This is a genomic window from Rothia sp. HMSC072B03 (assembly GCF_001809565.1).
Taxonomy (GTDB): Bacteria; Actinomycetota; Actinomycetes; order Actinomycetales; family Micrococcaceae; genus Rothia; species Rothia mucilaginosa_A.
Genome location: NZ_KV797969.1, coordinates 18,309 through 59,535 on the forward strand (window position 1 = coordinate 18,309; position 41,227 = coordinate 59,535).

Genomic DNA, 41,227 nt, shown 5'->3' on the forward strand with positions numbered 1-41,227 from the left:
CCGCCCGCACCACTCGGTGCGGGCGGGCCTCGCGCCGTCTGCGCCGCCTCAGCGGCTCTCCACCCGACGCGCGGCCGGGTTATCCACAGGCGTAAACCAGCCGGAGGCGCCGCCCGGTGCGGGCGAATATACTTAAGAACCGTGGTACACCATTCAAAACCCGCCCGTTTGGGCATCGGAATCATTTCAGCCGGGAAGGTTGGCGCCGTCCTCGGCGCGGCCCTGCGCGCCTGCGAGCACACGATTGTGGGCGTTCACGCGGTGTCCGAGGCCTCCCGGGAGCGCGCCGCGATGCTGCTCCCCGATGTGCCGCTGCTTCCGGTGGAACAGATTGCCGAACGGAGCGAACTGCTGATTCTGGCCGTCCCCGACGACGAGCTGCCGGGCCTCATCACCTACCTGGCCTCCTCCGGGAGCATCACCGCCGGTCAGCTTTTGGTGCACACCTCCGGCCGTCACGGCACGGAGGTTTTCGCCCCCGCAACGGCCCTGGGCGCCATTGGCCTGGCCATTCACCCGGCCATGACCTTCACGGGCCTGTCCATGGACCTGCAGCGGTTGAACGGCACGAGCTTCGCGGTGACCGGCCCCGCCCCCTTCCTGCCCATCGCGCAGGCCCTGGTGGTTGAGATGGGTGGCGAGCCCGTCCACGTGGCCGAAGCCGACCGAGCCCTGTACCACGCAGCCCTGGCCCACGCCTCGAACCACCTCGTGACGATTCTGGGCCAGGCTCAGCAGATGCTCGCATCCATCGGCATTGAGGACCCGGCCCACTACATGGGTCCGCTGGTCCGCGCGGCCGTGGATAACGCGCTCGCAAGCGGCGAAGGGGCCCTAACCGGTCCCGTTGCGCGCGGCGATGCGGGTACCGTGGCCGCCCACATGAGGGCGCTCGGCGAGTATGCACAGGGAGAAAAAACAGGTGATATTACAGACTCTTACGCCGCTCTGGCGCATGCGACCGCAAAAAGGGCGCATAATAGAGGTTTGTTAAACGATGAACAACTGGAACGGATCGAAAGCCTGGTGGAACCTTCCGCGAACGTGGAGTACACCGGCGACACCGACGATTCTGCCCCCGAAAACAAGGAGTTCTCGTCATGACTGAGACTTCGATGCCCCGCGTCGTGACCACTATTGCGGAGTTCCGCACCGCTATCGCGCAGGCTTTGGCCACCGCGCAGGACGCCCTGGACCGTGCTGCCCGCCTCGAGGCGGAGCAGAACGGCACTGACGTTCAGTACCGTACCGCCACCCTGGGTTACGTGCCCACTATGGGTGCCCTCCACGATGGCCACGCCACCCTGTTGCGCCGCGCTTCCGAGCAGAACGATGTTGTTGTCGCCTCTGTGTTTGTGAACCCGCTGCAGTTCGGCCCCGGCGAGGACTACGAGGCGTACCCGCGTACCCTCGAGGCCGACGCTGAGCTGGCTGGTGCCGCCGGCGTGAGCATCATCTTCGCCCCCTCGGTGGAGGAGATGTACCCCGACGGCGACCCGCTGATCCGCATCTCGAGCGGCGAGCTGGGCACCAGGTTCGAGGGCGCAACTCGCCCCGGACACTTCGACGGCGTGCTGACCGTGGTGAATAAGTTCTTCAACATCATTCGCCCCGCCGCCGGCTCACACCCGGTGAACGCGTACTTCGGCCAGAAGGACGCCCAGCAGTACATCCTGATTCAGCGCATGGTTCACGACTTCAACCACGACGTGACCCTGCGCCCCGTGGCCATTGTGCGCGACGATAACGGCCTGGCCCTCTCCTCGCGCAACGGCTACCTGTCGGATGAGGAGCGCGAATCGGCTCTGGTGCTCTCCCGCACCCTGGCCATGCTGCGCGAGAACTCGCTGAACCGCGGCTTCCACGAGATTGACCTGGAGGGCGCGCGCGAGCGCATCAACTCCACCCCGGGCGTGCGCCTCGATTACCTGGAACTGGTCGACCCGATGACTTTCGGCGAGCCGACCGAGGATTCGGAGCGCGTGCTGGCCCTGGTCGCCGCGTATGTGGGCCCGACCCGCCTGATTGACAACATGGACCTGCGCTAAGCGTTCGCTGAATTTCGTTTAGAGACTTCCCAACACACTACACAGATAGGTATCACCGTGAGCACTGAGCACCACGCCGCACCGGCGATTGCTGATATGTCCGAGCAGATGCAGATTCGCCTGGAGAAGCGCGCGAAGCTGATTGAGTCGGGTCGTGAGGCATACCCGGTGGGCTTGCTGGATTCCGAGGGTAACCGTGTGGAGCCCAACCACATCGAGGATCTGCGCGCCGAGTACGACCCGAAGCTGGAGTCCGGCGAGCTGAAGGCTGGCGACGAGACCGACCGCGTGGTGCACGTGGGCGGCCGCGTGGTGTTCGTTCGTAACACCGGTAAGCTGTGCTTCGCGACCCTGCAGGGCGGTACCGAGGGCAAGCGCATCCAGGCGATGCTGTCGCTGGCTGAGGTGGGCGAGGAGTCCCTGGCCGAGTGGAAGTCCCTGGTTGACCTGGGTGACCACGTGTTCGTGACCGGCCGCGTGATTGTGTCTCGCCGCGGTGAGCTGTCGATCATGGTGACCGACTGGAAGATGGCCTCGAAGGCTATCCGCCCCATGCCGGTTCTGCACAAGGACCTGAACGAGGAAACCCGCGTGCGCCAGCGCTACCTGGACCTGATGGTGCGCGAGGAGGCCCGCGAGCTGGTGAAGAAGCGTGCCCTGATTACCCGCACCGTGCGCCGCGTACTGGACGAGCACGGCTACGTCGAGGTTGAGACCCCGGTCCTGCAGTTGATTCACGGTGGCGCGACGGCTCGTCCGTTCCGCACCCACCTGAACGCTTTCGACCAGCCGATGACCATGCGCATCGCGACCGAGCTGCCGCTCAAGCGCGCCGTGGTGGGCGGTATTGAGCGCGTGTACGAGATTGGTCGCGTGTTCCGCAACGAGGGCGTCGACTCGACTCACAGCCCCGAGTTCACCACCCTGGAGTGCTACGAGGCGTACGCCGACCAGTTCGTAATGGCCGAGCGCATGAAGGAGATTATCCAGAGCTGCGCCAAGGCCGTCGGTACCGAGCGCATCGAGACCGAGCGCGGCACCATTGACCTGTTTGGCGAGTGGAAGTGGGTTGGCGTGTACCCGGGCCTGTCCGAGGCCGTGGGCGTCGAGATTACCCCGGAGACCGACGCATCCGTTCTGCGCGAGATTGCCGAGAAGCACGAGGTTGACATCGACCCGAAGTGGGACGCAGAGAAGCTCGTCATCGAGCTCTTCGGCGAGATTGTCGAGCCGACCCTGGTGAACCCGACCTTCGTGTACGATTACCCGCCGAGCGCCCAGCCGCTGGCCCGCCCGCACCGTTCCGGTGCGCCGCTGATTGAGGCCTGGGACCTGATTATCGGCGGCATGGAGCGCGGTACCGCGTTCTCCGAGCTGATTGACCCGGTGATTCAGCGTGAGCGTCTGACCGCCCAGTCGCTGCTGGCTGCCGCCGGTGACGATGAGGCGATGGAGCTGGATGAGGACTTCCTGCGCGCCCTGGAGCACGGTGCACCCCCGATGGGTGGCATTGGTCTGGGCATCGATCGTCTGATTATGCTGCTGGCCGGCGATCAGGACCCGGAGCGTCCGGGTACCGTGGTGCGTCAGCCCGGTATTCGCGAGACGATTCTGTTCCCGCTCATGAAGCCGGAAGCTTAATTTCTTATCTTGAGGGCCCGGACTCGTTCCGCGCGTGTTTGCGCGGGGCGTTCCGGGTTTGAACGCGGCGGGGGCCGCGGGCGCGTGTGCGCTCGCGGCCCCCGCTCTCGTATACCCTGCCCAAGTGAATCCGGTACTCAGCCCTATATGGGCTCGGGCGGGCTCGGCTCCGTGTTTCTCGTAGTCGTGTTTTCATCTCGGTGTTTTTGCTTCGGCGCTTTCGGATGTGGTGTTTTCGGGCGGCTTTTATCGGTTTGAAATTCTCCGGCTGTAGCTTAGTTTTGGCTAGTCAGCCGTATATGGGGACGGCGAGCGAAAAGTATTCTCGGTGAAGACTTACGGATTCGCAATGAATAGGGGCGTGCGGGTGTGGAATATACCGTTGAGATCGTTTTGCCGTTCCGCGCGGGATGAAGGATTATCCGCGAGATTATTCCTGCTGATTTCCTGACGCGCACCATTCAAATGCACGCGGCGCGTCTCTAGCGTTCGACCGGTGGGCTATTTAATGAGCCGACCCGCACAGCGGAGGCGATAATATGCGTACAGAGAACAGCCTCCGTATTGCCGATAATTTGGGGACGATATTCCCGAAAATATTCCTCATATTATTCTCGGGTGTTATTTACCCGTCTATTTTGCCGGTTTGCGCAATGAACGCCTCCGGTATTTCTGTTACGATATATAGGAAATTAGTACATATGTATATCCGGCACACTTTTTCTCTATCAATTTTCGATAGGGGCTTCAGGGTTTTGCGCCCATAGGATATATGCAACAGATGAGGGAGGTGCCATTTATGGCACAGAAGGTTCGCATCATCCTTGAAGACGATTTGGACGGCGGCCCCGCCGACGAGACCATCCGCTTCGGCCTGGATGGCGCTCACTACGAGATTGATTTGTCCTCCGCAAACGCCGCACGTCTGCGCGACGCTATCCGTCCCTTCGTAGCTAAGTCCCGCCGCGTGCAGGGCTCCGCTCAGCGCACCCGCGCACCCCGCGGTACCGCCGCTCCGGTCAAGCGTAACCCCGAGACCGCAGCGATTCGCGAGTGGGCTAAGGCTAACGGCCACAAGGTTTCCGACCGTGGCCGCATCCACCAGGACATTCAGGATGCATACTACGCAGCAATGAAGGAACAGGCTTAATTTCTAGCCCCTTCGGGTTTTGCTCCGCGCGGAGCAAATGCATTGTGTACGCTCACGGCGGATAGCGATTATCGCTATCCGCCGTGAGCGTTTTTATGCGGCGGTAAATATCGGGGCCGCGGCGCGAGGATTTGAATTATCAATCCTGGAGGGTGGGGGAAAGCGTGCGGTGTCCTACCGAGGCACCAGCATGTTTAATTTACTTGTAAAACATATTGTTGGCAGCAGAGAGTGCAATTTCCTGCACTCGCCAGAATGTACAGACGGAATGTCGATATCATTGCGTCCGTATTTATAAGGGCATAGCCCCAGATTGATTCTCTCCGCGCGAATAACTCGTGAGCGATGAGTGCGCGTGTTATTATTTCCGGGATTATTCACCCGTTCGTGGCATCTATATCTTTATGTATTTTTACGCGCTTTAGGGAATGATGGGGAAGTCGTGAATCATGTAGTGAGATTCTCGCGCGAGCCCAGGAATTATTGTCGTCCCGTCGAGTGATTGGCGTGCATATACTTTGAAAGACAGTGCATATTCTGCAATATCCGGGATTCTCTGCAGATAATCTGGGCCTATCGTATTCCTATACGTGGATTTTTCTGTGTTTGTGTTCGGTAATATGTGCATTCGAGTGTCGCGAGGCGACCCTCAAAAAGGTGCCGGGCGCTTCGAAAGATGAGCGGACGCGCTGCCGAGCCCCGGCAAAGGAATCTGTCCGCCCCGATTGCCTTCCGCCCGCGCCCTTTCCGTTCTCTTGATGGCGAACAGATGCCCGAGCGCAGGGCAGAAACCCGGCACTCAACGTACTCTTGTATCAATAGGAAAATGCAAGGAGTGCGTAAATGTTTGAACGCTTTACCGACCGAGCTCGGCGCGTTGTGGTGCTTGCCCAGGAAGAGGCACGCATGCTCAACCACAACTACATCGGTACCGAACACCTGCTGCTCGGTCTGATTCACGAGGGCGAAGGCATCGGTGCACGCGCCCTGGAATCATTGGGCGTTACCCTGAACGCAGTACGTGAACAGGTTCAGGACATCGTCGGCCCCGGCCCCCAGGCCCCCAACGGACACATCCCCTTCACCCCCCGCGCGAAGAAGGTTCTCGAACTGTCCATGCGCGAGGCTATTCAGCTAAACCACGGCTACATCGGCACCGAACACATCCTGCTGGGCATGGTTCGTGCGAACGAGGGCGTGGCAAACCAGGTGCTCGTTAAGCTGGGCGCTGAGCCCGCCGCCGTGCGCCAGGCTGTCATGGACCTGATTTCCGGCTACCCCGGCAACAACTCCGGCGAGAAGGAAACTGCCGGCGTGGGTGCAGGTAACTCTCGCGAAGGCACTCCCGCGGGTTCCACGATTCTGGATCAGTTCGGCCGCAACCTCACCGCCGCAGCGCGTGAGGGCGAGCTGGACCCGGTGATTGGCCGTCACCACGAGATGGAACGCGTCATGCAGGTTCTCTCTCGCCGCACCAAGAACAACCCCGTGCTGATCGGTGAGCCCGGTGTGGGTAAGACCGCCGTGGTTGAGGGCCTGGCCCAGGCCATCGTGCACGGTGACGTCCCCGAGACCCTCAAGGATAAGCACCTGTACACCCTGGATCTCGGCTCCCTCGTGGCCGGTTCCCGCTACCGCGGTGACTTCGAGGAACGCCTGAAGAAGGTCCTGAAGGAGATTCGCTCCCGCGGCGACATCATCCTGTTCATCGACGAGATCCACACCCTGGTGGGTGCCGGTGCCGCCGAAGGCGCGATTGACGCCGCCTCCATCCTCAAGCCCATGCTGGCTCGAGGCGAGCTGCAGACCATCGGTGCAACCACCCTGGACGAGTACCGCAAGCACATCGAGAAGGACGCCGCCCTGGAGCGCCGCTTCCAGCCGATTCTGGTGGACGAGCCCTCCCAGGAGCTCGCCGTGCAGATTCTGAAGGGTGTGCGCGATAAGTACGAGGCTCACCACCGTGTCACCATCACCGACGAGGCGATTGAGACCGCCGTGAACCTCGCGGCACGCTACATCTCCGACCGCTTCCTGCCGGATAAGGCCGTCGACCTGATTGACGAGGCCGGTGCTCGCCTGCGCATCAAGCGCATGACCGCTCCGCCGGAAATTAAGATTCTGGACGAGAAGGCCGCCAAGCTGCGCCAGCAGAAGGAAGAGGCCATCAACTCGCAGGATTACGAGAAGGCAGCCGGCCTGCGCGACCAGGAGCAGAAGGTCCTGGCCGAGAAGGAAGCCGCAGAGAAGGAATGGCGTGAGGGCGGCGGAGACGCCTACGGCGTCGTGACCCCCGAGGTGATTTCCGAGGTTCTGGCCGCCTCCACCGGCGTGCCCGTCTACAAGATCACCGAGGAAGAGTCCAGCCGCCTGCTGACCATGGAGCAGGAGCTCCACAAGCGCGTCATCGGCCAGGAGCACGCCATTGCGGCCCTGTCCCGTGCGATTCGTCGTACCCGTGCGGGTCTGAAGGATCCGCACCGTCCCGGTGGCTCGTTCATCTTCGCAGGTCCGACCGGTGTGGGTAAGACCGAGCTTGCTAAGGCCCTGGCCGAGTTCCTCTTCGGTGACGAGGACGCCCTCATCACCCTGGATATGTCCGAGTACCAGGAGAAGCACACCGTCTCCCGTCTGTTCGGTGCCCCTCCCGGATACGTTGGCTACGAAGAGGGCGGTCAGCTGACCGAGAAGGTGCGCCGCAAGCCCTTCTCCGTGGTCCTGTTCGACGAGGTGGAGAAGGCTCACTCCGACCTGTTCAACTCGCTGCTGCAGATTCTTGAGGACGGCCGCCTGACCGACTCGCAGGGTCGCGTGGTGGACTTCAAGAACACCGTGATCATCATGACCACCAACCTGGGTTCCCGCGATGTGAACCGCCGCATCCCGGTTGGTTTCCAGGCCATGGACGATTCCGCCGCCGATTACGAGCGCATGCAGGCTCGCGTGATGGAAAGCCTCAAGGAGCACTTCCGTCCCGAGTTCCTGAACCGTGTGGATGACATTATCGTCTTCCCGCAGCTCTCGGAATCCGAGATTCTGCAGATTGTGGACCTGTTCGTGGGTCGCCTGGCCAAGCGCCTGGCGGAGCAGGATATGTCCATCGAGCTGACCAACGCGGCGAAGGCCCTCATGGCAGCCAAGGGTTACGACCCGGCTATGGGTGCCCGCCCGCTGCGCCGCGAGATGCAGCGCAACATCGAGGACGCCCTGTCCGAGAAGATTCTCTTCGGCGACATCAAGCCCGGAGAGAAGATTACCGTGGACGTTGAGGGCGAGGGCGACTCCGCGAAGTTCGTCTTCTCGTCTCAGCCAATGAAGGAGCTCTCCCTGGAGTCCGTGAAGGAGCCCGCGAAGGAGGGCGAGTCTTCCGAGGCTCCCGCTTCCGAGGTCCGCGAGGGCCAGGGTAACGACTAGGCTCTAGGCTCTAGCGCACAAAACGCCCGAGGGGTGGTACCGGTTATTCGGTGCCGCCCCTCGGGCGTTTTGCGCATTCTAAGGCCCTCTGGGGCCTTTCTAAAGCGAGACGAGTACCCGCCCGCCCTCCGGTACCTCACGGGCCAGAGAATCAGCCAGAAGGCCCGCGTAGCAGCGCTGCAGCTGTTCGGAGGCGGGGGAGAGCGCGTACAACGCCTTGAGCGGGCGGTACACCTCGGCCGGAACATTCGCGGGGAACACCAGGTCGGGCGAGGCGGCAGCGCCGGTGGCCGAGGCTGCGCCCAGGATGAGGCTCCGCTCCACGGGCTCGTGGGCGGCGCGGAGAACCGCCATGACGGCGCCGCGCACCTGGCGGTCCGTGCCGTGCCAGGCCTGGCCCTTTGGCGTGTACTCAGCCTCGGGTCGGCCGGCCGCAATCCAGGCGCACACATCCTGCACGGGGCACTGCTCGCAGGTCGGGGACTTCGCGGTGCAGACCAGCGCACCGAGCTCCATGGTCGCCGCGTTCCACACGCAGGAGGTGGGGGTATCGGCGGGCATGAGTGCCTCGGCCAGGCGGGTTTCGGCGGCCGTCAGCGAGCGGGAGGGGAGAGCCTTGCCGCTGACGGCGCGGGCGTGCACGCGGCGAATATTCGTGTCGATGACTGTCTCTCGCAGGCCGAACGCGAAAACGCTGATGGCGGCGGCCGTGTAGGAGCCCACGCCCGGCAGGTCGAGGAGCGCATCGTGGTCGGCGGGAACCTTACCATCATGCCGCTCTACAATCGCCACGGCAGCCCCGTGCAGGCGCTGAGCGCGGCGCGGGTAACCCAGGCGACCCCAGGCGCGCACCGCCTCCGAGACGGGCTCGGCGGCCAGGTCTGCGGGGGTGGGCCAGCGGCGCATCCACTCCTCCCAGGCGGGCAGGACGCGCTTGACGGGGGTCTGCTGCAGCATGAATTCGCTGACCATCACGCCCCAGGGCGAGCAGTCGTCGCGGCGCCAGGGCAGGTCGCGTGCGTTCTGCAGGAACCAGCCATTAATGCGTTCGTGCAGAAGGTGCGGCTTGATGCCTTGTGGGAGGTGATTTGCGGGGTCTGCTGCTTCTAGAATCATCAGAAAAGCCTACGTCACGGGCTATATATTCCCAAAACGGCATGGAATGGGTTCATGGTGAATCTAAGGTTGAAACCCGGTATCCTTAGAGTATGTCTGAAAACGGTCCCGTTCTGCCTCCCGAAGTTTACCGCCGCCGTCGCATCGTGGCGGTTGTTGCCCTGCTCGCCGTCATTCTCCTGCTGGTTGCGGGCGTGACGAGCATCGTCGGCATGATTAATAACAAGAAGGACGCCACCGTCGCTTCCACCGCGACGGCTTCCGGTGCGCCCTTCCAGAGCTTCAGCGCGCGCCCCTCCGAAACGGCCTCGGCTAGCGCTTCCGCCTCGGCAAGTCCTTCTGCCTCCCCGAGCGAGACGGCGACCAAGAGTGCCTCCCCTAATGCCACCGAGACCAAGGCTGCTGAAACCAAGAGCCCCGAGGCAAAGCCGAGCGAGGCCAAGACCGCGCAGGCCACCCCCTCCGCCACCCCGAGCGCAAGTGCGGCGGGTGTGGTGGCAGCCTGCACCGCGAACGACCTGAAAGTGACCGTTACCCCCGCGAAGCGCACGTTCGCCGCGGGCGAGCAGGTCTCGTTCCACGTGACCTACACGAACTCCTCGAAGACCCCCTGCGCCGTGGGTGGCGAGGGTGCAAATACCGGCGTGGACCTGAACATCACCTCGGGATCGGCGCAGGTGTACACCCGTAGCCTGTGCACCGCGACCACCCTGCCGAAGGCTGAGGTTGCCGCGGGCGCCGAGGGCGCAACCGACCTGGCCTGGGATCGCAAGATCAACGTTCTGGGCTGCTCCGCCGCTTCGAACGCCCAGAAGGGTTCCTACTGGGCAACCGCAACGGTGAACGGCGTAACCTCGACCAAGGTGAACTTCGTGATTCAGTAGTCGCTTCGCCGAGCCCTCCCATAGTTTTCGCCCGTGAGCGGGCGTAAGAAGCCCCCGCGCCGGATACTCTCCGGCGCGGGGGCTTTTCGTATAAGGCTGTTGCGTGGCGCTACCTGGAGGTGTGCTACTTGGAGGTGCGCGGCTTGGAGAAGCGGCGCTCACCCAGGTAGCCGAGCAAGCCACCAAAGACGGTCCACTGCAGGGCAGCTAGAAGCAGGGTGGGCGGGTCGGTCACCTCAAAGGAGTTGGGGATGACTCGGAACCACAGCAGTGGCAGGTAAATCAGAAAAAGAATGGGGGAAGCCCACACAAAGAACGGGACGGAGCGCTTGGCCATAGTGACCTCCTCGTGACGTGTTATGGCCTGGACGAGGGGAAACCTCTGTCGACACATCATAACCCGGAACCGGTCTCAATTGCTAGGGGTGTACCCGGGTGATTAGAGATAGCGCTCCAGGCTGCTTTCCGCCATGCGGGTCAGCTGCTCGCGCACCGTGCGGGCGCGCGCCTCGCCCACGCCATCCACGGCTCGCAAATCCTCAAGGGAAGCCGCCATGAGGGCCTGAAGGCTCCCAAAGCGCTCCACGAGGCGTTCGGCAATCGCGTTCGGAATGCTCGGAATACCGGCGAGCAGACGGAAGCCGCGCGGCTGCAGGGGAGTCTCCAAATCGGGGTTCTCGCCAAAGCCGACGGTGCGGGCAATCGCGCGCAAATCGACGATGCCCATACCGTCTAGGTTCTGGAGCGCCTGCACGCCGGCGGCGATCAGCTCGTCATTCGCCTCGGGCAGGTAGTCGCGCAGAATCAGGTCGCTGGCGGTCATCTCGGGGGCGCGCAGCTCCTCCAGCTGCAGGGCAATCAGGCGGCCGTGCACGCCGAGCTCCAGCACGTAGTGGCTGACCTCGCGGATAATGCGGTTCACCATCTCCATGCGCTGAAGGGTCATCGCCACATCCGCCAGGGACACGTTGGACTCAATCTCCAGGGCCGAGAGTGAGGAAAGCACAGAGCGCAGGCGCTTCTTATAGCTTTCAAGGGTCTGAATCGCCTGGTTCGCGCGGGCCATGAGGTACTGGCTGTCCTCGACCGTGTAGCGGGTGCCGTCAACGTACACCGAAATGACGGACATTGAGGCGCTCACCGAAATCACCGGGAAACCGGTCTGAATCGCGGTGCGCTCGGCGGTGCGGTGGCGGGTGCCGGACTCGTTCGTGTCGATGGAGGCGTCCGGCATGAGTTGCACTGCGGCGTGCAGCAGGCGGGTGGCGTCGCGGTCGCAGATGATGGCGCCATCCATCTTCGCCAGCTCGCGCAGGCGGGTTGCCGAAAACTCAGTGTCGATGTTGAAACCGCCCGAAGACATGGAGGAAACGGTGCGGTCGGAGCCGAGTACGATGAGCGCGCCCGTACGGCCACGCATAATGCGTTCCAGGCCCTCGCGAAGCTCGGTGCCGGGGGCGATTCGGGCGATAGTTTTCAGCAAAAGGTCACTATAATTCATCTGCACGAAGACCATTGTACCCATAATCGCACCTAAAGGGCGATGTCAGGGGCGAAACGGCGGGCTAAAGTGCCTTAAAAACGAATAGATATTCTTGATTTTAAACGATGTTGAAATGTTGTTCCCCGGGAGGCACTTGCGGCGGCCCCGGATGGTTTTACGGGTGCGGGCCGCCCCGCTGTACGCCCGTCGCGAGAGATGACCTTCGCCCCGGTAAGAAAGCGGGCCCGCCCCTACAATAGAGCCATGAGCGCCCGCACCAAGACCACCAAAACCGCCCCCGCCTACCGCTGCACCGAATGTGGCTGGACCACCGCCAAGTGGGTGGGCCGCTGCGGCGAGTGTCAGACCTGGGGCACCGTCGAAGAAGCCGCCGGGGGAACCCGCGCGCGCACCCGTGCCGCATCCAGCGTGCAGAAGCCCGCCCAGCCCATCGCCGAGGTCGACTCGCGTGTGGCCGCCTACATGAGCACCGGAAACCCCGAATTTGACCGCGTACTCGGCGGCGGACTCGTACCCGGCGCGGTCATCCTCATGGCGGGCGAACCCGGCGTGGGCAAGTCCACCCTACTGCTGGACGTTGCCGCCACCTTCGCGCGCGGCACCGCCGGGATTGCGGGGCAGAAGGGCGCGCAGAACCGTACGAACACCCCAGCGCAAAACACCCCAGTGCAAAACACCTCTGCGCAGAACACCCAGCCGCCGCGCCCGGTCCTGTACATTACCGGCGAGGAATCCGCCGCGCAGGTCAAGCTTCGCGCCGACCGCATCGGTGCCATTGCGGACACCCTCTACCTGACCAGCGAAACCGACCTCGGCACCGCCCTGGCGCATATTGAGCAGGTCAACCCCTCCCTGCTGGTCATTGACTCCGTGCAGACCCTCGCCTCCGCGGAAGTTGAGGGTAGCGCCGGTGGTGTCACCCAGGTGCGCGAGGTCGCCGCCTCCGTGATTGCAGCCGCGAAGGAACGCAATATGTGCACCCTGCTCGTGGGGCACGTGACCAAGGAGGGCACCATCGCGGGCCCGCGCCTGCTCGAGCACCTGGTGGACGTGGTCTGCCAGTTCGAGGGCGACAAGCACTCGAATATCCGCATGCTGCGCGCGATTAAGAACCGCTTCGGCCCCACCGACGAGGTGGGCTGCTTTGACATGCACGAGGATGGCATCGCGCCCGTGCTGGACCCCTCCGGCATGTTCGTCTCCAGCACCCCGCACCCGGTGGCGGGCACCTGCGTGACCGTTACGATGGAGGGCCGCCGCCCCCTGCTCGCGGAGGTTCAGGCGCTACTGGATCAGGCGGTAGCACCGGCACCTCGACGCACCGTTTCGGGCCTGGACTCGGCGCGCATCCAGATGCTCCTGGCGGTACTGCAGCGCCGCGCCGGGCTGAACGTGGGCAAGCTTGACTGCTACGTATCCACGGTGGGCGGTGCAAAAATTGCCGAGCCCGCCGCCGATCTGGCCTGCGTCATGGCGTTGGCATCGGCGGCGCAGAATAAGCCGCTTCCGCGCAAGCTCGCGGTCTTTGGCGAGGTGGGCCTGGCGGGTGAGGTGCGCGCCGTGCCGGGTATCCGCCAGCGCATCGCGGAGGTAGGCCGCCTGGGCTTCACACACGTGCTGGTGCCCGCCTCCCCGACCGGCGTGGGGGACGTGCCCGAGGGGGTCACCGTGCGCGAGGTGACCACCCTGGGCGAGGCGCTGGCACTACTCTTCCCGCAGAAGTAAAACAGCAAAAGCAAGGAGGGGGCTCCCGGCTGACGTGAATGCCGGCCGGGAGCCCCCTCCTCTATGCTTTGCGGCTGGTCGCCGACCCCGTTAGTCCCGGCGAACCTGCGAGGGACGGTCGGTGCGCGGCTGGGAGGTATTCTCCTCCTCGTTCTCGAACAGCATGATGTTGATCGAACGGGTGTGTAGCTGATCGGGCTGTCGCTGGATATTCTCCGAAGCGTTCTCCGGAACGGAACCCGTCACGGTGGCGGCGCCCATTTCGGCGGCGCGCGCCTCCATCTCTTCGGGGCTCACGTGCAGGTCAACCACCGGCAGGGAGGAGGTGCTCGGGGCGTGCTCCGTCATGGCCTCGCCCAGGGGCATCAGCTTGTCCAGAGCCTCCTTGTGGCTCATGCCGGTGGCCTCCATGAAGTCCACCACGATGAGGCGCAGCATCAGCACCAGCGACTCACCCTCGAAGGAAGCCACACCCATGTAGTGCGGGTCGAGGGTTCCGGCCAGGCGCACCATGCGGTCCTGCGCCTTCTTCATGTAGTGCTCGCGCTCCTCCTTCTTCGGCGCAGACATGCCCAGGCCGATGCTCTGGGAAGCCAGCGACAGCTCGTCCAGAGCCTTGCTCAGCGATACCTGAGCGGCCGAACGCAACTGCACGTGGTGAATCGTGGACGCCATACGGCGGTTGAGCACGCGGTCGTTACGAATCGCCAAATCTACCGCGGCGAGGGTCTTCGCCAGGCGTTCCAGCTCTTCGCGGTTCTTACGGCTCTTCCACGACAGATCGTTCATGCCCTGCGCGGTAATCAGGTCGCCGCGGCACGCATCGTATAGAGGCTGCAGGGCGCGCGCATCGAGCAGGCTCTGGTACGCCTTGTTGTAGTCGTAGTAGCGGATTGCTTCAGAGGAGAGCGTGAAAACCTTCGCGAAGGCATCCATGAGGGCTGTTGCGCGTTCACGCGGGTTCTTGCGCGGGTCGCGCGGCATCAGGTACATGGCGAGGAACGCGAAAGCGCCGCCAACTAGACCGTCAAAACTGCGGGTGAACGCATCGTCAGGTACGGGCAGCAGCAACGTGAAACAGGCCTGGAAGCTGAGCTGAATCGTAAAAATAATGCCCTTATCGATAAATCGGGCAATAATCACGGTCAAGAAAAGCACCACTGCCGCCTGCCAGGTGCCGTGACCGAGCAGGATCAGCAGAAGGTCGCCAATGAGAATACCGAGGGTCACGCCGAAGGAGACCTCAAGAATTCGGCGGGAGTGCTTAGCACCGCTTACATAGCCGAGGGATACGAGGGCAGCGACCGGCGCGAAAATGGGCTCCTTGTGGCCCAGGATGTGTTCAGCGAAAAGCCAAGCGCCCATAGACGCCGCAACAATCTGCACAGACTGAAAGAAATCGACGCGCACGCGGTGCATGCCCTCGTGGATGAACTGTCGAGTACTGCGTCCTGCGTTGCGAAGAATGTCTGCGAATTGTGCCATGGGAACCATCATACCGTCGAGCCGAGCGGGGTGAGGGGAGGCCGGGGTATGCGGTTCTGTGACGTGCGACCTGCACCCCCGGCCAGGTCGGTGCTCTCTACGGCTTTGGGGTGCTGGAGGTACTGCGGGGCGCCGGAGAGGCGCCCAGAGGGGCAGCCGACCTAGCCGCGGATGCGGCGGGCCACCCGGCGCAGAAAGCCGGTGCGGTTCTCGGGCTCCGGCGGCTCGGGGTTACGCTCGTCCCGGGCTTCCCCTCGAGGTTCGTTGTCGCCGGGGCCGGCCGCCTCGCGGGGCTCTTCCCGCTCGGCCAGCAGGCGCTCGAGCTCGGCGCGGTGCACGGCATCCCAGGAGTGCGCCCGGTCGGACATGGCCCACTCGAACCCGGCCGTCAGGCTCGTGGCCGTAAAGAGGTCGCGGGATGCGCGGATGGTCGCACCCAGCGGCTCGGGCAGCGCCGGGACTTGTGTCGCGGTGGGGAAGGGTGCGGGGGCTTCTGTTTTTCCGGGCTTCTCTTCACCGTGCGCAAGAATCTGCGTCAGCAGGTAGGCACGCTCGGCTCGCAGGGCCTCCAGCAGTTCGGTGCGGCGCGCATCCGATGCCACCGCCGCATGTCGTAGAGCTGCGGCAACCATCAGCTCGGGAACAGCACCTGCGAGCATGCCCAACGGAAGGGTGAACTCGCCCAGCCCGTACTGGCTCAGCGCGCCGCCCACCCGCATCTGCGTGAACGCATCGGGAATCAGCGCGAGCACCGGAATACCGGCCGCGGCGGAGAATACCGCCGGGTGGTAGCGGCTGGTCAGGGTGAACGCCGCCGCCCGGTGCACGGTGATGCTCTGGTCGGCGTGCAGAATCGGTAGCAGGGTCGCCGGGGTGGAGGGACTGAGCTGCTCGGCGATGCGCTGGTGCGCCTGAATATCGCCGCTTGCCGAGTCCTGCGGGTCACCGTAGTGGCTCAGAAATACGGGCGCGTAGCCGTGCTCGCGCCACATGCCGTCGAGTAGGCGCGCAATCTGCTGAGCCTGCTGGTCGGTACATTCGTTGACGGTCACGCAGACGTAGTGCTCCGGCAGCTCGTTAAGTGCCTGACTTGCTGAAATACCCTCCGCATAGTGCAGGGTGCGTGCCGGGTAAACCGTCGGGTAGTCGGTAGCGTCATCCACGCTCAGGCGCGCGTCAATATCCCGTTCGCGGCACCAGGCGAGCGAGGAGCTTTCGCGTACCGTCACCGAACGGGCGGTGCGGAGCATACGCTCCAGAACCTGCGCATCCTCGGGGTTGAGGACCGGGCCCAAGGACTGGCCGGTCACGAATAGGGGAACACCGGCGTACTCGGTGGCGAGAGCCACCGAGGCACGCTCGTAGAGGAGCCAGCCGAAGCGGGAGTTGAGGTTGCCGCCGCCCGAGATGACGACCGCGTCCATGGCGGCGATGGAGTCCGCGAAGCCCACCATGCGTTCGACGGTCTGTTCCAGCGGGTGCAACACCTCGGGCAGCGCCTGCACCTGCGGTAGTGCCACCAATTCGGCGATGGAGGGCCGCTCCCGGTCGGCGTGCAGCTCAGTCAGGACGCACTCGAGCGCCGCGAGGGTCAGCTCACGCTCGGCCGGCGCCCAGGGGAAGAGGAAAAACGGCAGGTAGGAGTAGCCATCGCCCTCTGCGCCGCGGGTCGCGTTGAGGTACCGCGCCGAGTGTCGCTCGTCGCGGGTCATGAGGGTGACCTCCGCGCCGCCTTCGGCAAGTGCCTGAGCGCTCGCAATGGTCATCGCCTCGTCGCCCACGTGGTAGGTGTGCTGGCCGATATCGCCGACCACGATCACGCGCGGCGCGCGGGAATGAGTAGAATGAGCGTTCTCCGTCATGGGTTAGCGGCCCTCCCCGTGAGGCGTTGCGGAACGCATGCGCCGCGCGAGGGAGCGGGCCGCGGAACTCAGAGTGCGCAGGGCGCCGCATCCCCGCGACCGGTCGGCAGCGAATCGGGCCTCCAGCTCGCGCTGACGCGCATCCATAGCGGCCTGACGAGCCTCAATGCGCTCTAGCTGCTCCCCGAGGGAACGCAGAAGATCCAGGGATTCGCGGGTCAGGTCGTGCCCGTCAATCACGCGACGTTCCAGATCGGCCATCAGGTGCGCCTGATAGAGGTACGGGCCCGGGCGCCCGCCGGACTGCAGGTCGTCGCGAATCGCGCGGGCGCGCACGCTTGCATCAAAACGGGCGTGCTCGGCCTGGCGCTGCACGCTATTGGCCTCCGCGCCGTCGGCCTCCGGGCGCAGCGACCAGTAGGCGAGGGGTTCGTCCACGAGTAGCACCTCGGTCACGGCGGCGGCACGCAGGTTGAACTCCCAATCGCCGACCACGGGCAGGGACTCGTCGTAGAAACCGACCAGCTCGTGCAGGCGGCGACGGTAGAGGATGCCAATGGGTACCGTGCGGTTGGTGCGGTAGAGGAACTGCAGTCCGAACCCGGGCAGGCCGTCGTGGAAGATGCGCTCCTCGTACACCTCGAACTCGCCCTCGGGGGTTTCGCGTTCATAGCGTTCCACCACGCGGGTCGAGCAGATGAGTGCTTCGCTTGCGCGCAGGGCCCCGACGGTGCGCTCCAGGAACTCGGGGGCCCACAGGTCGTCATCGTCGTGGATGGCCACAAATTTGCTGTCGGTGGCCGCCAATCCGGCGTTCGAGGCCGCCTCCATGTTCCCGCCGCTGGTGGTGATCAGCATGAGTCGCGGCGCATCGCCCTCCAGCAGGTGCGCGAGGGGCGAGGCCTGCAGAATGGCGCGGGTGGCAGACTCGTCCCCGCCGTCGTTGATGACGCAGACCGTGTAGTCGGTGAAGGTCTGCTCGGCGATATTGGCCAGGGCGCGGCGCAGGAAACGGGGGCGGTCCTTCGTGCGGACCAGAACAGCTACGGTGGGGGAGGGCATAGTCACTTATCGATTGGGGGAGGCCGTGTGAAGGCTCGTGAACTCACACCATTATGAAGGGCGTTAGCTCCCGCGCTCAACCCGCGCCGATCATAGATGAGAAAGGGAATCAGGTGGGGTCTGCGGCGGCCCCGCGAAGCCTCAGAGAAGCGCCTGAACCGCCATCATGACCGCCACACCGACAATAAAACACGCCGGAATGGTCACAATCCACACCAGCAGAATCTGAAGCACAATGCGGGGCTTCAACGCGTTGAAACGCTGGTTAACACCCGCACCCAGGGTCGATGCGGTCGCCAGGTGCGACGAAGAGAAGGGAACCTGCAGCAAAAAGTACCCAAGAATCTGCACGGCGGCGGTGGTTCCCTGCGCGACGGCGCCGCGGAGGGGATCGATGCGCACCATCTTGTACGCGAAGGTGTAGCCGATGCGCCGCCCGCCGCTGAGCGTTCCCAGGCCCAGGGTCAGGGCGATGAAGAGCGTGCCGAGGAGCATCCCTGCGGTGTCCAGACGGTACGTTCCGCCGGAGCCCGAATGGTCGCCGAGCAGGGGAACCATGAGCGACCACAGGAGCAGGTACAGATAGCCTGTCTGCACCCCGTGCAATAGCGAAATCGCGGAGGAGGACACCGCGAGCACCTCGCGGGAGTGCTGGTTGACCATGCGCGGGTTGTGCCCCACCACGAGCCGGTAGAAGGGAATCACCATGACCCAGGAGAGAACAAAAATCAGCGGAGGCAGGTAGAGCAGGGGCCAGAGGGTCGCCTCGAAGATGTGCGGCAGAAACGAGCTGAGGTGCAGTTCCTGGCTGCCCTGCGTGCTGAATCGGGCCCACCAGCTGACCCCGGCCAGCGCGCCGATGAGCGCGTGGGTCGAGGAAGAGGGCAGGCGGAGCGCCCAGGTCAGCATGCCCCAGATGGAGCAGACGAGCAACGCGGCGAGGATGCCGCTCAGGCCGGTCTCGCCCTCGGGGGCGCTCACCCAGGTGGCCGAGTATTCGCCCAACAGTAGGAAGGCGCTCACGACGCCGAGGACGTTGAAGAGCGCCGCCAGGTAGAGGGCCGAGCGCTCGCCGAGGGCGCGAGTGCGCACGGGCACGGCGACCGTGTTGGAGGCGTCGTGCATGCCGGTCACGTAGACGGCCGCGCCGAACGCGCAGAGGGCGAAGGGAATCAGGAGCATTAGGACTCCTGCACGATGATGCGGCCAATCTCGGTGGAGACATCGCGCATCGCGTTGGAGGCGGCGGTCAGCTGCGCCAGGAAGGTCACGTAGCGGCGGTAGCGTTCGTGGGTGTAGCGGGTGGAGATGTGGGCTTCGTACTCTTCGGCGGTGCGCAGGGCCTGCCGCGAGATGCGGAGCATGTCCATCCAGTAGTTGTCGAGGCCGCGGATATCGGCGAGCTTGGGGATGACGGCCGCGGTGAGTACGGCCTGCCGCTGGATGATATCCAGGATTGAGGTGATGTGCGTGGCAAAGCCGTCAATGCTGTGCAGGGACAGCACGTGCGCGGCGCTCGTGAGCTTTTCAACAGCGGTGGTGAGCTTACGGGCCAGGGTGTAGATGTCCTCGCGCGGAATCGGCGGGGAGAAGGAGCTACGCACCTCGGTGAGGGTGCGGTAGAGCAGGTCGGTGGAGTCGGCCTCGTGCGCGAGCATGCGCTCGAAGAGGGCGGGGTATTCGGCGACGGGGGAACCCACCATTTCGGAGAGGAGCGCCGCGGCCTCGCCGACCTGGGCCGAGATTTCGGCGAGGGAGGCGAGGGATTCGTTCGCGTGGGGGAAGAGGCGGTGCAGCATAGTTCCCAGTCTAGCGAGTGGTCGGGGCTGAGGAGTATTTTGGACGCGGCCCGTGCCCGGAACCTATACCCGGAATCCGTGCCCAGAACCTGTACCCGGGGCCCATCCGCAATAATATATTCTCAATTTCGCATATACGGGGTTTGTGGCACGGCGTGAAGAGATGCGCCAGAACCGGGCGCCAGAACCGGGTGCTGGAACTGGGGCCGAGATACGGACCAGCCCAGACTGAACCGGGCTATCTCGGGCTATCTCGGGCTGATTCGGGCCGAGATACGGACCGGCCCAAACCAAGATGCAGACCATAAGGTACAGGCCGACAACATAAAACGGTGGGGGTCGATTTCTCGACCCCCACCGGAACGTTTAGGGATGTCGGGTTGGGAGCGCCTCTCGGCGGAAGGCCGCTCGAAGCGGCTAAAGATTTGGAGCCCGGGGCTACCTATTAGCAACCCGACATCTTGTAATTATTATCCACCCGCACCCGGCGCAGAGTCAATCGGAAACAGGCTTTTCAGGCCTTTGCGGCCCAATGTGGAACCTGTGCCAACTCATGAAACCAGCCCGGATATTGAAGCACCGGCCCTTCCCTAAACCATAGAATCTGACGAGGGTGTTGCGCGTTTCAATAAAGCGCCTTATCGGGCCCCTATCGGCAGGGATTGAGCGCGGCGCGAACAGCGGCAGCCGGCAAATCGAGGAACCCAGCAGAGTGGGGCACCCGGCCTCTACGCGATTTCCTCCGGGTCTCGTCGAGAAGCCTCCGCGGCGCGCCACTGGGCGGCCACCGCCTCCAAGTCCTGCGCGTCCTGCTCGAGCTGCGCCGCCTGCCGCGGCATGCGCAGGTGACGCTCGACCGCCTCACGCTTAATCTCGTGGCTTGTCGCCACCGGAGTCACCGGCGCCGGATTACGCGAGTACCGCGCGAAATCCACGCGAATCCCCAGAGCCACAACGCGAGCGAAGGCCGCGCACCGCTCCATCGCCATATCCAGGTCCCCCGTGTACAGGCCGGCCAGGATCTCGTCAATCGTACGCACAACCTCCTCTGCGCCCGGCGGATCCGGCACCCCCGCCACCACGTGCGAGCGGTAGTCCTCCGCCATGCCCAGCTCAAAGGCGCGGCTCACCCCGCGCGGGGAGCGGTGCACCGTGTCTCGCAGCCGATACATGCGCCAGAGCGCGCCCGGCAGGGAGTGCGCACTCGCGTGCGACCATAGTTCGGCAAGCATTTCGATGCCGTAGTCGTCGGTGAAGCTGACGAGCCGCTCGGTCAGCTCTCGATCCCGGCCGCGCCCGCGCGTCAGCAGGATGCGGGCCGAGGCGTGAGCCGCCTCCTCACGGGCGGCGGGATCCATGCCGCCCTCGTGCCGTTCGAACTTCTCGGAGGTAAAGAGGACGGGTCGGTGATGCGTGCGGCGGCGGGAGCGTCCGCCGGTGGAAGATGCGGATGTAGACATAGGATTACCCAGTGTACTCCTGCCGTGACCCCGCGCATTTTCGCCCGCCGTGCCGCGCCTCGCACCGTTCCGGAGGCGAGAGCCGTTAGTGTATAGTAGTTTTTATCTGCAGGCTGTATAGCTATGCGGAAAGAGCGCCTTTAGCTCAGTCGGTAGAGCTACGGACTTTTAATCCGCAGGTCGTGGGTTCGAGCCCCACAGGGCGCACCGAACGACCCGTCGCCTCCCGCTCAGCGGGGGTCGGCGGGTTTTTGCGTCGTTATTGGTTCTGTTGCTCAAGAGATGAGGAGACCCCGTGAGCGTCACCATTAAGAACCCCGAAGAAATCACGATTCTGGCCACCGGCGGCACGATCGACAAGTTTTACTCTGTCGCCGGCACCATGGATATCGGTGAGCCCGCCGCCAAGGACCTGCTCGACCGCGTCATTACCGACGTGCGCTTCGACATCCACCCGCTCATCGGCAAGGACAGCCTGGATATGACCGACGAGGACCGCGCCGAGCTGACCGAGGCCCTGGACGCCGTCACCAACACCCAGGTGCTCATCACCCACGGCACCGATACCATGCCCGAAACCGCCCGCTACCTGCTCGAGCACGCGAAGCTGGGTGAGAAGGTCGTGGTGCTGACCGGCGCAATGCAGCCGGCCGTCATGGCGCGCTCCGACGCCGGTTTCAACCTGGGCGCCGCAATCGCCGCCCTGAACCTGCTGGACCCGGGTGTGTACATCAGCATGAGCGGCCGCATCTTCCCGGCTGAGAGCGTTCGCAAGGACCGTTCCCGAGGTATTTTTGAGGGCTAACGCGCCCGAACCGGCGCAGTCGTCTGAATCGGCACAGTCGCCGGAGGAGCACGGCCCGCGCTCCGCCGCACCGGGGCCCCGCGGCTCGGAACTCTCCGAGCCAGCGGAGGCCCTCGTTGTGGAGCCCTGGGATATTGGCAGTAGCGAGCCCCTGCCAGCAAAGGCGCTCTACGCGGTGCGCGTCGTACTGCTCATCGCCCCCGCGCTCGGCATGGTGTACTTCTTTATGCGCGCGGCTCTCTTTCCCGTGGGTGCTGTGCCGCTCGTGTACCTGGTCGTGCAGGGTTGGTTGGCCACCATCTACCGCGCCGACCGCTCCGTCATGCTGATTTATTGGGGCAACGCCGTCTCGGCGCTCCTGGCCGCGGTGATGGGTGTCTTCTTCGCGTACCTGCTATTCGCCCTACACGGGCCGGATGCGCTCTTTAAACACTTCGGGACATTCTACGCGGGAGCCGTATTTACGGTCATGGGGTCATTCGTGCTGGAGTTTTTCTTCTCGCTGTTCTACGCGGTGGTTCTGCGCCGGGTAATCAGGCGTAACGAGGCCTTCCACCGCGGGTCGTTCTCGGAGAACACCGGCGGCTAAAAGGGCACCGGCTGCCCCCTCTTTTCATGTTCGGGAAGCCTTCAACTGCGCATGATACGGTAGAGGCGTAAACCGTCGTCCACGCCGTCAGGAGGAGATATATGGGTACCCCGGACCGGACCACAGACGATTCCGCACCGTCCGTCGAAACCCCGGATGGCACCGCCGTGCGGACCCGGTACCAGGCGCCCATCCGCGACCTGCGGCCCGCTTCCGCGGAGGTGAGCGTCCCCTCCACCGCGATGCACCGCACGGTTCCCGCGAAGGCCGTGCCGCATGCTTCCCCGAAGGATGCGGCCCTGCCCGCCCCGCACGTAGCGCAGGCCCCGACCACCTCCCTCAACCCCGCGGTGGCACCGGCCGCGCTTCCGGCGTTTCTGCGCACCTACTCCCGCGATGAGATTAGAATACGCCAGCGTCAGCTACGCAAAAACCTGCTGGTGCGCGTCGCCATTCTGAGTGTTCTGGGCCTGACGGAGGGCCTCATCATCGCCCAGTACACGCAGCCGCTGGCGATTTGTTTCTGGCTGCTTGCGGCCCTGTACATCATCGTCCAGGCCTGGCCGCTTCTGCGCCCGCCAAACGACGTTGCCGACACCTCCGTGTACAGCATCTGGGCGATTTGCTCGCTGATTGGGTACATTGGCGTGGGGCTGGTGCTCTCACCCATCACGTTCCTGCTTCTCATGCTGGACTGGGCGGGCGTCTCCATGGGCTTCGACCCGATGCTGGTGCTCTGTGGCCTAGGTCTGGTGTGGGTGAGTGAGGTTGGCCTGTCCCTACTAACGATTTACCGTTTCAACGAGTTGAGGACCGCGCTCACGCATCCCGCCCCGCAGGACGAGGCCGACGCATCCGAAGATTCCGGTACGGGCGCGGAGGCCGCCCCCTCCGATTAGGATTCCGCCGGGACGCCCCGGCCGATGCACATAAGCTCACCGAACACACCGTATTTCACCACACCATACGTACCCCGCGCCTACCCGCCGCATCGATGAACCGTCGTATATCACGGCGCGCAGGCTCTCGAAAGATCCAACCATGCCTACCCCCGAACCCGCACCGCTCCCCGCGGCTCCGGCCGCTACCTCCCCCGAGGCGTCCGTGAAGTCCTCGCGCTCTAAACCGCCGACCCCGAACCTCGTGTCGGTTGCCGGCTGGGTGCTCCTGGCCATTTCCGCGGGCTGGGTGGCGCTGCTGGTGTACACCACCGTGTCGCTGACGACGACCCATCTTCCGCGCCTGTCCACCTGGCATTCCTCCACCCTCGTGGAGGCGCAGGCCTACTACCCGGTGCTCTTCCTGATGCTGTGCACCCTCGGGAATGTGGTGCTGCACAGTTTCTGCACGGTGGCGTTCATCCGCGGCTACCGCTGGGCCGCGGTGGTGCTTTCGGTGTCTCTGGTGATGGGCATTATCTCGGCGATGCTGATTATGCTGAGCGTGGGTGCCATGCTCGCCACGCTGAACGGTGCACCCAGCCAGGAGGTCGAGTTCCTGCTGAGCACCTCCTCGCCCCTGTACACGCCCGTGTACATCGCCGGGGGTTACCTGGTGGTGTGCGTCATCGCGCTGGCGTTGGTGTGGTCGCGCCAGTCGCGTGCCTACATGGCGGCCCGCAGCGCGTGGCGTTTGAGCCGCCGCAAGGACTACCTGCTCTAACCTCTGCCGCGGGCCTGCGGCCCGCCGATAGTTTATTCACCAACCACCGATAAGGACGAACCCCGTGACCCCTACTTCCGACCCCGCACACGAGTCACAAGTCCGTACCGACCCCGACGGGCACGATGACACCGTAGAGACGCCCGATAACGGCAAGGAACGGATTGAGTCGGCGCAGAAGACTTCAGTGCTAGTCGATATCTCCTTCTGCCTGGGCGTGGGGCTCATGCTCGTGTATGCGGGTTTGGACGCGCACCAGGCCCTCGCATCCTCCGGACATGGCTGGGACATCGTCTCAATCTTCACCATTGCCGTGCCTCGCCTTCTGAGCGGAACCATCTGGGTGGAACTGATCATCCTGTGCTTCCTGGCGGTCCTGTGCACGGGTAGCAGGGGCGCACGTCAGACGCTGATGCTCTACGCGGCCGTCTGCTGCCTGAGCGGCATGCTCATCACCGCGGGTTCCTTCGACCTGGCCGGGTTTTTCTTCCCGGCCTTCACCGCGCTGAACCCCGCGACGAGCCCGGCCACCGCCTCCCTGACCGTGACGAAGGTGCTGGTCATCATCGTGGGCGTTGGCGCCGCACTTTTCATTTTTCTGCTGGGCCTTGTCTCTACTCGGGATGAGGATGTCGTCCTGTCCGAGGAGCCTCCGGCACCCGCGGCGGAGGGCGCGAAAAACGTGGCCGGGGCCGACGAAGAGGCGGGCATGACCATCGAGGAGAGGCAGGCCGCCCATTACCTGGAAATGCTCCGGCTGATTGACGAGGAGGAACGGGTGACTCGCACCCCCGCCGAGCAGCGAATCCTCGATCTTCGCGCGAAGATGGCGGTGACGGAAAACCCCCTGGAGAAGCAGCGTCTGGAGGGCGAGATTCTGCTGACGCTCCGCGCCGAGCGTGCCGGTCTGGAACCTTATGACGGCGAGCTCGACGGTGACGAACCGGTCGATGACGAGCTGGTTGATGACGAGCCGGTCGATGAGGAGAACGTCCTCAGTCATCAGAGCGCAGATGCAGAAACGCGTGCTCGCCTGGAAGAAGCACAGGCACATCGGGAAGAAGAGGAAGTCAACCGACGGGCTGAAGAGGCCGTTGCTCAGCAGTACGAGACGGCCCGTCGCAAGGCTGGCCGGAAGAAGCCTCGCAAGGAACAGCGCGGCTACAAGGACACCTCGGTGTACACCGAGGAAGGGTACCGCCTCAACTAGCGGTGCGAGCCGTCCCCCAAGCGGTCATCCAAGCAGACTATTCGGTCCTCCCGTCGCGGGATGGAGAACATAGAAAGGAACGATAATGTCAGAGTACGGAGCTCCGGGATTAGCCCCTCAATACCAGCAAAGCCAGCCACGATCCAACGGTCGTCCTGTTGCTTTGATATGGGTGACAGCGCTTACTGTGCTGATTATTTTGATTGGGGCGGCACAGTCTACCGTGAGCGCTTTGGAGCGGAACCATACCGCGATGAATTCAGAGGCGCTGACGCAAGTAACCATCCCTGCACTGGTCAAAATCATCCTGATGGACGCGGTAACTATTATCGCTCTGTTATTCCTCTGGCTACGGCGTAATTGGGCACGCATCGTCAGCATCGTTTTGAGTATTTTTGGCGCGCTGGGCGGTATTTTATACATTTATGGTTCCGTCATACTCTTCAACTCTGTCGATGTACAGACGCTGAGCGGTGCAGAGTTGGCGCACTTCGTTTTTGTTCTTGTGGTGGTGAATCTGCCTACTGTTTGTAACACGGTAATAACGGTATTGCTGTTCACCCCCAGTATGCGCCGGTACACGTACGCGGCTGGCGCGTACTAAAGGGTTTACCTGTGTAAAGGGGCGCGATAGGGCCTGATATGTCAGGTAGTACCGGGGGAAGCAAGCTTTCGGTACCGCTACTTCACAGAGCTTGAGAGAACGCAAAAGGTGGGGATACCAGACGGTATCCCCACCTTTTCTCGTCCCCGGCTCATTGGCCTGAGGGACTTCAAGCATTACTCTGCAGATTCGCGCTTAGCCTTCGAGCGGCCGCGCAGGTACTCGATAAAGACCGGCACCACGGAAACCAGCACAATAATCACGGCGATGTACTCGATGTTGTTGTGCACGAACGGAATACCGCCCAGCAGCACACCGGCCAGACCAATCACGCCGATCCACGCAATGGCGCCGACGGTGTTCCACAGGTGGAACTTCTTACGGTCGTACGAAGAGATACCGGCTGCCAGCGAAACGAAGGTACGCACAATCGGCACGAAACGGCCCAGAACCAGGGCCAAACTACCGCGCTTCTGGAAGAACTCCTCAGTAGTGTGCAGGTTCTTCGTGCTCAGAATCTTCGCGTCATCCTTGAAGATGTTGCGGCCGTAGCGGGCACCAATCTGGTATCCCACCTCGGCGCCGGCCATCGCCACAATCACCAGCACGGGGAACGCAACCCACAGGGACAGACCCATCTGCTGGTGCAGCATACCCAGCGCAAAAATCAGGGAGTCACCCGGAAGAACCGGGAACAGCACACCCGACTCAATGAAAACAATGATCGCCGAAACAACCAGAACCCAGGGGCCGGTGTCGAGCAGGAACTGTTCAAGGTTAAGGCCTAGCAGCGCAACCGGAAGCTGCGCGAGGGCGGCGGCAAGAAAAGTCATGAAAAATCCTGAACTGTGAGTGGACCGCGCGCACGGATTGGCGGCGGCGAAGTAACACCAGCATAGAGAACGTGCCTATGGTGAACATAGTGCAAAACTATGCGGAGGCTGTGTAGCACAGAGACAATTCTACCGGGGTTTAGCCCGGATGCACGGGTGAGCGAGGCGTAAATCTCCGGGCCCGAGAACGAAATGGCGCGCAGTGATGCGGAACTCGCACACCCTCCCAAGAAATGACCGGCTCCGAGGCCAGGATGCGCCGGGTGTGACATGATGGGAAGACAGCGCGTCGGAGCGCCCGCCCGCGAACCACCCACCGTCGGAGAAAACCATGAACCCCCAGCAGCCGGACACCGCCACCTCCCTGCGCGACGAGGCCCGCGAACTGTTGCGCCGCCTCACCGGCGCCTCCGAAGCCGACTTCCACGACGGCCAGTACGAGGCGATTCACGCCCTCGTGGCCGACCGCGCCCGCACCCTGGTGGTACAACGCACCGGCTGGGGTAAGTCCGCGGTCTACTTCATCTCCTCGCTGCTCCTGCGCGCCCGGGGTGCCGGGCCGGCACTCATCATCTCCCCGCTGCTTTCGCTCATGCGCGACCAGGTGGCCGCCGCATCCCGCGCGGGGGTGCGCGCCGCCATGGTGAACTCAGCGAACGTCACCGAGTGGGACCGCATCCGCGAGCAGGTCGAAGCCGACGAGCTCGACGTGCTCCTGGTTGGCCCCGAGCGGCTCAACAACCCGGCGTTCCGCGAGCAGTGGCTGCCGTTTCTCATGCCTCGCCTGGGCCTGCTCGTGATTGATGAGGCCCACTGCATTTCGGACTGGGGCCACGACTTCCGCCCGGACTATCGCCGCATCGGCGCGCTGATTTCTTCTCTACCCGCCGGCGTGCCCGTGCTCGCTACGACCGCTACAGCAAACGACCGCGTGACCCGCGATATCGCCGAGCAGCTGAGCGCCGCGGCCGGGGACGCACCCGAGGTGTACGTGGTGCGCGGCCCGCTCTCCCGGGCCTCCCTGCGCCTGGGCGTGCTCGCACTGCCCGACGAGGGCCAGCGCCTGGGCTGGCTCATGGCGCACCTGAACGAGCTACCCGGCTCGGGTATCATCTACGCGCTGACCGTTTCGGCGGCGGAGGATACCGCCTCCGCCCTGCGCGCTCGCGGATACGACGTGCTCGCCTACACCGGAAAGACCGACCCGGATGAGCGCATGGCCGCCGAGCAGGCCCTCAAGGAGAACCGCGTCAAGGCCCTCGTGGCGACCAACGCTCTCGGCATGGGCTTCGACAAGCCCGACCTGGGGTTCGTGGTGCACCTGGGCGCGCCCTCCTCTGCGGTGAGCTACTACCAGCAGATCGGCCGTGCGGGTCGTGGGGCCGCCAACGCGGACGTCCTGCTGCTACCCGGGCGCGGGGACCGGGCCATCTGGGAGTATTTCGCGACCTCTTCGATGCCGGAGGAGGAGAAGGCCCTGCAGGTGCTGGCCGCCCTCGAGCAGACCTCCGAGGGCCTGAGCCTCACCGCGCTGGAGGCGCGTGTGCAGCTGCGCCGCTCAACCCTGGAGCTGCTGCTCAAGGTCCTGGACGTCGAGGGCGCCGTCGTAAAGAAGGGGAGCCGCTGGTGCCGCACCTCGGCTCCCTGGAGCTACGACCGCGAACGCTACGCGGGGGTTGCGCGTGCGCGCGTGCGCGAGCAGGAGTCCATGCTGGAGTACGAGCGGACGGAGGGGTGCCGCATGGTGTTCCTCGCCCGCCAGCTCGACGATACCTCCGCTCAGCTCTGCGGGCGATGCGACCGGTGCGCCGGACCCTGGTACTCGACGCAGGTTCCCGAGGAGGCACAGCAGGCGGCGCGTCAGAGCTTTGCTACCGTGGGGGTTCCGGTGGAGCCGCGCCGCATGTGGCCCACCGGCCTGGACCAGCTGGTGGGCGCCTCCGCTCCGCGCGGTCGCCTGTCGAAGGACGAGCAGGCCGAGCCGGGTTATGCGTTGGCGCGCCTGAGTGATATGGGGTACGGAACGCGCCTGCGCGAGCTCTTCGCCACGAATGAGCTGGGTGAGCCGGTTGATTCCGAGGTGCCGACCGACCTGGGCCGCGCCTGCGTGAAGGTGCTGGCGGCGTGGCAGTGGGGTGCCGCGGGGCGACCGACCGCGGTGCTGACGTTGCCGTCGCCGGTGCGTCCTCGCCTGGCGCAATCCCTGGGTCGGGGGCTGGCTTCGGTGGGTCGCCTGACGGATTTGGGACAGGTTTCTTTGGTGGAGGAGCCCCGCTTCTTCGGCGGTAATAGCGCCTTCCGCTGTGCCGACGTTCTGCGTTCTTACCTGGTTCCGAGCGAGGTGTTGGACTACGTGCGGGAGAACCGTTGCGCGGTTCTGCTGGTTTCGGACCTGGTGGATTCCCGCTGGGCTAACACGGTGGTGGCTCGCGCATTGAGGGAGGCCGGGGCCGCCGCGGTGTATCCTTTCTCTTTGGCCGCTACTCACTAGTCGCGTTTCACGCTCTTTTACTCCCCGACGAGGTTGTATGTCATATTCGGAATATTCAAATTTGACGGTTGCTGACGGTTCTTCCACCGTGCTCAGCGACATTCCCGCGCGTGCCGACCACCGCGAGTGGATGGGCCTTGCCCTGGCGGAGGGGAAAGCCGCCGGTGAGCGCGGCGAGATTCCCATCGGCGCGGTCGTCGTGGATGAGTACGGGACCGTCGTCGCCTCCGCCGGCAACACCCGCGAGCGGGAACACGACCCCAGTGCCCACGCGGAGGTGAACGCGATTCGGCAGGCGGCGGCGCGGCTGGGGCAGTGGCGGCTGGAGGGATGCACCCTCGTGGTGACCGTCGAGCCCTGCCTCATGTGCGCCGGCACGATTCTGGCCTCGCGCGTCTCGACGGTGGTTTTTGGCGCCTGGGAGGAGAAGACGGGCGCCTCCGGTAGCCGCTACGACGTGCTGCGGGACGGGCGGGTGGCGCCGGCTCCCGAGGTGTATGCGGGGGTGCGCGCCGAGGAGTGCGCGCGGCTCATGCTGGATTTCTTCAGGGAGCGCCGTTCCTGAGCGCGTTCCTGCCCGCGTTTCTCGGTGGTGTGCCCCTCGGCGATGCCCCCCCCGGCAATGCCCCTCGGTGCGCACCCCTCGGCTGTGCCCTGTCGCCGGTATGCTGTTGCGAATAATTCGGTGGGCGGATTCTGTCGCTCTGTCCTGCCTCCTAGCCCGGTCGCCCCTCGTCGCGCCCGGGGTTCGCATCCGCGGTTTGCCGCTGGGGCTTGTTCCGAGGGAGGCTTGTTCCGGAGGCTCGTTCCCAGGGCTTGTTCCCTGGGATTGTAGCGGGGGAGGAGGCCTGGTGAAACCGGTCATGGGTTCGTGGCTTATTTGAACGAAAAACCCCAATTTTTTGAAAAATACTCCGAAAATTTCAAAAATAGACGCTTTTTCACCCGAAAATCCCCACAAAACCACACTTAACCGGGTCTACGATATATAAGCATCGGAGCCTGAGAACCCCTCCGCGTCCTTCAGCAGGTATCGCGGAACGAGGTCCTCGGGCTCGTACTTTTACCCGTTTCTACCCGTCGTACAGATTGAAGGGACCGCCGTGCTTCGCGTTGATAACATCTGGGCCAAGGGGCGTCACCACGCCCTTTTTGGCCGCACCACTTTCTCGGTAGGTGGGGGCGAAGTCATCATCGTTCAGGCCGACAGCCAGATGGAACGTACCTCCCTGGGCCTGGCCCTCACCGGCCGTTTGCCCCTGTCGGGCGGCGAGATTTACTGGAGCGCCGGCGATGAGGAGCCTCAGCCGATTTCAATGAAGAAGCTGCGCCGCATCAGCGACATTATCGATTCCCCCGATGTGACCTCCCCAGAGCAGCACATGCGCGTGCACGACTACGTCTCTGAGATGCTCTCCTACAATCTGCCGATTTTTGGTCGTTCCCGCGCGGGCCGCTGGTTGAAGGAGCGCGGCCTCGAGGATTTGGACGGCCTGTGGATGGACGAGCTGGACGGCGAGATGAACATCGAGCTCATGGCTGCCCTGGCACAGAGCAGCCCCTCGGATCTGCTGGTCTTCGATACCCCGTCGCGCCACCTGAACCACACGCGCATGTGGCTTCCCTTCCTCGAGGAGCTGGCCAACGATGAGGACCGCCCCCGCACTGTGGTGGCGATTGTCCCGCATATTTCCGATACCTGGCACGGTGCGCGTGCCGTGGTGGGTAGCGTCCACATGGATCAAGAGGGGGAGTTCGAGGCCCCCGAGGATCCGGCGGAGGAACCGACCGAGCCGGAGATTGACGTGATTGAGGTGCGTGAGGTGGAGGAAATCCCCCTGACCTCTTCGATTCCCCTCACCCCCGCGGCCGGGGTAGCGGCCGAAACCACCGTTGTGGCGACCCCCGTTCCCGCGGCGTCCGGCGTGACCGAAGCTGTTCGGGCCGTTGATCAGAAATCCACTGATCAGAAACCCAACACCCAGAAGACCGCTGAGAAGGAGTAAGAATGACTGTTCTGCGTGTTGCTCTTGTTGAGCTTAAGCGCCTGACCAGCGGTGTTTTGCCGGTCCTGGTGCTCATTGCGATGTCCTGCATCCCCCTGCTGTACGGTGCCCTGTACCTGTACGGCAACTGGGACGCCTACGGCCACGTGAACGGCATCGTGGGTGCCCTCGTGGTTGAGGATGAGGGCGCGACGGATTCTTCTGGCCAGCAGGTGAATACCGGTGCCGACGTGAAGAAGAATCTTCTGGACGCCGGCACGTTTGATTGGCGTCAGGTTCCGACCCGCGAGGAGGCCGTCGACGGCGTGGAGAAGGGCACCTACGATTTTGCGTTGGTGATTCCGAAGAATTTCTCCCGTAACCTGCAGAGCGCCGCGGCGTTTAAGCCGGATGCCAACGGTAATACGGGCACGATTGATCCCCAGTCAGCCGGTATTGAGATTGTCACGAATGACGCGAACAACTACGTGCTGACGAATATCGTGACGAAGGCGGGCACGTCGGTGCGCGATTCGGTGGCGTCGAAGGTGGGTAATGCCACTGCGAATGCGTTGCTGGCAAGCTTCACCACGATTCACTCGAAGATGGGGGAGGCGGCCAGCGGCGCAGAGAAGGTGAACACCGGCACGGTCAAGCTGGCCGATGCGATTGTTCAGCTCAAGGACGGCTCGGCCACGGTGAACGACGGTGCCCTCAAGCTGAAGGACGGCACGGTCACCCTTTCTGATGGCACGACCCAGCTGGTGGATGCGCAGAAGCAGCTGGCCGATGGCGCGGATAAGCTGGCAAGTGGTGCGGCAACCCTGGACTCGGGCGCCGCAACCCTGAATTCGGGCGCCGCGAAGCTGGTGGACGGCTCGACGACCCTGAAGAACGGCACTTCGACCCTGGCTTCTGCCGCGGCTTCGGCTTCTGACGGCGCGTCGAAGCTGAAGGATGGCTCGGCCACCCTGGCTCAGGGTACTTCTTCGCTGAAGGACGGCTCGGCCACCCTGGCCCAGGGCGCGAACAGCCTGGCTGAGGGCACCCACAAGCTGCGTCAGGGCCTGGATGAGTCGGGTATCCGCGAGCTGCCGGGCCAGCTGAACGCGATGTGTCAGCACCTGCAGCAGACGGACACCTCCGCCCCGAGCGGTGATTTTGGCCGCGACCTGTCGAATACCGTGGTGTCGGCGAGTGCGCAGAGGCTTCGCGAGCGTCTGGCTCCGATGGTGGCCGCTGGCACCATGACCCAGCAGCAGGCTGATGAGCTGGTGTCTTCGGTGGATTCCGATGAGTTTAAGGGTGAGGTGGCAACGCTGAACCAGAAGGCTCTGGAGTCTCATCTAGCCTCGCGCAGTGCGACTGCCGCAGATGCTATGTCGAAGCTGCAAGCCCTGAAGTCGAGCCACTGCGTCGCGGACGGTTCTTCGTCCTCGGCGGCTAAGATTCAGACCCTGGTGTCGGGCGTGGACGCGCTGGATGCTGCCTCCACCTCGGTGGCGAAGGGCGCCTCTTCCCTGGCTGAGGGTGCGGCCCGCGTTGATAGCGGTGCTTCTTCGCTTGCTTCGGGTGCGGCTACCCTGGCCGATGGTAACGCCCAGATTGCTTCGGGTGCATCCTCTCTCGCTTCGGGCGCCTCTTCCCTGGCTGAGGGCACCGAGAACCTGAAGTCGGGTACCGATTCGCTCAAGAGCGGTACCGCGACCCTGAAGGACGGCACGAGCACTCTGGCCGAAAAGGAGCAGAGTGCCGTCGAGGGCCAACAGAAGGTGGCCGATGGCGCGTCGAACCTGAAGGACGGCGCGTCTCAGCTCACCGAGGGTACGGAGAAGCTGGCCAGCGGCACGGATCAGCTGAATAGCGGTGCCTCGGAGCTGAAGGATGGCACCTCCTCCCTGCAGAGCGGCCTGGCTTCTGGCACGAAGCAGGTTCCGAACCTTTCGGAGTCGGATCAGACGAAGGTTGCCGACACGATGTCGAACCCTGTGACGCTTTCGCACAATTCCCTGGCTTCGGGCCGTAACTACGGTGAGGGCATGGGTCCGTTCTTCATGTGCCTGGCGCTGTGGATTGGCGGCCTGATGCTGGTTCAGACGCTACGCGTGATGAATAACCGTGCGTTGGCTTCGCACGCCCCGTCGGTTCGCGTGATGCTCGGTAGCTGGATGCCCTTCGGTCTGGTGGGTATTGCTCAGGCGACGCTCATGTTCGTGGTGATTAAGTTCGGTCTGGGCTTTGAGATGGCTCACCCGTGGCTGGCGTGGTTGTTCCTGTGCTTTGTGGCTCTGATCTTCACCGGATTTATTCACGGTCTGACGGTGTTCCTGGGTGCTCCCGGCAAGCTGGTGGCTCTGGTGGTCCTGATTCTGCAGCTGGTGACCGGCGGCGGCACGATGCCGTACGAGACTCTGCCCGAGCCGATTCGTTGGATGCACGATTTCTTCCCGATGGGTTATGCGGTGACGGGTATGCGTCGCCTGTCGTACGGGGTGAACGAGTCGAGCCTGTGGGGCATCATGCTGGTTCTGGCCCTGTGGGGTCTGGCGGGCTTGCTGCTGGGTTACCTGGGCACGCGACGTGATCGCACCTGGTCGTTGAAGAAGCTCGCACCGGAGATCACTGTCTAATAAAATAGAGGTATACCTGCAAAAAGGGAGGGAGGACTTCTGATGTTGCAGCGACCAGTCGCTGAAGCTGCAAGTCGTCGTCCCGGCCGTACTGGTAAAACTCAGTTGAAGTTGTTCAACGCTGCTATGGATATCATGACCCAGAAGGGGCTTGAGTACGCCACCGTTGAAGAGGTGGCTGCTCGGGCGGGTGTTTCTAAGGGAACCGTGTATTACAACTTCGGTTCCAAGAAGACTATGGTGGACCAGCTGGTTCAGTACGGCACGCAGTTGCTGCTGAGCGATGCGCGCCGCGCGGCGTCGGCCCAGTCCGACCCGCGTGAGGCGTTGCGGAGTGCCGTTCGTGCCGCGTTTCAGTACCTCGAGGACCGCCCGGGCTTTACCCGGATGTGGCTCTCGGAGGCCTGGAAGGGTGCGGAGGGTTGGACCGAGACGATGAGCGATAACCGTCAGGATCTTCTGGAGTATCTGGAGGAGATGACGGAGGCTGTGGCTCGCCGCTACACGGTTGATACCGCTCAGAATCCTCGTGCGATTGCGATCTCTATGTTCGGCGCGATTTACATGCTTGCCATGGATCGCGAGGTCCATCAGGTTGACCGCAACGCTGAGGACGCGACGCGTGCTGTCATGCTGGTTATAGATGGGTATATCCGTCATTAGACGAACCCGCCGGGTTCGTTGATGTTGCCGGGACTTCGGTGTCGGGTGTCGAAAAGGGCACGGTAAAAGGGCCGTGAAAAGGGCGACACCCGGTTGCCGCACGCGTTTTTGCCCCGGTGGGAGAAGATACATCCCACCCCTGTGCTTTTCTTGCCCTTTTGTCTTGGGGTGTGCTACACTTTTCCACTGTTGGTGGTGTGTCCGAGCGGCCGAAGGTGCATCACTCGAAATGATGTTTGGTGTAAAAGCCAACGGGGGTTCAAATCCCTCCACCACCGCACCAACGAAAACCCGTCGAGCTGAGCTCGGCGGGTTTTCTGTTTGCCGAATTATGCGGCTCGCCTGTGAATGTATATGCGAGTGCGAGTAAAATTTATGCTATGCGTATTAAGATTCTTGACCACCCGCTGGTCGCCCACAAGATTAGTGTTCTGCGCGATAAGAACACCCCTTCCCCGATTTTCCGTCAGCTGGTTGACGAGCTGGTGACTCTCCTGGCCTACGAGGCTACTCGCGAGATTCGCGTGGAGGAGGTTGAGGTGGTGACTCCGGTGGCTACCACGACCGGTGTGCGCATCGCCAACCCGAAGCCGCTGGTGGTGCCGATTCTGCGTGCTGGTCTGGGCATGCTGGAGGGCATGACCCGCATGGTGCCGACCGCCGAGGTGGGTTTCCTGGGTATGGCTCGCAACGAGGAGACCCTGGACATCGTGACCTATGCCGAGCGTCTGCCGGAGGATTTGACGGGCCGTCAGGTGTACCTGCTGGATCCGATGCTGGCCACCGGCGGCACCCTGATCGAGGCTATTAAGTTCTTGCGTAAGCGCGGTGCCGAGTCGGTGACCTGCGTGTGCCTGATTGCCGCCCCCGAGGGTATTGCCGCCCTGGAGAAGGGCGTTGAGGGCATGGAGAACGTGGACCTGTTCCTGGCTGCCCGCGATGAGCGCCTGAACGAGAAGGCTTACATCGTTCCCGGTCTGGGTGATGCTGGCGATCGCCTGTACGGCCTGGCTGAATAATTTTTGATTCGGTTTCGCGAGACGGTTTCGCGAGACGGTTTCGCGAGACCAATTGTGCGCCGTCCCCGCGCTGGCTATTTCTGTAGCCCGCGCGGGGACGCTTTTGTCTAATAGGGCGTGCGTACGATGCGGGATGGGTGGTGTCGATGATTTCCCCCGTCGGACGGGGGATGATTCAAAAAATCTACATGTGACAAGAATCATTTCATGTGGATATTGTTGGGGTAATGAGGGGTATTTGAGGGTCTCTTAAGCTTTGATTGAGGGCATGAAAATACAGTGCTCCGCCTCATCATGCCGCTTTAGATGAATATTTATGTAGATGGGGCGCGACGGGGCTTGATGCGGGACGAGTCTGGCCCGGATGAGTGGGGATGTATTGTACTCCTTTTTGGATGCGGGAAGTATCCACGATGCCGAATCCGCTTGATTTATCCGTCAAATAGGAGAAATATTAAGAGAAAGGATTGATGCTCGAACAGGTATTAGGGACTGTTGGGCCACGCGTCACTTCCGGCGCACCCCACCACCATGTAGGTAAGGCAATTCCTACGTAGATTTTGAGAGAAGGCTGAACCATGTCAGGTGCTGTACCTGGATACGTCCACATCTCCCAGCGAGGCCGCGCCGCGAAGCGTCAGGCCGTCCAGCCCCATCGTCCCGCCGCACCTGCCGCAACGTTGCGTCCGATGACATTCTCCGCGGGGGATTCCTCCCCCCACAAGAATGCTCAGGAGAACGAGGCTCGCGGCTTCGTGCTGTACGTGGGTCTGAATGAGGAGCTCGCCGCCGCAAACGGTACCTCCCTGGTGCGCATCGTTCAGGATCTGCGCACCTACGCCCACCACCTGGCCCCCGAATCTGAGTCTTACGCCGCCGTGGCGCTGGCTCCCGTGAACGCCGAGGGTAGCGACCTTGAGGTGGTCCGTAACGCGCTGGGTGATCCGACCGCCGTGTACACCTACCCGGAGGCGAATACCGCCCGCGAGGCGGAGGGCATGAACGGCCACTCCTCGGGTGTGCTGATTGACCTGGCTCGCCGCGAGGTGTTCCTGGACGGTGAGCCGCTGATGCTGACCTTCAAGGAGTTCGAGCTGCTGGCCCACCTGGTTGAGAATAGCTCCCGCACGGTTGGCCGCGAGGAACTGCTGAAGGCCCTGTGGAGCTCGGGTGACGAGCACCCGCACGAGCGCACGATTGACGTTCACATTCGTCGCCTGCGTTCGAAGCTGGGTCGCCTCTCGGGTACCGTGCGTACGGTGCGCGGTCAGGGTTACCGCTTCTTTGAGCACCCCGAGGTCGTCGTCTGGGCGGCCCCGGAGTACTCCATCTAGGCTTGTAGTTTTAGGGTGCACCCCGGTGCGCCGGCCCCGTGCCGGTGTGCCGGGGTTTACTCATGCCCGGGTGGCGGTGCGCGGGATGTATCGGCGCGCTCTGGATAAAATGGGTGTATGGCTGAGAATTCTTCCAACACTGCATCCGGCTCGCACCGTAGCGGAGCTAAGCGCCTGATTATTATGCGCCATGCGGAGGCCGATTGGGGCCTGAACGATTTCGACCGTCCCCTGACCAAGCGCGGTCACGAGCAGGCTGCCGCCGCGGGTGCCTGGCTGGCTTCGCGCGGCTATATTCCCGAGCAGATTATGTCTTCGTCGGCGTTGCGCACGCGCCAGACGACCACCTGGGTTGCGGACGGCCTGGGTTCGAAGGCCCCGACCGCGCATCTGGATGAGGGTCTGTACGAGGTTTCGGCCGCCCGCATCATTGCGCGCATTAACGGCGTTTCAGAGAACGTTCATTCGCTGATGGTGGTGTCGCACCTGCCCGGCGTGCAGGATGCCGCGCAGCGTCTGATGAGCCCCGACTCCGATCCGAACGCGTCGATGGATGTGTACTATGGCTTCCCGCCGTCCTCCATCGCGGTGTTCGAGGTGCCGGGGGAGTGGGCCCTGCTGGATGGGGCGGATGCGCGCCTCGTGGACTTCAAGAGCTTCTAGGTTGTGCGCCCGATACTGTGTACCCGATGAAATGGGCATAGCAAAAGCCCCGTACCGAGTGGTACGGGGCTTTTAGCGGCGGAGACGGGGGGATTTGAACCCCCGGTCGAGTTTAACCCCGACCCTTCATTAGCAGTGAAGTCCATTCGGCCGCTCTGGCACGTCTCCACGGTGCGCTCGTGAGCGCATCCCTATAAGAATATAGGCTGTTTTGCGCTTGGTCAATTCGGTAGGGGCCTCGCGTGAATTAGGCGTGTTGCTCAGGTAGGCGAGGCGTTTCGCCCCAAACCGGCTGAGCCGACGGGGGCTCTACTCCGTGGGATACGGGCCGTGCACATTGAGGGTTATACGCATTTTCGATACACTACACTCCATCCAAACCGATAAATAGAGGGCGTCTCTGGCGTGTGAATTTTCCATACAGTGTTGCCAGAGTTGCCTTATTTACTCAACGAAATGAGAAATCATGTCTGAAAACCTCAACAACCCCCAGCCCCAGTTCAACCAGGACCCCCAGTTCAGCCAGCAGGCACCCCAGTTCAATCAGCAGGCTCCTTACGGTGTGCCCGTTCAGACCCCTGAGCAGCTGGCTCAGGCGAAGAAGGCAAAGACCCTGTCGATTGTCTCTCTGGTGAGCGGTATTGTGAGCTTCTTTGTCCTCGGTTTCATCCTTGGTGCTGTAGCTATTGTGACCGGCCGCCTGGCTATGAATAACCCCGAGCTGAAGAACCGCGGTATGGCTATTGCCGGTACTGTTCTGGGTGTCGTCAGTATTATTTTGCTGGTCGCTCTGAAGATTTTTGTAAAGCAGTAAGATTGAAGCTACCTGCAGTAGCCTCATGATTTGAGGAAGCCCGCGAGCGCCCCGTGCGCACGCGGGCTTTTGCATGCTTGAGGGGGCATTGCCGGAATGGGCGTGGTGTACGCAGCCGAAGCGTGAATATAGCTGCCGCTTCGGTGATAGGCTAGGAACAACACGGGCCAACGCCGACCAACCACAAAGGTGAGATGCCATGTCTCAGAATCCGCAGGGTTCAAACCCTGAAGACTCCGACCCCGAATACAACCAGCTGAACGAACAGCTTGCTGAGCTGTCTGCGCAAGATGGCCAGGATACGTCCGGTCAGCCTATGATGCTGCCCGCGGATACCGTGCAGAAGATTATCGGGCGGGTTGAGGGCGAGCGGGCCGCTCAGACTTCCCTGGTGCTCGGTCTTGTCAGCCTGATTTGCCTGGGTTTTATTGCCGGCGTGCCTTCTTTCATCATGGGCTATATCGGTATGTCTAAAGCGAAGGAAGCGGAGCGCCTGGGCGTTTCGGCTACAGCGGGTCGTAGGATGAGTAAGATAGGCACCTTTATAGCTTTCCTCATTTTCTTCTGCACGTGTGTCTTCATGCTTATGGGGATTATCGGTTCCCAGAGGGTTGCTGGCTATTCCCCCTATTAAACTTCCGGGTCGGCCGGTATCTTAGCCTGGGCGGGCACCATGAAGGTGCCTAATCCTCGCCGCCGAAAACAGATTACGGATATCGGGGCCTCCCCCGAAACACCTGTCGCGTATCAAGACTGAAAGATCGTGGTTATTATGTCTCAGACTCCCCAGCCTCAAGAGCCGGACCCGTTCGACTACAATCCCGCGTACAACCAGCTCTACGAGGGCCGCGATGCCGGGCAGGGCGCGGGCGGCGAGCCGCGGAATGTCCCGGCTACCTACGGGCCCGCCGGGGCGTACACTCCGCCTCCTGCCTACCCGGAAAGCGTCCCGGGGAATATCGTCACGCCCCCTGGCTTCCTGGAGGAGGGCCAGAAAGCGGCACAGCGTTCGTTGACGTTTGGCATTATCAGCGTGGTGCTCATTCTCCTCATGTATTGGATTCCCTACTCCACCCTCGGATCAATTATTCTGGGCGCCCTGGGAATTTCGGCCGCGCGAGACGCGGAACGCCACGGTGTGCCGGCAAAGGCGGGGCGCATCCTCAGCTGGATTGGCGTGGTCCTGCCCATCGCCCTGACGGTCTTTGCGATTATTGCCCTCCTATCGCTCCTTTTCACCCTGAAGGGATAGCCGAGTTAGCGGTTCGGCTGGCCGAGACTTCTGGAACCGAGCCCACCATCTTTTGTCTGCAACATGTAGAAGCCCCGTTTCTCGAATTGAGGCGCGGGGCTTTACGCATATTCGCGGAATCCCGAACTAACGCTCGAGGTGTCTTGCGCGGGTCAGAATGACGGGTGTAGTTGCCCCCGTTCCGTTGATAGGCTAGGGTGAATATTGTTTAACACACACCTGCCGCACGAAAGTGAAACGCCATGTCTCGGAATCCGTGGGGTTCTGACTCCTACGATTACAACCCGGACTACAACCACCTGAACGAGCAGTACGATCAGAACAGCCAGTATGGCCAGTATGGGCAGGGTTCGTACGGTCGGTACGGCCAGGGTTCGTATGGCCAAGGTTCGTACGGTCGGTACGGGCAGAGCTCTTACGATCAGTATCCCTATGACCCGTACGGCCAAGACCTATATGGTCAGAATCAGTACGACCCGTACGGTTACCAGTATGACCAGCCCATGATGGCCCCAGCCGGCTTTCTGCAGAAGACCCCCGAGCAGTTTTTTGGTGAGAAGGCTGCCCAGACCTCCACTGTGCTCGGCGTTATCGGTTTGATCTGTATCGCGACTCTCAATTGGTGGCTGTTCGGTCTGCCCTCCCTAATTCTGGGTGTTATCGGTATTTTCAAGGCGAACGAGGCGGAACGCTACGGTGCCGTTGCTTCGGCAGGCCGCATCTTGAACTGGATTAACGTAGCTGTTGGTGGCATATTCCTGGTGCTTTTCGGCGGAGCTCTTCTGCTGGCGCTCATGCTGGCTCTTTCGGATTCTGCCGCTAATTCAGAGTTGGTTGATGCCGCGAAGATGCTGGCACTTCTCTAAAAACTTTGCCCTTCTCGAAAAGAAAAAGCCCCGCTCCTCACAGTGAGGAGCGGGGCTCTGCTGTGTATATGCCGTATGTTTGGTGAAATCGGCTCGACATGCTTGTTCCCTCTGATGGGAAGGTCTAGGGTGAAGGTAACACCCGGTATTGAAAGGTTGTGGATGCGATGTCGCAGCTACCCCAAAACAACGAATCCTTCGATTACAACCCCGAGTACGCCAAGCTATACCGGCAAAATAGTAACGGGCAACCCATCGTTGGGTCCGCAGGGGGCCCACTGCAACCCGCGAGTGGGTTCCCGAGTCAGGAAACTGGGCGGAGCGCCGAGAACCTCTCCTTGCTCTTCGGTATCCTCAGCTTAGTGTGCATCCCGGGTATTCGATGGACGCTGTACGCCATCCCTTTCTCACTGATACTGAGTGTTTTAGGTATCTGGCAGGCGCGAGTGGCACGACGGCACGGTGCGCGCGCTACCGCGGGTATGATTCTCAGCGCGGTGGGTATAGTCGTTGTCCTTCTTCTCGTTGCCCTCATCATATTGATTCTGAACGCTTTGTCGGGCATCCACTAATCACAGCGGCTCGATGTCGAGCCTAAATGCTCTCTCAACCCGATAGGCACTTAACACCCGGTATTGAAAGGTTGTGGATGCGATG

At 62.8% G+C, this 41,227-nt stretch carries 35 protein-coding genes and 3 tRNA genes; 27 read left to right on the forward strand and 11 right to left on the reverse strand.

The window, feature by feature from the left end; translation table 11 throughout:
* Positions 1 to 141: 141 nt before the first annotated feature.
* The 5 genes from HMPREF2630_RS03445 (at position 142) to HMPREF2630_RS03465 (ending at position 8,253) form a co-directional block, all read left to right on the forward strand.
* Entirely contained in the window at positions 142 to 1,104 is a 963-nt protein-coding gene (locus tag HMPREF2630_RS03445; RefSeq protein ID WP_049333463.1) for a Rossmann-like and DUF2520 domain-containing protein, read from the forward strand.
* Entirely contained in the window at positions 1,101 to 2,048 is a 948-nt protein-coding gene (gene panC, locus HMPREF2630_RS03450) for a pantoate--beta-alanine ligase (RefSeq protein ID WP_070483405.1), read from the forward strand. Before HMPREF2630_RS03445 ends, panC begins: the two co-directional genes overlap by 4 nt.
* 108 nt (positions 2,049 to 2,156) lie before the next feature.
* Positions 2,157 to 3,689: a lysine--tRNA ligase gene (lysS, locus tag HMPREF2630_RS03455; protein WP_239663165.1), complete on the forward strand. Its 1,533-nt coding sequence runs from the start codon at positions 2,157 to 2,159 to the stop codon at positions 3,687 to 3,689.
* Between the two features lie 799 nt (positions 3,690 to 4,488).
* A complete protein-coding gene (locus tag HMPREF2630_RS03460) occupies positions 4,489 to 4,839 on the forward strand; it encodes a histone-like nucleoid-structuring protein Lsr2 (RefSeq protein ID WP_049333459.1) in 351 nt (116 codons plus the stop codon).
* A gap of 843 nt (positions 4,840 to 5,682) precedes the next feature.
* Positions 5,683 to 8,253 carry an ATP-dependent Clp protease ATP-binding subunit gene (locus HMPREF2630_RS03465; RefSeq protein WP_049333457.1) on the forward strand — a complete coding sequence of 857 codons (2,571 nt, stop codon included), beginning with the start codon at positions 5,683 to 5,685 and terminating at the stop codon, positions 8,251 to 8,253.
* Positions 8,254 to 8,352: 99 nt separating this feature from the next.
* Here the strand turns inward: HMPREF2630_RS03465 and HMPREF2630_RS03470 are convergent, their stop codons facing one another.
* Positions 8,353 to 9,369 (reverse strand): HhH-GPD family protein, encoded by a 1,017-nt coding sequence (locus HMPREF2630_RS03470; protein ID WP_070483407.1) that lies wholly within the window; start codon positions 9,367 to 9,369, stop codon positions 8,353 to 8,355.
* 92 nt (positions 9,370 to 9,461) lie between these two features.
* On the opposite strand from HMPREF2630_RS03470, the gene HMPREF2630_RS03475 reads away from it, so the two are divergent.
* Entirely contained in the window at positions 9,462 to 10,253 is a 792-nt protein-coding gene (locus HMPREF2630_RS03475) for a hypothetical protein (RefSeq protein ID WP_070483409.1), read from the forward strand.
* Between the two features lie 124 nt (positions 10,254 to 10,377).
* Here the strand turns inward: HMPREF2630_RS03475 and HMPREF2630_RS03480 are convergent, their stop codons facing one another.
* Positions 10,378 to 10,590 (reverse strand): phosphoglycerol transferase, encoded by a 213-nt coding sequence (locus HMPREF2630_RS03480; RefSeq protein WP_070681027.1) that lies wholly within the window; start codon positions 10,588 to 10,590, stop codon positions 10,378 to 10,380.
* 102 nt (positions 10,591 to 10,692) lie between these two features.
* Complete coding sequence (gene disA, locus HMPREF2630_RS03485; RefSeq protein WP_049344345.1) at positions 10,693 to 11,769, reverse strand: DNA integrity scanning diadenylate cyclase DisA; 1,077 nt, start codon at positions 11,767 to 11,769, stop codon at positions 10,693 to 10,695.
* Positions 11,770 to 12,000: 231 nt separating this feature from the next.
* Between disA and HMPREF2630_RS03490 the strand changes: the two genes are divergently transcribed.
* Positions 12,001 to 13,482 (forward strand): DNA repair protein RadA, encoded by a 1,482-nt coding sequence (locus tag HMPREF2630_RS03490; protein ID WP_070483411.1) that lies wholly within the window; start codon positions 12,001 to 12,003, stop codon positions 13,480 to 13,482.
* A 90-nt stretch (positions 13,483 to 13,572) separates the two neighbouring features.
* Here HMPREF2630_RS03490 and HMPREF2630_RS03495 read toward each other — a convergent pair whose 3' ends face one another.
* From HMPREF2630_RS03495 to HMPREF2630_RS03520, 6 genes are all read right to left on the reverse strand, one after another.
* The gene (locus HMPREF2630_RS03495) at positions 13,573 to 14,967 is read right to left on the reverse strand and encodes an FUSC family protein (protein ID WP_246822750.1); all 1,395 of its coding nucleotides are present in this window, start codon (positions 14,965 to 14,967) and stop codon (positions 13,573 to 13,575) included.
* A gap of 161 nt (positions 14,968 to 15,128) precedes the next feature.
* Positions 15,129 to 16,829: a polysaccharide pyruvyl transferase family protein gene (locus HMPREF2630_RS03500; RefSeq protein WP_070483415.1), complete on the reverse strand. Its 1,701-nt coding sequence runs from the start codon at positions 16,827 to 16,829 to the stop codon at positions 15,129 to 15,131.
* Between the two features lie 3 nt (positions 16,830 to 16,832).
* A complete protein-coding gene (locus HMPREF2630_RS03505; RefSeq protein WP_070483417.1) occupies positions 16,833 to 17,891 on the reverse strand; it encodes a glycosyltransferase family 2 protein in 1,059 nt (352 codons plus the stop codon).
* 141 nt (positions 17,892 to 18,032) lie between these two features.
* Positions 18,033 to 19,073: an inorganic phosphate transporter gene (locus tag HMPREF2630_RS03510; protein ID WP_049333405.1), complete on the reverse strand. Its 1,041-nt coding sequence runs from the start codon at positions 19,071 to 19,073 to the stop codon at positions 18,033 to 18,035.
* Positions 19,073 to 19,690: a hypothetical protein gene (locus HMPREF2630_RS03515; RefSeq protein ID WP_049333407.1), complete on the reverse strand. Its 618-nt coding sequence runs from the start codon at positions 19,688 to 19,690 to the stop codon at positions 19,073 to 19,075. Before HMPREF2630_RS03515 ends, HMPREF2630_RS03510 begins: the two co-directional genes overlap by 1 nt.
* 728 nt (positions 19,691 to 20,418) lie before the next feature.
* A complete protein-coding gene (locus HMPREF2630_RS03520) occupies positions 20,419 to 21,150 on the reverse strand; it encodes a hypothetical protein (protein WP_049333409.1) in 732 nt (243 codons plus the stop codon).
* 134 nt (positions 21,151 to 21,284) lie between these two features.
* On the opposite strand from HMPREF2630_RS03520, the gene HMPREF2630_RS03525 reads away from it, so the two are divergent.
* From HMPREF2630_RS03525 to HMPREF2630_RS03555, 7 genes are all read left to right on the forward strand, one after another.
* Positions 21,285 to 21,357 (forward strand) — tRNA-Lys (locus HMPREF2630_RS03525).
* Positions 21,358 to 21,445: 88 nt separating this feature from the next.
* The gene (locus HMPREF2630_RS03530) at positions 21,446 to 21,955 is read left to right on the forward strand and encodes an asparaginase domain-containing protein (protein WP_070483419.1); all 510 of its coding nucleotides are present in this window, start codon (positions 21,446 to 21,448) and stop codon (positions 21,953 to 21,955) included.
* Entirely contained in the window at positions 21,945 to 22,544 is a 600-nt protein-coding gene (locus HMPREF2630_RS03535; protein WP_070483421.1) for a hypothetical protein, read from the forward strand. Before HMPREF2630_RS03530 ends, HMPREF2630_RS03535 begins: the two co-directional genes overlap by 11 nt.
* Positions 22,545 to 22,645: 101 nt before the next feature.
* Positions 22,646 to 23,443: a DUF2975 domain-containing protein gene (locus tag HMPREF2630_RS03540; protein ID WP_070483422.1), complete on the forward strand. Its 798-nt coding sequence runs from the start codon at positions 22,646 to 22,648 to the stop codon at positions 23,441 to 23,443.
* Between the two features lie 142 nt (positions 23,444 to 23,585).
* Positions 23,586 to 24,206, forward strand: a complete 621-nt coding sequence (locus HMPREF2630_RS03545) for a multidrug DMT transporter permease (RefSeq protein WP_070483424.1) — start codon at positions 23,586 to 23,588, stop codon at positions 24,204 to 24,206.
* A 64-nt stretch (positions 24,207 to 24,270) separates the two neighbouring features.
* Positions 24,271 to 25,416, forward strand: a complete 1,146-nt coding sequence (locus HMPREF2630_RS03550; RefSeq protein WP_070483426.1) for an MFS transporter — start codon at positions 24,271 to 24,273, stop codon at positions 25,414 to 25,416.
* Between the two features lie 85 nt (positions 25,417 to 25,501).
* Positions 25,502 to 26,020 (forward strand): hypothetical protein, encoded by a 519-nt coding sequence (locus HMPREF2630_RS03555; RefSeq protein ID WP_049333418.1) that lies wholly within the window; start codon positions 25,502 to 25,504, stop codon positions 26,018 to 26,020.
* A gap of 176 nt (positions 26,021 to 26,196) precedes the next feature.
* Here HMPREF2630_RS03555 and HMPREF2630_RS03560 read toward each other — a convergent pair whose 3' ends face one another.
* On the reverse strand, positions 26,197 to 26,853 hold the full coding sequence (locus HMPREF2630_RS03560) for a DedA family protein (protein ID WP_049333420.1): 657 nt from the start codon (positions 26,851 to 26,853) through the stop codon (positions 26,197 to 26,199).
* A 331-nt stretch (positions 26,854 to 27,184) separates the two neighbouring features.
* On the opposite strand from HMPREF2630_RS03560, the gene HMPREF2630_RS03565 reads away from it, so the two are divergent.
* The 9 genes from HMPREF2630_RS03565 (at position 27,185) to HMPREF2630_RS03605 (ending at position 37,638) form a co-directional block, all read left to right on the forward strand.
* Entirely contained in the window at positions 27,185 to 29,344 is a 2,160-nt protein-coding gene (locus HMPREF2630_RS03565) for a RecQ family ATP-dependent DNA helicase (RefSeq protein WP_070483428.1), read from the forward strand.
* 37 nt (positions 29,345 to 29,381) lie between these two features.
* The gene (locus tag HMPREF2630_RS03570) at positions 29,382 to 29,909 is read left to right on the forward strand and encodes a nucleoside deaminase (protein WP_070483430.1); all 528 of its coding nucleotides are present in this window, start codon (positions 29,382 to 29,384) and stop codon (positions 29,907 to 29,909) included.
* A 538-nt stretch (positions 29,910 to 30,447) separates the two neighbouring features.
* Positions 30,448 to 31,350, forward strand: coding sequence for an ABC transporter ATP-binding protein (locus HMPREF2630_RS03575; protein WP_070483431.1), 903 nt, complete (start codon positions 30,448 to 30,450; stop codon positions 31,348 to 31,350).
* Positions 31,351 to 31,352: 2 nt separating this feature from the next.
* The gene (locus tag HMPREF2630_RS03580; RefSeq protein WP_070483433.1) at positions 31,353 to 33,959 is read left to right on the forward strand and encodes a YhgE/Pip domain-containing protein; all 2,607 of its coding nucleotides are present in this window, start codon (positions 31,353 to 31,355) and stop codon (positions 33,957 to 33,959) included.
* A 42-nt stretch (positions 33,960 to 34,001) separates the two neighbouring features.
* Positions 34,002 to 34,622, forward strand: a complete 621-nt coding sequence (locus HMPREF2630_RS03585) for a TetR/AcrR family transcriptional regulator (protein WP_049344327.1) — start codon at positions 34,002 to 34,004, stop codon at positions 34,620 to 34,622.
* A gap of 191 nt (positions 34,623 to 34,813) precedes the next feature.
* A tRNA-Ser gene (locus tag HMPREF2630_RS03590) sits at positions 34,814 to 34,900 on the forward strand.
* A 102-nt stretch (positions 34,901 to 35,002) separates the two neighbouring features.
* Positions 35,003 to 35,641, forward strand: coding sequence for a uracil phosphoribosyltransferase (upp, locus tag HMPREF2630_RS03595; protein WP_049333431.1), 639 nt, complete (start codon positions 35,003 to 35,005; stop codon positions 35,639 to 35,641).
* Between the two features lie 578 nt (positions 35,642 to 36,219).
* Positions 36,220 to 36,975, forward strand: coding sequence for a winged helix-turn-helix domain-containing protein (locus HMPREF2630_RS03600; protein WP_049333433.1), 756 nt, complete (start codon positions 36,220 to 36,222; stop codon positions 36,973 to 36,975).
* 117 nt (positions 36,976 to 37,092) lie between these two features.
* Positions 37,093 to 37,638: a SixA phosphatase family protein gene (locus tag HMPREF2630_RS03605; RefSeq protein ID WP_049333435.1), complete on the forward strand. Its 546-nt coding sequence runs from the start codon at positions 37,093 to 37,095 to the stop codon at positions 37,636 to 37,638.
* Between the two features lie 79 nt (positions 37,639 to 37,717).
* Here the strand turns inward: HMPREF2630_RS03605 and HMPREF2630_RS03610 are convergent.
* Positions 37,718 to 37,806 (reverse strand) — tRNA-Ser (locus HMPREF2630_RS03610).
* A gap of 298 nt (positions 37,807 to 38,104) precedes the next feature.
* On the opposite strand from HMPREF2630_RS03610, the gene HMPREF2630_RS03615 reads away from it, so the two are divergent.
* The 4 genes from HMPREF2630_RS03615 to HMPREF2630_RS03630 all read left to right on the forward strand — a co-directional run bounded on the left by HMPREF2630_RS03615 (position 38,105) and on the right by HMPREF2630_RS03630 (position 40,570).
* Positions 38,105 to 38,452 carry a DUF4190 domain-containing protein gene (locus HMPREF2630_RS03615; protein ID WP_070483435.1) on the forward strand — a complete coding sequence of 116 codons (348 nt, stop codon included), beginning with the start codon at positions 38,105 to 38,107 and terminating at the stop codon, positions 38,450 to 38,452.
* A gap of 199 nt (positions 38,453 to 38,651) precedes the next feature.
* Positions 38,652 to 39,086, forward strand: a complete 435-nt coding sequence (locus HMPREF2630_RS03620) for a hypothetical protein (RefSeq protein WP_053090269.1) — start codon at positions 38,652 to 38,654, stop codon at positions 39,084 to 39,086.
* A 138-nt stretch (positions 39,087 to 39,224) separates the two neighbouring features.
* Positions 39,225 to 39,704, forward strand: a complete 480-nt coding sequence (locus HMPREF2630_RS09220) for a hypothetical protein (RefSeq protein ID WP_070483436.1) — start codon at positions 39,225 to 39,227, stop codon at positions 39,702 to 39,704.
* A gap of 242 nt (positions 39,705 to 39,946) precedes the next feature.
* Complete coding sequence (locus HMPREF2630_RS03630; RefSeq protein WP_070483438.1) at positions 39,947 to 40,570, forward strand: polyprenyltransferase; 624 nt, start codon at positions 39,947 to 39,949, stop codon at positions 40,568 to 40,570.
* Positions 40,571 to 41,227 lie beyond the last annotated feature (657 nt).

What these genes read in the sequence shown, in the direction of transcription:
- HMPREF2630_RS03495 (WP_246822750.1), bottom strand. Translation starts at nt 14,967, where the DNA reads ATGGCACAATTCGCAGACATTCTTCGCAACGCAGGACGCAGTACTCGA.
- HMPREF2630_RS03615 (WP_070483435.1), top strand. Translation starts at nt 38,105, where the DNA reads ATGTCTGAAAACCTCAACAACCCCCAGCCCCAGTTCAACCAGGACCCC.
- HMPREF2630_RS03620 (WP_053090269.1), top strand. Translation starts at nt 38,652, where the DNA reads ATGTCTCAGAATCCGCAGGGTTCAAACCCTGAAGACTCCGACCCCGAA.
- HMPREF2630_RS03570 (WP_070483430.1), top strand. Translation starts at nt 29,382, where the DNA reads ATGTCATATTCGGAATATTCAAATTTGACGGTTGCTGACGGTTCTTCC.
- HMPREF2630_RS03480 (WP_070681027.1), bottom strand. Translation starts at nt 10,590, where the DNA reads ATGGCCAAGCGCTCCGTCCCGTTCTTTGTGTGGGCTTCCCCCATTCTT.
- HMPREF2630_RS03505 (WP_070483417.1), bottom strand. Translation starts at nt 17,891, where the DNA reads ATGCCCTCCCCCACCGTAGCTGTTCTGGTCCGCACGAAGGACCGCCCC.
- HMPREF2630_RS03475 (WP_070483409.1), top strand. Translation starts at nt 9,462, where the DNA reads ATGTCTGAAAACGGTCCCGTTCTGCCTCCCGAAGTTTACCGCCGCCGT.
- disA (WP_049344345.1), bottom strand. Translation starts at nt 11,769, where the DNA reads ATGGTCTTCGTGCAGATGAATTATAGTGACCTTTTGCTGAAAACTATC.
- HMPREF2630_RS03600 (WP_049333433.1), top strand. Translation starts at nt 36,220, where the DNA reads ATGTCAGGTGCTGTACCTGGATACGTCCACATCTCCCAGCGAGGCCGC.
- HMPREF2630_RS03560 (WP_049333420.1), bottom strand. Translation starts at nt 26,853, where the DNA reads ATGACTTTTCTTGCCGCCGCCCTCGCGCAGCTTCCGGTTGCGCTGCTA.
- HMPREF2630_RS03460 (WP_049333459.1), top strand. Translation starts at nt 4,489, where the DNA reads ATGGCACAGAAGGTTCGCATCATCCTTGAAGACGATTTGGACGGCGGC.
- HMPREF2630_RS03470 (WP_070483407.1), bottom strand. Translation starts at nt 9,369, where the DNA reads ATGATTCTAGAAGCAGCAGACCCCGCAAATCACCTCCCACAAGGCATC.
- HMPREF2630_RS03465 (WP_049333457.1), top strand. Translation starts at nt 5,683, where the DNA reads ATGTTTGAACGCTTTACCGACCGAGCTCGGCGCGTTGTGGTGCTTGCC.
- HMPREF2630_RS03540 (WP_070483422.1), top strand. Translation starts at nt 22,646, where the DNA reads ATGGGTACCCCGGACCGGACCACAGACGATTCCGCACCGTCCGTCGAA.
- HMPREF2630_RS03585 (WP_049344327.1), top strand. Translation starts at nt 34,002, where the DNA reads ATGTTGCAGCGACCAGTCGCTGAAGCTGCAAGTCGTCGTCCCGGCCGT.
- lysS (WP_239663165.1), top strand. Translation starts at nt 2,157, where the DNA reads ATGCAGATTCGCCTGGAGAAGCGCGCGAAGCTGATTGAGTCGGGTCGT.
- HMPREF2630_RS03605 (WP_049333435.1), top strand. Translation starts at nt 37,093, where the DNA reads ATGGCTGAGAATTCTTCCAACACTGCATCCGGCTCGCACCGTAGCGGA.
- panC (WP_070483405.1), top strand. Translation starts at nt 1,101, where the DNA reads ATGACTGAGACTTCGATGCCCCGCGTCGTGACCACTATTGCGGAGTTC.
- HMPREF2630_RS03555 (WP_049333418.1), top strand. Translation starts at nt 25,502, where the DNA reads ATGTCAGAGTACGGAGCTCCGGGATTAGCCCCTCAATACCAGCAAAGC.
- HMPREF2630_RS03520 (WP_049333409.1), bottom strand. Translation starts at nt 21,150, where the DNA reads ATGTCTACATCCGCATCTTCCACCGGCGGACGCTCCCGCCGCCGCACG.
- HMPREF2630_RS03515 (WP_049333407.1), bottom strand. Translation starts at nt 19,690, where the DNA reads ATGCTGCACCGCCTCTTCCCCCACGCGAACGAATCCCTCGCCTCCCTC.
- HMPREF2630_RS09220 (WP_070483436.1), top strand. Translation starts at nt 39,225, where the DNA reads ATGTCTCAGACTCCCCAGCCTCAAGAGCCGGACCCGTTCGACTACAAT.
- HMPREF2630_RS03545 (WP_070483424.1), top strand. Translation starts at nt 23,586, where the DNA reads ATGCCTACCCCCGAACCCGCACCGCTCCCCGCGGCTCCGGCCGCTACC.
- HMPREF2630_RS03500 (WP_070483415.1), bottom strand. Translation starts at nt 16,829, where the DNA reads ATGACGGAGAACGCTCATTCTACTCATTCCCGCGCGCCGCGCGTGATC.
- HMPREF2630_RS03490 (WP_070483411.1), top strand. Translation starts at nt 12,001, where the DNA reads ATGAGCGCCCGCACCAAGACCACCAAAACCGCCCCCGCCTACCGCTGC.
- HMPREF2630_RS03510 (WP_049333405.1), bottom strand. Translation starts at nt 19,073, where the DNA reads ATGCTCCTGATTCCCTTCGCCCTCTGCGCGTTCGGCGCGGCCGTCTAC.
- HMPREF2630_RS03630 (WP_070483438.1), top strand. Translation starts at nt 39,947, where the DNA reads ATGTCTCGGAATCCGTGGGGTTCTGACTCCTACGATTACAACCCGGAC.
- upp (WP_049333431.1), top strand. Translation starts at nt 35,003, where the DNA reads ATGCGTATTAAGATTCTTGACCACCCGCTGGTCGCCCACAAGATTAGT.
- HMPREF2630_RS03565 (WP_070483428.1), top strand. Translation starts at nt 27,185, where the DNA reads ATGAACCCCCAGCAGCCGGACACCGCCACCTCCCTGCGCGACGAGGCC.
- HMPREF2630_RS03580 (WP_070483433.1), top strand. Translation starts at nt 31,353, where the DNA reads ATGACTGTTCTGCGTGTTGCTCTTGTTGAGCTTAAGCGCCTGACCAGC.